This is a genomic window from Streptomyces sp. NPDC004667 (assembly GCF_040609475.1).
GTDB lineage: Bacteria > Actinomycetota > Actinomycetes > Streptomycetales > Streptomycetaceae > Streptomyces.
On record NZ_JBEXKC010000003.1, the window covers coordinates 57,077 to 113,488 of the forward strand.

Here is a 56,412-nt window from a genome sequence, read left to right on the forward strand (position 1 = left end):
GACCACGGAGGTCACCCGGTAGCGTCCCCCGAGCACCTTTCCGATCAGGTCCCCGTCGCTGGCTTCCCCCGCTTGGCCCGCTGGCACCACATGCTCCGTTCCACGACCGGTCGTCCGTCTCGACTCGCTGACGGGGCACAAGCGTAGATGCACCCTCCACGGACGGGCCGGGCGGCTGCCACCCGCCCTGCGGCGCACGGCGGATGGGCCTTCGCTCCCTCGCGGCCGGCTCCACCCGGCGGCCCCTGCCGGCTCCCGTGTGAAGGCGGGGAGCCGGCGGGGGCGCTCGGTGCGGGCGGCTCGGTCCGGTCCGCCCGCTGAGCCGGAGGAAGCGGCCTGGCCGTGGCCTAGCCGCCCTGGCTGCACTGCCCGGTGCTCGGGCCCGTGACGGTGTTCTGCGCCTGGAGGAGGGTCGGCGCGTTGCCCTCGCACCGCAGCGGGCCGGTGACGCGGTTGGACCGGAAGGCGGGCGCGGGGTCCGCGGACGCGATGCCCGGGCCGCTGTTGCCGGTGATCCGGACCGGTCCGGTGACCGTGTCGGCCGAGGCTTCGAGGCCGCCGGTGTTCGCGTCGAGGGTCAGCGGACCGCGGACGGTGTTGCCGGCGCAGGCCGTCGTCTCGCGGTCGGAGCCGAAGAGGACCGGGCCGGTGGCCCCCTCCACGGAGACCGGGCCGGTGAGCGCGGACCGGCAGAGGGTGACGGCGGTGGCGCCCCGGGCCGACACCGGGCCCGTGATCGTCGCGTCCGAAACGGCCAGGGCCCCGCCGGGGCGTACGGTCAGCGGGCCGCTCTGGCTGCCGCCGGCCGCGATGCACAGGGCTTCGCCCGGGGCCACGGTCAGCGGGCCGGCGTGCGCGGTGGTGAGGCAGGGGCCGCTGAACCCGACGGTGACCTCGGTGGGCGCCGCCGTCGCGCCCGGGGTGAAGGCCGGGTCGCCGCCGTAGCGTGCGGTGATGGCGTGCGCGGAGGGCTGGAGGGTGCCGGTACGGATGCTCGCGCGACCGCCGTCGAGCCGTGCGGTGCCCAGCGGGGTCGGTCCGTCGAAGAACGTGACCTCGCCGCCGGGGGTTCCGGCGTCCGGGTTGGCCGGGTCGACGGTCGCGGTGAGGGTGACCGGCCGCCCGAACAGCGGGGTCGCCGTGTCCGCGGTCACCGTGACCGAGGTTCCGTACCGGAAGGAGACGACCGCCTTGCCGTTGCCGTGGTTGACGCCCCCGGTGAGGGTGGCTCCGAGGGCCGTCGGGGCCGCGAAGCCGCTGCCCCCGCCGCCGCCGGCTCCGTAGAGGTCGCCGGGCCTGCCGCCGCCGGAGCCGCCGCCACCCGCGAAGTAGCCGCCGCCACCGCCACCTCCGCCATTGCCGCCGCCCCCGCCGTTGCCGCCGGAGCCGCCGCTTCCGGGGTTGGGCAGGCTGGTGTACTGGTCGGTGTCGCTGCCCGCGGCGCCGGGTGCCCCGACCGCGGAGTTACGGCTTCCGCCCGCCCCGTGGGCGGACCGGGTTCCGCCGCCTCCCGCGAGGCCGGACCCGTCGGGGCCGCCTCCCTGGCCGCCGGGCTCCCCTTCGGGCCCGCCGCCGTCGCCGCCGTGCAGCAGCGGCCCGCCGTTGCCCGCGCCACCGCCGCCGCCTGCCACCAGGATCCGGTCGGCCGGGCCGAAGGCCCCCGTACGCAGGTCGCTGGCGCCGCCGCCGGAACCGCCGCCGCCGTGGGCGCCGCCGCCGCCGGAGCCGTGGCCGGTGCCGCCGGGGCGGGCGAACTCGCCGTGCCGGGAGGTACCGGAACTTCCGACTCCGCCGATGGTGATCTGGAGGGCCTGCCCCGCCACGACGGGCAGTTCGGCGCGGGTCTCGCCGCCCAGTCCGCCGGGTGCCCCGCCGTTCGGGGGGCTGGGGAGGACGAAGCCGGCCGCGCTGCCGCCCTCGGCGCCGAAGAGGTCGACCGTCACCGCGGTCACCCCGGCCGGGACGGTGAAGGTGTCCGTGCCCACGGTGGTGTAGGTGCAGGTGGGCGACGCGGCGGTGAAGGCGCCGCCCGCGCCGCAGGGGGTGACGGCGCCCGGTGCCGTCGGCTCGGCCGCGGCGGGCAGGGGCGCCAGCGCGGCGGCCAGCAGGCCGGCGGCTCCGGCCACCTTCAGGATCTTCGATCGGTACATGTTCAACTCGGTTCCATACGACGGTACTCGGGAGATGGGACGTGCGGGGCCGCGACCGGGGCGCAACCGTGGCCCCACCCGCGGCAACGGTGCCGCGGGTGGATCAGACGCCGTCGTCGGCGCACAGCGCCCAGGCGTCGGAGTAGGTGCTCGGGGAGCTGACTCCCCCGGTGTGGGTGGTCGCCGACCAGTACGAGGCCGTGGTGGTCCCGTCCGCGACCGGGTTGCCGCCGGAGTCGCTGGGGTAGCTGCCGTTGAGGTGGTCGCCCTGGGAACCGGGCCCGGTGAAGTTCGTGGTCGTGACGCCGCCTCCGCTGATCGCGGCGCCGCCGCCGATCAGCTTTCCGTCCCCGCCGCCGCAGCCGACCGTCACGGTCCGGCCCGTGGTCGCGGCGGTGGGGCCGCTCACCTCGCTGTGGCGGACCTTCACGGTCGCGCCGCTGACGTTGATGTCGTCGCCGCTGCAGATGGCGTACGCGTACGTGGTGTTGTCGCTGTTGCCGCCGCCCCCGTTCCAGCCGACGGCGCTCCAGGAGTCGGGGTTGGTCTCACCGTCGGCCGCGGCCTTCTGGCCGTAGCCGTGGGCGGGGTTGTTGAAGGTGGGGAATCCGGCGATGGGCTTGAGGCTGCCGACGGCGGCCGGGGTGGTGCGGGCTCCGCCGCCGAGCAGGCGGGTGCCGGCCGGACAGGTGGCGGTGACGAGTCCGACGGTCGAGCCGGCGGTGGGGCCGGCCAGCTTGTTCATCACCACCTGGGTGTGGTTGATCAGGCTGCTGCTGAAGCACATGGCGTACGGGGTGCTGGAGAAGGAGGCGTTGACCGCGCCGCCGCTGCCGCCGATGCCGAGCCAGTGGGTCACGTCGGTGCCCACCACTCCGGTGGAGCCGGTGTACTCGGTGCTTCCGTCGGGGCTCGGCGAAGTGCCGTTGATCTTGTTGCCGTTGGAGGACGACCCGGTGCCGATGGCCTGGTTGATGCCGCCGCCGGAGACCAGGCCGCTCGCACACGCGGCGTCGGTGGAGATCTCGGAGAAGGCCGCGGCCGGCCCTGACGAGGCGCCGGGGGTCTTCACCGTCACGCCGGCCGTATTGGCGTAGGCGGTGCCGGAGACCGCCAGGCCCAGCAGGGCGGCCACGATCAGCGCCTTGCCCGCCACGGGACGTCGCAGAAGGAACTTCCGCACGGTTTCTCCCTTTCGGAGAGGAGGTTCGGGCGGCCGGGGGCCGCACGCGAGCAGCACCGTTCCCCGGACGGGGTCCGGTTCGGCGCTGGAGGGTGGGATCGGGTGGTCGGCACGGCGGAGCGGCGGCGTGGACCGGTATCGGGCACCTGCGGCGGGGCGGGGCAGGCCAGATCGTGGCCTGCCCACCGCCCGGCCGGAGCGCGATGCACTTGCGGAATGTAGCAGTCCCATAAGGACGCAAGTAAGGCCGGATCCTCGACTTTTCCTGGCAGATGCGGTACTGGCGAGTAGGCCGGTCCGGTCCCTGCGGAGGGGGGCGGTTCAGACCCGGGGTGGCGCGAGGCCCGTGCCCGGCAGCCCGGGGCGGATCAGCACCTTGATGTGGCGCTCCGGGCGGCGCAGGGAGGCGAAGGCCGCGTCGAGCCCGCCGAAGCCCGCTTCGGCGGTGACCAGCGCGGCCGCGTCGATGCGGCCGTCGGCCAGCCGGTCCAGGGTGGCACCGAACTCCCGCGGCGGGTAGGTCAGGCACATCCTGACGGTGACGTCCTTGTAGATGCCGACCACCGGGCGGATCACGTCGTCCGTCATCACCCCGCCGATCTGGAGGATCTCGGCGCCGCGCGGGACGGTGTGCAGCAGCCGGTTCAGCATCCCGGGCAGACCCACGCAGTTGACCACCACCATCGGCCGCGGCCGGGGCCCGGCGAGCCCCGCGCAGTGTGCCACCGGGTCCTGTCCCCCGGACGGGTCCACCACCGCGTGCGCGCCGAGCCGGGCCGCGGCCGCGCGCCGCAGCGCCGAGGGGTCGGAGGCCACGACGGGGCCGGCGCCGCGCTCCAGCAGGGCCGCGACGGCGCCCAGCCCGACGGGTCCGCAGCCGACGACCACCGCGGGCGTGCCGGGCCCGGCCTCCGTACGGGCGATGTTCCCGAAGCCGACGGCCAGCGGCTCGGTGAGGGCGGCCAGGGCCAGGTCCAGGGAGTCCGGCACCGGGAGCAGGGCCTGCGCCTGGACGACGATCCGTTCGCCGAAGCCGCCGGGGAAGGCGTTGCTGTAGCCGACGGTACGGACGACCCCGCCGGCGTCGAGGGCCCAGGGCAGGGCGACCACCCCGGTGCCGGGCGGGGGGCCGCTCGCGCCGGGTCCGTAGGCGAGGACCCGGCCGGAGAACTCGTGGCCCATGACCAGGGGGCGGGCCGGGTCGAAGAGGAAGCCGGTGGTGCCGCTGTCCCGGGAGGCCCGGAGGAACTCGGCGGTGTGGGCGACCGCGCTGAGGTCGGACCCGCAGATGCCGCAGGCCTCGGTGGCCACCAGCGCCTGTCCGGGGCCGGGTACGGGGTCCGGGTGCTCGCCCACGGAGAAGCGTCCGGCCACCAGGGCCGCAGCCCTCAACGCACTTCCCCCTTGCGGGCGATGGCCTGCTCGGTGGAGCGGCGCAGGGCTCCCGTGAAGCGCTCGCCGTTGCGGGCGGCCCAGTCGAGGCTGGCCCGGCGGGCGTCGGTGGTTCCGGTGAGCCGGGGCACGACCCGTTCGGCGAACAGCTCCAGGCTGCGCAGGGCGGCGGCCGGTTCGGCCAGGTCCAGCTGCAGGATCAGGAAGGTACCGAATCCGCCGGTCCTCCCGGCCAGTTGCCCGATCCGTTCGACGGCGTCCTCGGCGGTGCCGATGACGGCCCGGCCGAAGGCGGGCAGCCCCTCCTCGGTCCAGCGCCGGACGGCGCCGGCCGCGGTGGCGCACCCCGGCAGCCGGACACCGCCGAGGGCCTCGATGTACGCGACCAGGTCGAGCACTCCGAACTCCGCCTGTTCCAGGGCTGCTTCGCGGGTCTCGGCGAGATGGACGGGGGTGACCAGCCGCCAGCTGCGCCGGTCCGCGCCGCGTCCCGCTTCGGCGCAGGCCCGTTCGTGGGCGGCCCAGTTGGTGTCGAGCGTGGCGAATCCGGCCGGGTCGGCGGCGGCGAGCGAGAGCACGCCGGCCCCGTGGCGTCCGGCGAGGACGGCCCCGGTCGGCGAGACGGCGGAGGCGACGGCCACCTCCATCTCCCTGCCCCGGTAGGGCCCGAGTTGCAGCCGGGCCTCGTCCAGGGTGAACCAGTCGGTGGCGGCCGTGACGGTCTCCCCGCGCAGCAGGCGCACGATCGCCTCCAGGGAATCGGCCATCATCGCGCGGGAGTCCATCGGGTCGACGCCCATCATGAAGGCGTCCGAGGCCAGTTGGCCGGGGCCGACGCCCAGCATGGCGCGGCCCCGGGACTGCTGGTCGAGCTGGCAGATCCGGTCGGCGAGGACCAACGGCTGGTGGTACGGGAGGGAGTTGACCCCCGTGCCGAGCCGGATCCGTGCGGTGCGTTCGGCGGCTGCCGCCAGGAACACTTCCGGCGAGGCGATGATCTCGTACCCGGCGGAGTGGTGCTCCCCGGCCCACACCTCCTCGTACCCGAGCCGGTCGAGCTCCGTCACCAGCTCCAGGTCGCGGCGCAGTTGGAGGGCGGGGTCGCGGTCGGGCCGGTGGTAAGGGGCGAGGAACACCCCGAAGGCGGACGGGAGGTACGGCTGGGGCATGCGCGGGTGTCCCTTCGGACGGTGCGGGCGTTCGGACGACGGGTGGCCGTCGTCCGACGAAACACCGCACGCGCCGCACCTTCAATGGCGGCGGCCCGGTCCTCCCGCTGAGTGGGACGCCCGGGCCGCCCGCCCGCCGCGCCCTTCCGCGATCCGCACCACTCCGCGCTCCCCGGGCCGTCGGCTCAGGGGCGCCGGCTCAGGGCGCCGATCATGGCGGCGGCCGTCGCCGCCATCGCCGTCCGGGCCGCGGTGAGGTAGGGGCGGGGGTCCGCCGGGGTGAGGTGGGCGCGGATGGCCTCGGTCATGGCCACGTTGAGGGCGGTGCCGATGTTGACCTTGCGGATCCCGCCGGCGACGGCGGCCGCGAGCTCCTCGTCGGGGAGGCCGGAGGAGCCGTGCAGGACGAGCGGGACGTCCACCGCCTTGGCGAGCCGCGCCAGCAGGGCGTGGTCCAGGGCCGCGGTCCGGCTGGTCATGGCGTGGCTGCTGCCGATGGCCACGGCCAGGGCGTCCACCCCGGAGTCGGCGACGAACCGGCGCGCCTCGTCCGGGTCGGTACGCGCGCCCGGCGCGTGCGGGTCCAGGGGGGCGGCTCCGTTCTTGCCGCCGACCTCGCCCAGCTCGGCCTCGATCCAGAGGCCGTTGGCGTGGGCCCAGTCGGCGGCGGAGCGGGTGGCCTCCAGGTTCTCGGCGTAGGGCAGGTGCGCGGCGTCGTACATCACCGATCCGAAGCCGGCGTCCGCGGCCTGCCGCAGCAGGTCCGGGCTCTTGACGTGGTCGAGGTGGAGCCCGACGGGCACCCCGGCGGCCTCGGCACAGGCGACGGCGGCACGGGCGATGGGCAGCAGGGCCCCGTCGCGGAACTTCACCGCGTTCTCGCTGAGTTGCAGGATGACGGGCAGGCCGGTGCGCTCGGCACCCTGGACCACGGCTTCGGCGTGCTCCAGCGTGATGATGTTGAAGGCCGCGACGGCGCGGCCGGCTCCGGCCGCTTCGGCCACGAGGTGTCCGGCGGGGGCGAGGGTCATCGGACCGCCCCCTCGCCGGTGGCGGTGAGGATGACCGAGCGGGTGAGGTTGCGGGGCGCGTCCGGGTCCAGCTGCCGGTGGGCGGCCACGGCAACGGCCAGCCGGTGCACGCGCACCAGTTCGGCGAGCGGGTCGAGCGCGCCGTCGATCCACTCGGCGCCGGTCCCGAGGACCTGCTCGGCGATCCCGTCGGGGGTCCCGCCCAGCGACCAGGTCACGGAGCCGGGCCCGGTGACGCTGACCGGGCCGTGCCGGTACTCCATCGCCGGGTAGGCCTCCGCCCAGGACAGGGAGGCCTCGCGCATCTTGAGGGCGGCTTCGTTGGCCAGCCCGACGCTCCAGCCCCGGCCGAGGAAGGTGAACTGGCCCCGGCCCTCCAGTCCGGCGGGCAGCGGTTCGGCGAGCGCGACGCGGGCGTCGGCGACCACGGCCGGGGTGTGGGCCCCGACGTGGGCGCGCAGCAGGGTGAGGGCGGTGGTGGCGAACCGGGTCTGGACGACGGAGCGTTCGTCGGCGAAGTCCAGCACGACGAGGTCGTTCGCCAGGGTCGTCACCGGCGTGTCGGGGTCACCGATGACGGCGGTGGTCGCGACCCCGGCCTCCCGCAGGCCGGCCAGCAGGTCGAGGACCTCGGTGGTGGTCCCGGACCGGGTGAGCGCCACGACCCGGTCGTAGCGTCGGTGGCGGGGGAACTCCGAGGCGGGGAAGGCGTCGGTCTCGCCCTGTCCGGCCTCCTCGCGCAGGGCGGCGGCGGCCTGGGCCATGAAGTACGAGGTGCCGCACCCGACGATCGCGGTACGCTCCCCCGGCCTCGGCAGCACCCCCCGGTGGGCCGGGGCCAGTTCGGCGGCCCGTTCCCAGCTTTCGGGCTGCGTGGCCAACTCGTACGCGACGTGACTCATGCGGGCTCCCTGCGCGTTGGGTGCGTGTTCCTGCAAGGTAGCGGGCCATTTCGCGCAACTTCAAGCATCTACGGGGTGGCGGCCTGGGTTAATCTCGACGGCGGGGCCGGAGCGAGGCCCGGGATACGCACGGGAGGGGCGCCATGACCCGCAAGGAACGCTGGCAGACGCTGCTGGATCTGCTGGTGGAACGGGGCGGGCTGGAGGTGGAGCCGGCCGCCGAGGCCCTCGGCGTGTCCGCCGCGACGATCCGCCGGGACCTCGACCAGCTCGCCGAGCAGCAGCTGCTGGTCCGCACGCGCGGCGGGGCCGTCCCGCACGGGGTCTCGTACGAACTGCCCCTGCGCTACCGCACGTCGCGGCGGGCCGCGGAGAAGCTGCGGATCAGCGGGGCGGTGGCGGCGCTGATCGCACCGGGCGAGGTCGTCGGCCTCACGGGAGGCACCACGACCACGGAGGTGGCCCGCGCCCTGGCGGCCCGCGCGGACCTGGCCACGGGCTCGCCCGCGTTGACGGTGGTGACCAACGCCCTGAACATCGCGGGCGAGCTGGTGATCCGCCCTCAGTTCAAGATCGTCCTGACGGGCGGGGTGGCCCGCCCCCAGTCGTACGAACTGACGGGCCCGCTGGCGCAGCAGGTCCTCGGCCAGCTCACGATGGACACGGCCGTCCTGGGCGTGGACGCCTTCGACCCGGCGGACGGCGCGGCGACCCGGCACGAGGACGAGGCGGCGATGAACCGCCTCCTGTGCGAACGCGCCCGCCGCGTCGTCATCGCCGCCGACTCCAGCAAACTCGGCGTCCGCGCCTTCGCCCGCATCTGCGCCACGTCGGAGGTGGACGTCCTGGTGACGGACACGGGCCTCCCCCCGGACGTAGCGGCCGGCTTCGCGACGGCGGGGGTGGAGGTGATCCGGGTGTGAGGGGGGGCGGAGTGGCCGGTCGGGGGGGGTGGCCGGTCGGGGGCGGGACGCGTGGTCGGGGCCGGGGTGGGCGGGACACCGGCGGACGGGATCGGGGAAGGGCTGGGGACTTCCCGCCAGTCCACTGTCCTTCCGTGCCGGGCCGGCCCGTCAAGGGCGCTCCCTGCGGTCGCGTCGCTTCGCGATGGCCTTCGGCCACCCTTGACAGACCGTCCCGCCACGGAATGCCAAAGACTGTCGGGAAACCCCCAAAAGAACGGTCACGGGGGACAGGATGCAGGAGCGGCCCCGCCAGAGAAGCGACGAGGGATCCCGCTCCATCCACGAATCAGTGACCACATCGCCCTAGGGGCACCCCCCGGGCATCCCCGGCGCGCCAGATCGCTACGCGCTTCTCCCGGCCCAGCGTCCGGCGGCCGTCTGTGGCCGGACATAGGCCGCCCAAGGCCGCCTGTCTCCCTCCATCACGCGATTGCGGGCAGTTTGTCCCTATTTGCTGGCCGCACAGGCGCCATATGGCTCCTTGCAGGAGTGAGAGGACGAGGATGGTGTCGTCAGAGTCCGGCTAGGCCACTGTTCGCCCCACTGAGGGCCTTCAGCCGCCCGCCGAGGGTGGGAAAGCGCAGATCCGGCGGCTTGTGAGCGACCCAAGACGGCCGTCGGCCGCTCTGTCGGGAGAAGCGCGTAGCGATCTGGCGCGCACCAGCCCCTGACGGGCCGCGGACGCCGGGATGTGAGAAGCGCGTAGCGATCCGATGCGCCCGGGGGTGCCGGAGGACGGTCCGGTCGCCGTTTGGGGAGGGCCGCTGTGCCGGTGTGGGGCCGCAGGTGTGTCGTCCCCGGACCTGAGCGTGCCCCGGCGGAGACGCCTCGTCGCTTCTCTGGCGGGGCCGCTCCTGCATCCTGTCCCCCCTGACCGTTCCTCTGGGGGCTTCCCGACAGTCTTTGGCATTCCGGGACGGGACGGTCTGTCAAGGGTGGCCGAAGGCCATCGCGAAGCGACGCGACCGCAGGGAGCGCCCTTGACAGGCCGGCCCGGCACGGAAGGACAGTGGACTGGCGGGAAGCCCCCAGCCCTTCCCCGATCCCGTCCGGCCGGTGTCCCGCACACCCCGGCCCCGACCGGCCACCCCTCCGACCGGCCAACCCCTCAGTGCGCCGGGACCCGTTCCGCCTCGCGGGACAGGGCTGCCAGGACCGGGGCGATCAGGGGGTGGGACTCGGCGCCGCGGCGGGTGGCGGCGAAGACGCGGCGGGTGGCGGCCGGGCCCGTCACCGGGCGGACGCGGACCTCCTTGAGGTCCATGCCGCGCAGCGCCGAACGTGGCACCAGGGCCACCCCGGCCCCCGCACCCACCAGGGCGGTCACGGCCCGGAAGTCGTCGGAGGAGTGCGCGAAGCGGGGCTGGAAGCCCGCCAGTTCGCAGGCCAGCAGGGTCACGTCGTGGCAGGGGTTGCCGGGGTACTGACCCACCCAGTCCGCGTCGGAGAGGTCCGCCAGCGCCACGGCGGGGAGGTCGGCGAGCGGGTGCCCCGAGGGCAGGACGGCATCGAAGGGTTCCGCGTAGAGCGGGAGGACCGACAGGCGGGCGTCGTCGGCGCCCGGACCGCCGCGGTACTCGACGGCCAGGGCCACGTCGGCCTCCCCGTCGAGCAGCATGGGCAGGCTCTGGTCGCCCTCCGCGTCCCGGACCCGCAGGCGGATGCCCGGGTGTTCCAGCGCCAGCCGGGAAATGGCCGGGGCCAGCACCTCGGCGATGCCGGTCGCGAAGGCGGCGACGGTGACCTCGCCCGCCGATCCGCCCGCGTAGGCGGCGAGTTCCGCTTCGGCGCGCTCCAACTGGGCCAGTACCTCATGGGTGTGGCCCAGCAGGATCTCCCCGGCCGCGGTGAGCCGTACGCCCCGGCCGCTGCGGGTCAGCAGCGCGTGGCCGGTCTCCTGCTCCAGCGCGGCGAGCTGCTGGGACACGGCGGAGGGGGTGAGGTACAGGGCTGCGGCCGCGGCGGTCACCGTACGGTGGTCCGCCACGGCCCGCAGGATGCGCAGCCGGCGGGGGTCGATCACCCCTCCATTGTCTCAGCCGGCGGACGTGCGGAGCGCCGCGCGGGCGTCGACGAAGGCGGCCACCGCGCGCTCCACGTCGGCCGTGGAGTGGGCCGCCGAGAGCTGGACGCGGATGCGTGCGGCGCCCATCGGCACGACCGGGTAGGAGAAGCCGATCACGTACACGCCGCGCTCCAGCAGCAGCTCGGCCATCTTCGCGGCCTCGGCGGCGTCGCCGATCATGACGGGGGCGATGGCGTGGTCGCCGGGCAGGATCTCGAAGCCCGCCTCGGTCATCTTCGCGCGGAAGAGGGCGGTGTTGGCCGCGAGGCGCTCGCGCAGGTCTCCGGCGGACTCCAGCAGGTCGAGGACCTTGAGGGAGGCGGCCGCGATGACCGGGGCGAGGGAGTTGGAGAAGAGGTACGGGCGCGAGCGCTGGCGCAGCAGCTCGACGATCTCGGTGCGGGCCGCGACGTAGCCGCCGGAGGCGCCGCCCAGGGCCTTGCCGAGGGTGCCGGTGATGATGTCGACGCGGTCCATGACCCCGTGCAGTTCGGGGGTGCCGCGGCCGCCGGGGCCGACGAAGCCGACGGCGTGCGAGTCGTCGACCATCACCATGGCGTCGTAGCGGTCGGCGAGGTCGCAGATCTCGGCGAGGGGGGCGACGTAGCCGTCCATGGAGAACACGCCGTCGGTGACGATCAGGCGGCGGCGGGCGTCCTGCGCGTCCTTGAGCCGGGCTTCCAGCTCGGCCAGGTCACGGTTGGCGTAGCGGTAGCGGCGGGCCTTGGAGAGGCGGATGCCGTCGATGATCGAGGCGTGGTTGAGGGCGTCGGAGATCACCGCGTCCTCGGCGCCGAGCAGGGTCTCGAAGACGCCGCCGTTGGCGTCGAAGCAGGAGGAGTAGAGGATCGTGTCCTCCTGGCCGAGGAAGGACGAGAGCCGCGCCTCCAGCTCCTTGTGCACCTCCTGGGTGCCGCAGATGAAGCGGACGGAGGCCATGCCGTAGCCCCAGCGGTCCAGGGCCTCCTTCGCGGCGGTGACGACCTCGGGGTGGTCGGCCAGCCCGAGGTAGTTGTTGGCGCAGAAGTTGAGGACCTCGCCGGGGGCGCCGCCCGCGGTGACGGCGACGGCGGCGTTCTGCGGGGTGCCGATGACGCGCTCGGGCTTGTGCAGGCCCGCGGCGCGGATCTCGTCGAGGGTGGTGCGGAGGTCTTCGCGGACGGACTCGAACATGACTTCTGTGTCTCCTTGTACGGTGTGCCGGGCGCGGCCGGTGGGAGCGGAGCGGAGCCGGGGCGGGCGGACGAAGGGGGCCGGGCCCCGCGGAGGGGGGGGGAGTTGCGGGGCCCGGCGGAGGGAGATGGTCTTGTGGCGGCCCGGACCGGCCAGGACGCGGCCGCCCGGATCGTCGGAGCGGCTCGGGACGCGGTCGCCCCGACCACCGGACCGGCCGGGACGCGGTCGCCCCGATCGCCGGAGCGGCTCGGTAAGCGACCGCCCCGACCACCGGAGCGGCTCCGGAGGGGGTGCCCCGGGGCGGGCCGGGGCGGGCCGGGCGGGGGCGTGACCCCGCCGGTCCCGCCCGGTACCCGTCCGTCCGCGCACCCGCGCGTACCGCGCACCCGCTCCCGGCGCGGGATCAGGCCGTCCAGTCCAGGATGATCTTCCCGCTCCGCGCGGTCGACGCCTCGTCGAAGGCCGCCTCGAAGTCGCGGTGCGAGTAGCGGCCGGTGATGACCGGGGACAGGTCGAGCCCGCCCTCCAGCAGCACGGTCATCGCGTACCAGGTCTCGAACATCTCGCGGCCGTAGATCCCCTTGATGGTGATCATCGAGGTGACGACCTTCGCCCAGTCCACCGCGAACTCCTGGGCGGGCAGGCCGAGCATGGCGATCCGGCCGCCGTGCGTCATGTTGTCGATCATGTCGCGCATGGCCTCGGCGCGGCCGGACATCTCCAGGCCGACGTCGAAGCCCTCGCGCAGGCCCAGCCGCGCCTGCGCGTCGGCGATGGAGGTCTCGGCGACGTTCACCGCGAGGGTGGCGCCGGCCTTGCGGGCGATCTCCAGCCGCTCGGGGCTGACGTCGGTGATCACCACGTTGCGCGCGCCGGCGTGCTTCGCCACGGCCGCCGCCATGATCCCGATCGGGCCGGCGCCGGTGATCAGGACGTCCTCGCCGACGAGCGGGAAGGACAGCGCGGTGTGCACGGCGTTGCCGAAGGGGTCGAAGATGGCCGCCACGTCCAGGTTCACGGCGGTGCGGTGCACCCACACGTTCTGCGCGGGCAGCACCACGTACTCGGCGAAGGCTCCGTCGCGTCCGACGCCCAGCCCGACGGTGCTGCGGCACAGGTGGCGGCGGCCGGCCAGGCAGTTGCGGCACCTGCCGCAGACCAGGTGGCCCTCGCCGCTGACCAGTGCGCCGATCTCGATGTCGCGGACGTCCGCGCCGAGCGCCGCGACCTCGCCGACGAACTCGTGGCCGAGGACCAGCGGGGTCTTCACGGCTCCCTGCGCCCAGCCGTCCCAGGCGCGGATGTGCAGGTCGGTCCCGCAGATGCCGGTGCGCAGCACCTTGATCAGCACGTCTCCGGGGCCGTACTCCGGCTCGGGGACGTCCATGAGCCACAGCCCGGGCTCGGCCTTGTGCTTGACGAGTGCCTTCATGGGGGTGGCTCCAGGGGCATTGCGGGTGGGGACGCCGGGCGCGCTGGTGCGCAGGTGGCGTGGGTGACTGGCACCAATGTGCCGATCGGCGTAGTGATCAGTCCATCGAGACTTTCTTAAGCGGGTCGACAGCGCAGCTTCACGCCTATGCTCCTCACGTGATGGGGGACAGGGGCCGGGGCACGATCCGGTGGACGGTCCCGGTCCGGGGAAAAGGGGAGGTGAGGGGCGTGCCGAGTCTGCGCAGCAGGGCGTTTTCGGCCGCACTGGTCGCGACGGGGCGGCGAAGACGGTCCGCGACGGCCGAAGCGGTCCGGGCGAAGGTGGCACGGTCGGCCCGCCGGCCCGCTTCGCACCTGCCGCCGCGCTCGCTGGGCCGGGTCGCCGAGGTGTCGCGGACCTTCGTCGGGGCCTGGCCCGTGTACGACGCGTCGCCCCGCGGGGCCGAGCCGGTGGCGCGGGTGCTGTACGTGCACGGCGGGACCTTCGTCGACGAGCTGGTCCGGCCGCACTGGTCGCTGATCCGGACCCTGGTGACGCGCGCGGGCGCGCGGGTCGTCGTACCCGCGTACGTACTGGCGCCGCGCGGGACCGCCGACCGTACGGTTCCGGTCGCCGCCGACCTGCTGAGCGGCCTGATCGAGAGCGGCGGCGCGGGCGGCACCGTCCTGGTGGGCGACTCGGCCGGGGCCGGGCTGGCGCTGGCGGCCGCGCAGCGGCTGCGCGAGCGCACCGGGGCGCAGCCGTCCCGGATCGTGCTGATCTCCCCTTGGCTGGACGTCAGCATGAGCCACCCGGGCCAGGCGGCCATCGAGCCGGCCGACCCGGTGCTGACCCGCGCGGGCCTGGCCGAGGCGGGCCGGCTGTACGCGGGCACCCTCCCCTTCGACGACCCCCGGGTGAGCCCGCTGCACGGCTCCTTCGAGGGGCTGGCGCCGCTGACGGTGTTCACCGGCACCCGGGACGTGCTGAGCACCGACAGCCGGGAGCTGCTGCGCCGGGCGCGGGCCGCCGGGGTCGAGGTGGAGTGGCACGAGGAGCCGGGCCTGCCGCACGGGTACCCGTTGCTCCCGGTCCCGGAGGGGCGCGCGGCCCGGGAGCGCATCGTCGAGCTCGTCACGGAGGCCGCGGCCGATCCGCTCTAGGCGGTGCAGGTCATGAGCGAGCTGACGGGCCAGGCCCGGTACGCGCTCCAGTAGGCCTCGTCGCGCGCCGGATCGGCGGGCGGGGTCCGGCTGGGCTGCCAGCCGACGGTGGTGAAGCCGGCGTCGACGGCGGCTTCGGCGAAGTCGGCGTGCGCCCATTCGCGGTACTCGAAATGCTGCGGGGGCTCGGTCAGGAACTGCGCCTTCAGCAGGGGTGCGTCGCCCTCCGGCACGCGGTCGAGGATGCGCACGCCGTACGGGGACCAGTCCACGCGCGGGAAGCCGCCCGGGTTGCGCACCAGCGACAGGAGCCGGCCTCCGGGCCGCAGGTTCGAGCGGATCCCGCGGAACATGGCGTGCAGGGCTTCCCGGTCGGGTGCGTGGCTGAACAGGTAGACGGCGGTGGCCAGGTCGAAGGGACCGAGCTGGGGCATGGCGGCGGCGTCGGCGAGGACGTACTCCACCGCGTCCGAGCCGCAGGCCGCCGCGCGGGCGCGGCGCAGGCGGTCGGGGCAGTTGTCGACCCCGACGGTGCGCCGGGCTCCCCCGTCGGCGAGCAGGGTGACGGTGCCGCCGTGACCGCAGGCCACGTCGAGGGCGTCGAGGTCGCGGACCCCGCCCAGGGCGTCCAGCGCGGTGCGGAGCGTGTAGGCGTCGGCCGCGGTGAAGGCGGCCCGGGGCGCCGGGTGCGTGGACGTGTCGTAGGGCTGGTGCATGCCGGCATGCCTCCCCGGTGCGGGCGGGGGCCACGGCCCGCGCGCCGGTCCGTCCCCCGGACGGGGGAGGCGTTCGGGTCAGTGGTTACGGCGTCCGGTCGCCACGGGCCCGGCGGCGAGCGGTGCGTCCCGGCCCGCGGCCGGGCCCGTGCCCCGCGCGGCTTCCCCGGCGGCCGGGCGCGTGCCCCGCACGGACTCTCCCCCACGGCGGACGCGGGCCCCGCAGGGGCTCCCCCGCAGCCGGGCCCGTGCTCCGCGGCGGGACGCCTGCCCGCACGGACTCCCCCGCGGCCGGGCGCGGAACCGGGGATGCACCACTCGCCGCCGGGGGCGCATCCTTGCTGTGTGACGGCGAGACCGGACAGCGGTGGCTCCTGCCCCGACGACGCCCGGGACCGGGTGCTCGCCCGTGCGGCCGTGAGCGCCGTGGAGGCCCTCGGCGGGTACGCGGGCGGGGTGTACCTGCGCTCCGAGTCCCCGGAGCTGCTGCGGCTGGCGGTGTTCACGGGTCTGCCGGGCCCGTTGTTCGGCCCCTGGTGGCGGATGCAGGTGAACCGCCCGTACCCGGTCGCCGAGGCCTACCGTTCCGGCCAGTCCGTGCACCTCGCGGACCAGGAGGCGGCCATGCGGCGCTTCCCCCAGCTGATGGCCGGGCTGCCGGTCCCCTTCTCCTCGCTGTACGAGCCCGTCACGGGCGGGCCGGAGCGCTTCGGGGTGCTGTTCGTACTGCGTCCGGCGACCCCGGGCCGGGCCGTCGGGGAGGCCGACCGGAAGTGGCTGCGCGACGCCGCCGCGGCCCTGGCCACGGAGCTGGCCGCGCTGGCGACGGCGGGGGACCCCGTGGTGTGGACCGGCGACCCGGTCGAGATCCCTGCCCCGACCCCGGCGGGAGGCGCCCGGGAGGCCGTGGACCGCCTCGCGCAGGCCCTGCTGTCGGTGGACCGGGAGGGCAGGATCGGCTTCGTCAACTCCGCCGCGGAGGCGCTCCTCGCCTCCGGTGCGCAGGGCCTGCTCGGCCGTTTCCTGTGGGAGGCGGTGCCGTGGCTGGGGCATCCCGCTTACGAGGACCACTTCCGGGGGGTGTTCCTGTCCCCCCTGCCGGTGCACTTCGCGGCGCGCTGCGGCCCGGACCCGGACCGCGACTGGATGACGGTGGGGCTCTACCCCGGGCCGGACGGGGTGACGGTGACCCTCGACCGCGGCGAGGAGCCGCCCCCCGTGCCCGACAGCGCGGCCCGGACCGGTACGGGGGCCGGCACGCCCGCCGGCCGGGCGGCCGCCCTCTACCGGCCGGTGGCCCTGGCCATCGCCCTGACGGAGGCGGTCACGGCCCGCCAGGTGTCGGCGGTGGTCACCGAGGAACTGCTGCCCGCCTTCGGCGGCCGCCAACTGGCGATCTACCTGCTGAACGAGCGGCACCTGTACCTGGCCTGGGAGACCGGATTCCCCCAGGGGTTCCTCGACCGCTTCGACGGGGTCTCGCTCGACGTCCGCCTCCCCGGCGTGGAGACCCTGACCACGGGCCGGCCGCTGTTCTTCGAGTCGATGGAGCACCTCGCCACGGCCTATCCGGGGATCCCGCTGGACGCGGACGTCGGCGCCCGCGCGTTCCTGCCGCTGATCGCCTCCGGCCGCCCGGTGGGTTCCTGCATCCTCGGTTTCGACGTCCCGCGCGGCTTCAGCCCGGAGGAGCGTACGGTGCTCACCGCGCTGGCCGGACTGATCGCGCAGGCCCTGGAGCGGGCGCGGCGCTACGACAGCGAGGCGGCGCTGGCCCGGGGCCTGCAGTCGGCCCTGCTGCCGCGGCGGCTGCCGATCCTGAGGCACGTGGACACGGTGGGCCGCTACCTCCCGGGCACGGTCGGCATGGACGTCGGCGGCGACTGGTACGACGTGATCGAGACGAGTGCGGGGCTGCTGGCGCTCGTCATCGGGGACGTCCAGGGACACGGGGTGGCGGCCGCCGCGACGATGGGTCAACTGCGGAGCGCGGTACGGGCCTTCGCGCTGAGCGGCAACGCCCCCGACGAGGTGGTGCGGGGGACGAACCAGTTGCTGATCGACCTGGACCCGGGCCAGTTCGCAAGCTGCTGCTACGTCCTGCTCGACCCGGGGTCCGGCCGGGCCCTCGCCGCCCGCGCCGGTCACCCCCAGCCGCTGCTGCGCCACCCCGACGGCCGCACCGAGGTGCTGGACCTGCCCGGCGGGGTCGTGCTGGGCATCGACGCGGGCGGCGACTACCCGGTGACGGAGCTGTGGCTGGAGCCGGGCGCGGTGCTCGCCCTGTACACGGACGGGTTGGTGGAGATGCCGGGTACGGACATCGACGAGGGGGTGGAGCGGCTGCGGGCGGCCCTGGCCGGGGCCCGGCCGTCGCCGCTGACGGAGACGGCGGACCGGCTGATCGCCGAGGCCGGGAGCGCGGCCGACCGCCCCGACGACATCGCCCTGCTGCTGGCCTCCCGCACGGGTGGGGATCCGTAACCGGGGCGATCCGGCCCGGAGCCGCCCGTGGCCGCCCGTCCCCGGGAGGGGCGGCCCGCGCCGCGGAACTCCCCGGCTACTGCCCGCTCCGGGCGGCGGCCGCGTTGCGGACGCCTTCGGACGTGCGGGCGTCCAGCGGCTCCCGCGCCGGTGCGGGGGCGGCGGACCGGGCCGCGTCCGGCGGGGCGGGGCACAGCGCCCGGTCCTGGAGCACGCCCAGGGCCGCGTCCACGGGGTGCGGGACGGGCGCGCCGTTCGCGTCGAAGCGCTGGTACTTCGTCAGGTTGTAGCCGACCGCGTACTGCCGCTCCCCGTCGGCGCTGGTCAGCGCGCTCGTGCCGGCGCCGAACACCATCCCGTCGTGGCCCCAGACCGGCCCGCACGCCGTGTCCATGGTGTAGATGCCGAGGCCGTAGCGGAAGACCACGCTGCCGTCGGCCTCCTTCACGGGGACCGTGGTGCGCATCTCCCGCAGCTGTGCGGCGGGCAGCAACTTCCCCTGGAACAGGGCCCGGTAGAAGGTGGTGAGGTCGCCGGTCGTGGAGACCAGCGCCCCCGCGGTGCCGGCCATGGTCATGTTGAAGTCGCCGTAGTCGCGGGGCGGGTCGATCAGGCCGTAGAGGCTCTCGTACATCCGGGCGTGCGGGCCCCTGATCCGCGGGTCGGTTCCAGGGAAGTAAGTGTCCCGCAGTCCGGCCGGGCGGATGACGTCCCGGGTGATGACCTTCTCGGGGTCCTCGCCGGTGACCTTCCGCAGCAGCTCGCCCAGCAGCAGGTAGTTGGTGTTCGCGTACGACCAGTCCGTGCCGGGTTCGAACAGCTGCGGCCGGTCCGTGCCCATCCGGATGAGCCGGTCCGGGGCGATGGTGCGGTAGCGGAACTCGTCGAGGCTCTTCGCGGATCCCTCCTTGAGGGACGGGAAGGCCTCGTCGATGTAGTCGGCGATCCCGCTGGTGTGGTTCAGCAGCATCCGCACGGTGATCTTGCGGCCGCGCTCCCCCGGGACGAGGCCGGGCAGGTAGTCGCCCACCGGCCGGTCCAGGCGGATCCGCCCCTCGGCGCTCTGCCGCAGGACGGCGACGGCGGTGAAGGATTTGGTGACGCTGCCGACGCGGTGGCGCATGCCGGGGGCGGTGGGCCTTCCGGTGGCCACGTCGGCGAGGCCGGTGGCCCCGTCCCAGCGGCCACGGCCGTCGCGGACGGAGCCGTAGGCCCCGTACATGCCCGCCGCGTGCACGGCTTCGAGCCGCCGGTCGAGGTCCCGGCGGTCGATCCCGCCCGGGCCGGAAGCGGAAGCCGGTCCGGAAGCGGAAGCCGGGGCCGAAGCGGAAGCCGGGTCGGCGTCGGCGGCGGGCGCCCGGCCGGCTCCGGGGGCGGCCTGCGCCGGGGCCGCCCCGGCCAGGAGTGCCAGGACGACGGCGGCCCCGGCCGCGGCCGCCCGTAACCGGTCCCGTCGGTCGTGCTGCGCGTGCTGCTCCACGTGGGTCTCCCCGGGCGGTCAAGGCCCCGACGGGGCATCGATGGATCTTGGGTCCTCCGATTCTTCCGACTGCCGCGGCCGGGTCCATCGGCCGGGAGGACGATCCCGGCGCGCGCGCCGTCGGCCGTCAGGAGCAGGCGCCCCTCACTCCCCGGGTCCTCTTGACGCGGCCCGGATCCCTCCCCCGGCGGGCAAAGCGGAAGGAAATTCGCGCGATCACGCTGCGGTTCCCGCACCCCTTCACGGGTCAATGTTTACGCGGTCTTAACGCTCGGACGGGGCCGGGCAGCCCGACCGGCACGATGGAATCCGCAGGTGAACAGCTCTTGACCTGCGGATCTCGCGGAGTTTCCATATCGGCCACGGGAGTCACGCAGCGACTTGCCCACCACCGCCCCGGAGGCGATACCGCTCCCGCGCTCATTCACCGCACATGGCGATCGGAAATCCCGCACGATGACTGACACGATCAGCGCCCCCCAGGCCCTCGCCCCGGCGACCGGGCCGACCCCGCAGAAGCTCAAGCGTTCCATCGGCGTCGTCGGCGGGACATTGCTCACGCTGTCGTGCGTGACGCCCGCCTCGACCCTCTTCGTCGTCGTGCCCGATCTCTTCTCCAGCCTCGGCACCTGGACCGCCCTCACGATCGCCATCGGGTCGCTGCTCTGCGTCGGCGTGGCGTTCTGCTACTCGGAGCTGGGCACCCTGATCCCCAGCGCGGGCGGCGAGTACGCCATGGTGTCCACCCTCGCGGGCCGGCTCGCCGGCTGGCTCGTGTTCGTGCTGTCGCTGCTGGTGGTGATGATCGTGCCACCCGTGATCGCCATGGGTACGGCCGACTACCTCTCCCCCGTGATCAACATACCGGCCCCGGTCGCCGGCGGCGCCGTGATGCTGCTCGCCACCCTCGCCGGTCTGCTCGACCTGCGGGCCAACGCCTGGATCACCGGCATCTTCCTCGTCCTCGAAGTGGTCGCCGCCGCGCTGGTCGCCGTGCTCGGCTTCGCCCACAGTGAGCGGGGCGCGGACGCCCTGGTGCACGGTTCGGTCGCCGTCGAGGGCGGCGGCACCTCCACCGTGACCGCCATGATGGTGGTCTCGGGGCTGGCCATCGCGCTGTTCATCACCCAGGGCTTCTCCACCGCCGTGTACCTGTCCGAGGAGCTGGAGAAGCCGCGCCGCAACGTGCCGCGCACGGTCCTGGCCACCCTGGCCATCTCCACCGCGGTCATCCTCGTGCCGGTCATCGCGATCACCCTGGGAGCCCCGGACCTGGACGCCCTCGCCTCCGGCGACCTCGGCACGATGGTGACGGCGTGGTCGAACTCGGCGGTCGGCACCTTCGTCAGCCTCTGCGTGGCCCTGGCCATCATCAACGCGGGCATCGTCATGGTCATCCAGAACTCCCGGGTGCTGTTCGCCTCCGCCCGCGACAAGGCCTGGCCCGAGCCGGTCAACCGCGGACTGTCCCGCCTGGGCCGCTTCGGCTCCCCGTGGGTGGCCACCCTGCTGGTCGGCCTCCCCGGCGCCGCGATGTGCTTCGTGAACCTCGACACCCTCTACGGGGTCACCGGTGTCTCGGTGACCGGCATGTACCTGCTGGTCGCGGTGGCCGCGCTGTTCAGCCGGCGCGGGGCGCACGGGCAGGCCTCCGCCTGGCGGATGCCGCTGTGGCCGGCGGTGCCGATCGCCCTGATCCTCGTCCTCGCGTACATCCTGACCCAGCAGGAGACCCAGTACCTGCTGTGGACCGGTGGCATCACGGCGGTGGCCACCCTGTACTGGGCGCTGTACCTGCGGCCGCGCAAGGACTCGCGCTGGCTGGTGACCATTCCGGAGGGCGAGGAGGGCCTGGAGGACTGATCCCCCGGCCCGCCCCCTCCACGCCCACGGGGCCGTCGCGACGCGCGACGGCCCCGTGGGCGTTCCGCGGGCGCCGGGCCCGGAGCACGGTCAGCCCCTCGTGGCGCCCTCTCCGGACAGGGTGAGGGCGGTGTTCACCAGGCCGACGTGGCTGAAGGCCTGCGGGAAGTTGCCGAGCTGGCGTCCGGCGATCGGGTCGTACTCCTCGGCCAGCAGCCCCACGTCGTTGCGCACGTCCAGCAGCCGTTCGAAGAGGGTGCGCGCCTCCTTCTCCCGGCCGGTCAGGTGCAGCGCGTCCGCCAGCCAGAACGAGCAGGCCAGGAAGGCTCCCTCGTCCCCGGGCAGCCCGTCCACGGAGGGGCCTTCGGTGCTGTAGCGGCGGACCAGACCGCTGCGGCCCAGTTCCGCCCGGACCGCGTCGACGGTGCCGATGACCCGGGGGTCGTCGGGCGGCAGGAAGCCGACCCGGGGGATGAGGAGGGTGGCCGCGTCCAGCTCGCGGGAGCCGTAGTACTGGGTGAAGGTGCCCCGCTCGGGGTCGAACCCGTGCTCGCAGACGTCGCGGTGGACGTCGTCGCGCATGGTCCGCCAGCGCTCCACGTCCCCCGGCATGGTCGGGTCTCCCTCCAGTGCCCGCACGGCCCGGTCGGCGGCGACCCAGGCCATCACCTTGGAGTGCACGAAGTGGCGGCGGGGGCCGCGCACCTCCCACAGCCCCTCGTCGGGGCGGTGCCAGTTGCGTTCCAGGAAGTCGAGGAGGGCGAGCTGGATCTTCCAGGCGTGGCGCTCCTTGGCGAGGCCGGTGGTGCGCGCGAGGTGCAGCGAGTCCAGGACCTCTCCGTACACGTCGAGCTGGAGCTGGTCCACGGCGGCGTTCCCGACGCGGACGGGCGCGGAGCCGGCGTATCCGCGCAGCCAGGGCAGGTCGCTCTCGGGGATCCGGCGCTCGCCCCCGAGGCCGTACATGATCTGGAGGTCGGCCGGGTCGCCCGCGACGGCCCGCAGCAGCCAGCGGCGCCAGGCGCCGGCCTCGTCGAGGTAGCCGGTGGACAGGAGGGTGCCGAGGGTGAGGGTGGAGTCGCGCAGCCAGCAGTAGCGGTAGTCCCAGTTGCGGACGCCGCCGAGTTCCTCGGGCAGCGAGGTGGTGGCCGCCGCGACGATCCCGCCGGTGGGGGCGTAGGTGAGGCCCTTGAGGGTGATCAGGGAGCGGACGACCGCCTCCCGGTAGGGACCCCGGTAGCGGCAGCGCCCGGACCACTCCTGCCAGTCGGCGAGGCTCTGCTGGAGCGCCTGGTACGGGTCGACCTGCTCGGGGCGCGGTTCGTGCGAGGCGTGCCAGGTGAGCACGAAGGCGACCCGGTCGCCGGGGCCGACGGTGAACTCCGAGCGGGTGCTCTTGTCCTCGCCCCAGGTGTGGACCGGCGGGTCACTGCGGAACCACACCGAGTCGGGTCCGGCCACGGCGACCCGGTCGCCCTCGCTGCGCCGCACCCAGGGGACCACGTGGCCGTAGTCGAAGCGCAGCCGCAGGGTGCTGCGGACGGTGACCCGGCCGGTGATCCCCTCCACGATGCGCATCACCTCGGGTGCGGTGTCCCGTTGCGGCATGAAGTCGGTGACCTTGACGCTGCCGTCCTCGGTCTCCCAGTGGGACTCCAGGACCAGCGAGCCGTCCACGTACGCGCGGCGTGTGCAGCGCTCGCCGTCGGCGGCGCTCTTCGGGGCGATGCGCCAGTGGCCGTTGTCCTCTTCGCCGAGGAGGGCGGCGAAGCAGGCGGCGGAGTCGAAGCGGGGCAGGCACAGCCAGTCGATGGACCCGTCGCGGCCGACCAGACCGCTGGTCATCAGGTCGCCGATGAGTGCGTAGTCTTCGATGGGTTGTGTCATTTCTCCGCTGTTCCCCCGATCACCCGGGGCCAATCAGGGTGATCGGACGGATCCCTCCGAGGGAGGGATCCGTCCGCCGCGGAGCGGACCGACCGTCTAGTTCCGTGCGAGGAGTGTCACGGCCGCGAGGACCACGGCGAGGGCCAGGGCCCCGGCGCCGACGGCGAGCCGGTGGGTGCGCAGCGCGGGGACGGGCAGCAGCCGGTCGACGGCGAAGCGGCCGGGGCCGGTGAGGGTGAGGGCGGCGGCGGCCACGGCGAGGAGGAGTTCGTACTCCATGCCCTTGGGGGCGAAGAAGGCTCCGGTGCCGTGGACGGCGGCGGCGTTGATCATCGTGCCGAGGACCGCGGCGCCGGCGAGCGGGGTGAGCAGGCCGACGGCGAGGGCGAGGCCGCCCAGGGTCTCGGTCAGGCCGGCGACGACGGCCATGGTCTCGCCTGCCGGGTAGCCGCTGGCGGTGAAGAACTGGCCGGTGCCGGTGATGCCGCCGCCGTCGAACCAGCCGAAGAGCTTCTGTACTCCGTGGGCAGCCACGGTCAGGCCGAGGACCACGCGCAGGAGCAGCAGTCCGGCGTCGTGGGGAGCGGTGGAGCCGGTGGGGGCGGTGGGGGCGTCCTGCACGGCCGGTGCCGTGGCCGGGGCCTTCGTCGCGGTGGCGGAGGCGCTGGTCATGGGGTGGTTCCTTCCGGTCGGTACGGTCCGAGGGGAGTTGTTCAAATTCGAACCGACAGCCCCGACCCTAACCACTGATTCAAATTGGAACAACCCGTGTAGGCTGAGCCCATGGCTGAAACGAGATGGCTGGACGACCGCGAGATGCGGGCCTGGAACGGCTTCCTGGCCGCTTCCGCCCTGGTGAACCGGCGCCTCGACCAACAGCTCAAGGACGACTCCGGCCTCTCCCACCCGCAGTACGAGATCCTCGTGCGGCTCGCCGCCGCGCCCGACCGCGAGCTGCGCATGACCGAACTGGCCAATGGCCTGATCAACTCCAAGAGCGGTCTGACCTATCAGGTCACCCAGATGGAGAAGGCCGGTCTGGTCCGCCGCCGCAGCTGTCCCTCCGACGTCCGCGGGGTCTTCGCGGTCCTCACCGAGGCGGGCCTGGCCCGGCTGGAGGCGGCCGCGCCCGGACACGTGACCACCGTCCGGGAGATCCTCGTCGACGTCCTGACCCCCGAGCAGCTCGACGCGCTGGCCGCCGGCCTCGGAGAGGTCAGCCGCCGGCTGCGCGAACAGGGCGCCTGACGGGTAAGAGTCCCTCATGGACGGAAATGCCTGGCTGATCCTCGCCGCGGTCCTCGCCCTCGGGCTGGCGGTCGCGGCGGGCGTACTGCTGGTCCGGGTGTTCGCGGCGCGCAGGCTGCTGCTGGACGCGGGGATCCCGCTGCGCGACAAGGCGCTGTTCTGGGTGGCCGTCGCCTACACCCTCTCGCCCGTGGACCTGATTCCGGACCCGGTGTACCTCGACGACATCGGCGTCCTGCTGCTGGCGCTGCGCTCCCTGCAGGCGGCCGCCTCGGCCGCCGCCGCCAGGAGGCCCTCCGACCGGGCCGCCTGACGGCGCGGGGCGCCCGCCGTCGCGGGCGCCGAGGACGCCGCACGGCCCATTCCCCGGGACCGTACGGCGTCCGTCCATGGACCGCGGCGCCGGCGGACGGCGCTCGCGGTGCCGCTCCGGGGCGCTACTTCGGCATCAGGACGGTGTCGACGATGTAGACCGTGGCGTTCGCGGTCGGGACGTTGCCGCAGACCACGTTCGAGGTGTCGTTGACCTTGTAGGACCCGTCCGAGCCGGCGGTGGTGATCTTGCCCTTCTCCAGGGTGTCGAAGGAGCCGTTCTCCAGCTGCTTGGGGGTGATCGACTGGCCCACCACGTGGTACGTGAGGATCTTGGTCAGCGTGGCCTTGTCGGCCAGCACCTTGTCGAGGTCGGCCTTCGGGATCTTGGCGAAGGCGTCGTTGGTCGGGGCGAACACCGTGATGCCCTTGGCGTTGTTCAGGGTGTCCACCAGACCCGCCTTCTTGACGGCCGTGACCAGCGTGGACAGCGCCGGGTTGTTGGAGGCTGCGGTGGCCACGGGGTCCTTGGCCATGCCGTCGAAGCTGCCCGCGCCCTCCTTGGGCACACCGGCGCAGGCCGGGCCGAACGGCTGGTCCATCGCGGCCGCGGGCATCGACCCCGCACTGCTCGGGGTGGTCCCGGCGGCCGCCGCCTGGCTGCCGGACGCGGTGTCCGAGCCGGAGTCGGAGGAGCAGGCGGCCAGGGCGAAGGGCAGGACCGCGGCGGCGGCCACGGCGACGGCGGTACGGCGGAAACGAGGGGTGTTCATGACGGGGGTTCTCCTTGGGATGTCTGCCGCCGGAGCGGAGGCCCGGCAGGGCGTGGAAAGGTTCAGGGGGCGGGAAGGTTCAGGGGGCGGGAGGTCTCGGACGGCCCCGTTCGTCGGACCGTGGCTCAGTCCACGCTGACCACCACCGAGTGCCGGCCGCTCGCGCCGTCCGGGATGGTCCGGGTGCGCTCCTCGGTCTGGACGGTTCCGGTCCGGTCGGTGGCGCGGACGGTGAGGGTGTGGCCGCCCGGGGCGGCCCGCCAGGGGTAGGACCACTGCCGCCAGGTGTCGGCGGTGTCCTCGGCGGCCAGGTCGGCCTGCTCCCAGGGGCCTTCGTCGACGCGCACCTCGACCCGGTCGATGCCCCGGTGCTGGGCCCAGGCCACCCCGGCGACGGTGACCGGGCCGGTGCGCAGCCGGGCGAAGGGCTTGGGCGTGTCGATGCGCGCCTGGGTCTTGACGGGGGCCCGGCGGGCCCACTTCCGCTTGACCCAGTACGGGTCGTAGGCGTCGAAGGTGGTCAGCTCGATGTCCTGGATCCACTTGCAGGCGGACACGTATCCGTAGAGGCCGGGTACGAGCATCCGTACGGGGAAGCCGTGCTCGAAGGGCAGCGGCTCGCCGTTCATCCCGACGGCCAGCAGTGCGTCCCGGCCGTCCATGACCTCCTCGACGGGGCTGCCCAGGGTCATGCCGTCCGTGGACCGGGCCACCAGCTGGTCGGCCGGGCCGCCCCGGGACGGGGGGCGTACTCCGGCCTCGCGGAGCAGGCCGGCGAGGGGGACGCCGAGCCAGCGGGCGGTGCCGGTGTAGGGTCCGCCGACCTCGTTGGAGACGCAGGTCAGGGTGATGTCGCGTTCGATCAGGTCCCGGCCCAGCAGGTCGGCGTAGGTGTAGGTGCGGGGCCGGGACACTCCCCGGCCGTGGATGCGCAGCCGCCAGGTGTCGGCGGACAGCCTGGGGACCACCAGTGCGGTGTCGACCCGGTAGAAGTCGGTGTTCGGGGTGGTGAAGGGGCTGATCCCGGGAATGCGGAGGGAGGCTCCCCGGGGCAGCGCCGCTGCGGGTGAGGCGGGTGCGGGCAGGCGTACGGCGTCCCGGGTGGCGGCCGCGTCCCGGCCCCGCGAGGCTCCGAGGCGGCGCCCGAGGGCTCCGGCGGCCGTGGCGGTCAGTGCGGCGGCCCCGGCGGCGGTCAGGAAGCCCCGGCGGTTCCAGCCGGCGCCGGCGACCGGGGCGGGCGCCGTTCCCGGGGCCGTCAGCAGTCCGGTCAGGAGGTACAGCAGCCCCGCTCCGGCCAGCGCGCCCGCCAGTGAGGGCAGGGCGTCGGCCGGGCCGGTGGAGTCGGGGCGGGTCAGGGCGGCCGCGCCGCCGACGGCGCCGAAGACCAGCACCCCGGCCGCGCCGGTGCGCCGGTGGCGGAGGGCGAGGAGGCCGAGGGCGACGGCGAGGAGGCCGAGGACCGCCAGGATCCCGAGCCGGAGGACCAGTTTGTCGTCGGTGCCGAAGTGACGGATCGCCCAGTCCTTCAGGGCGGGCGGCGTGCGGTCGATGGCCGCCCCGCCCACCGCCGTGACGGGCCCCGCCTCGGGGCGTACGGCGGCCGAGACCAGCTCGGCGGCGGCCAGGGCCGCGTAGCCGGAGAGCAGGCCGGCGAGCGCCGCCGGGGCGGTGCGGGCGAAGGTGCTGCGGTCGATCCTCACAACGGGTCTTCGGGGCCACCGGTCCGGCGGATTGGCCGATCCGCCCTTCGGGTGACAACAGGTTTGCGGTTGACGTCGGCCGGGGTGCCGGGGAGGGGGCGGCACCCGGCGCGGTGCTGTCGGTGGCCGGTGGCACCATGGCCCCCATGCTTCGTGACGATCTTGATGCCGTTGTGTCCCCGGATTCCGCCGGTTCCCCCTTCGCCTCCCCGGCCGCCCTGCTGGAGGCCGGTCCCGACCGCGCCCGCGCCCTCGCCGGATCGGCCGACGGGGTGGGGCGCGAGGTGTTCACCCAGGCGGAGGCCGTGTTCGGGCGGGAGGAGGTCTCACGCGCCGAGTTCGCGTCGTGGCTGCACTGTGCGGCGAAGGTGCTGGGCCGCGACGCCTACGCCGACGGGGTCGCGGCCGCCGAGCCGGGGATGCCGTGGCGGACGGTGTGGGCCTGGTGGCGTCCGGTCGGCGCCCACCGGGCCGAGCCGAACCTCAGCGGCGACAGCAGCGCCGAGGTCTTCGACGACGCGCGGGGCACCGGGGGCGGGCCGCTGCTGAAGGTGTGGTCGATCTGGACCGCCGACCGCTGGTTCGACCTGGCCACCGGCACGCCGTGCCCGGCTCCGGCCGAGGGGGCGTACGAGCCCCGGACCGGGGAGGCCGAAGAGGAGGGGCAGTTCCTCTTCGACGCGGACGAGGAGGCCTGGGCGCTCCGGTGCCCCGGAACCTGGGAGGAGCCCGTCGCCCTCGGCGGGGGCCGCTTCCTGCTCACCGAGGCGCGCGGCGTGCTGGTCGCCGAACGCAACCCGGCGGTGGCAGACTGGCCCGCCGGCGGCGCCGACACGGCGTCCTGGGAGGAGGGCGACGGCGATCCGTGGTTCCTGGACCCGGCTCCGGCCGACGCCCCGCTGGACGCCGCCCGGGTGGACGGGGTCTTCGGCGCGGGACACGTGCAGCGGCTGGCGGAGTCCGCGCTGCCCGCCGCCCTGCTGCACGCCCCGACCCGGGAGCTGCTGACCCGTGTCGGCATGCCCCGCCACTGGGCCGCGGGGGTGACCTCCTTCGCGCTGGACTTCGGCGACGAGGGCCCCGTACGGGCCCCCGAGGACCCGGAGGGCCTGCTGTGCCTCGGCTCCTTCGAGCTGGCGTACGGGGACGAGGGCCGGGTACTGGTCGACGGGGAGACGGGCGGGGTCCTCGTGTCCCGCAACGAGGAGGAGCCGTTCGCCCTCGCCCGTGACACCGAGACCTTCGTCAGGCTGCTGGAGGCCGTCCTGCGGTACATGGGGGCCTGCTGGGACCCGTACCCGTGCGAGGACGGCACCGGGGCCTTCCTCGACGAGATCGCCGTACTGGAACCGGCCGCCCTGGAGCCCGGCCCCGCACAGGAGCTGTGGGAGCACGTCTTCGCCGCGATCACCGAGCTGAGCGTGTACGGCTACTGAGCACCGGCGGGGTCGGCGGGCCGCCGCGCGCGTGTCGCGGCGGCCCGCACCCCTCGCGGCCGGCCGGTGGTCCCGGCCGCCCGGTCAGTCCCCGAGGGCCCGGCCCAGTCCGAGCCGGTCGGTGCCCAGTTTGGTGAAGACCGCGGACAGCTGTGCCGAGACCGTCCGGGCGTCGGTGCGCAGCTCCTTGGCGATCGCCGCGTTGTCCAGGCCCCGGGCGGCATGGCGCGCCACCGCGTGCTCGGCGACCGTCAGGCTGTCCTGCTCGGAGGTGTACAGCCGCCGGGGACGCAGCCCGGCCGAGGCGAGCTGGGCGCGGGCCCGGTCCACCAGGGCCTCCGCGCCGCAGGCCGTGGCGGTTTCCAGGCCCCGGTAGAGCTGCTGCGCCGCCTGGTGCGGGTCGCCCAGGGTGTGCAGGGCCGTCCCGTGGTCGATCAGCGCGTGCGCCAGTTCGACGGCGGCCGGGGACTGGTCCAGGTGGTCCACGGCCTCCTTGAGCAGGACCGCGGCACGGGCGGGTTCGGCTGCCGCCGCCGCGACGCGCAGGGCGTGGCCGATCACGCTGGACGCTCCGAACGCGCGGGCGCGCACGACCGCTTCGGCCGCCGTGGCGGCGGCCAGTTCGGTGTCGTGGGTGAGCTGGGCGAGGGACAGGTCCAGCTGCCAGGGGCTCCACGACGGATTCCGCGTGCCGCGCAGGTCGAGCCGCTTCCCGGCGTCGGAGAGGTGGTGTTCGGCCTCCTCGATGCGGCCCTGGGCCAGGAGCAGCTTGCCCCACACGGCCTGCGGATCGGGGTAGACGACCGCCCGGGGGAAACCTCCGTCGGCCAGCTTGTAGGTCCGGGCGACCTGCCGGGCCTCGGCGACGTTCCCGCGGGCGAGCAGCGTCTCGATGAGGGTGCCGATCGCGTACCACTGGGCCGGGATGTCGTGCCCCATGCGGTCGGCGATCTGCAGGCCGTTGCGGACGAAGTCCTCGGCCTCCGCGAGGCGTCCGCGCCGGTAGCGGATGTAGCCGAGCAGCGTGTAGACGAACGACAGGTGGGCCCCGCGCCAGCCCTTCGCCTCGAACTCCACGATGGCGGTGTTGAAGAGCTCCTCGGCGCGGCCGGGCTGGTCGCAGTACATGAGGGTGAGGGCCACGACGGCCGGGACCTCGAAACCGAAGTCCTGGTCGGTCCAGCTCATGCCCCCGTCCAGCGCCTACTCCGCGTACTCCAGGGCGGTGGCGACGGGTTCGCCGCGCAGGGCGGCGTCCCAGGCGCGCAGGCCCAGGATGTGCCGCTCGGCCAGACCGCGGCCGACGATCCGCTTCGCGAACTGGACGAGCAGCCGGGACCGGGCGGGCGAGTTCTCCTCGTCGACCCGGACGGAGTTCCACTTGAACTGTTCGGCCTGCATGCGCAGCCGGGTGCGGGAGTTCGTGGCGTGGCGGGCCTCCTCGGCGAGGAGTTCGGCGGCCTGCGCCAGCTGCCCGGTGTGGCCGAGGGCCTGGGCGAGCCGGTACGTGATCGCCTCGCGCAGCTCCGGCGCCGTGCTGGGTTCCTCCAGTGCCGTCCTGAGCTGGTTGATGGTGGTCACCGGGTCGTGCAGGAGGTTGGCGGAGCCGAGTTCGAAGAGCACCTCGGCCCGGTGTTCGGCCTCGGGCGGTTCGCGCAGTGCCCGCGCCAGATAGCGCCGCGCGGCGTCGGGCGCTCCGGCGGAGAAGCTCTCGCGCGCGGCCCGGCGCAGCTGCTGCACCACCCAGGGGTCGCCCTCGGGGTGCATCTCCAGCAGGTGGCGGGCCGCGGCCGTGGGGCCGTGCCCGTCGTCGACCAGGGCCTGCGCGGCCATCCCGTGCATGCCGACGCGCACGCCGGGCGGGATCGAGCGGTAGACGGCGGTGGCGATGAGGGGGTGGAAGAACTCCACGACCTCCTTGCGCTGCACGCTGGTCAGGACGGTGAGGATGCGTGCGTTGTGCAGCTGGTCGATGGCGTCGGCGGTCTGTGCGTCGCCGAGCGCCGCCACGCCCCCGACGATGCCGACCGGGACCGCGTTGCCGAGGACGGCGGCGGCCCAGGCCAGCCGGACGGTGGAGGGACCGAGCTGTTCGAGGCGCTCGATCAGGCCGCTGCCCTTGACGGCGGAGGCCAGGTCACGCAGCTGGGGGATGTTCTCCTGGTGCGGTTTGAGACCGCGGTCGCGGCCCTTCATGCCCAGTTCGACGACCTCGAAGGGGTTGCCTCCGGTGATCGCCCAGCATTCCCGGCAGAACACGTCGTCGGCGCTGTCGCCGAGGGCCTCGCGCACGATGCGGGCCACGGCGCTCGTGGTGAGCGGGGCCAGTTCGTGCGGGCGGGTCCCCTGGCGGCTCATCAGGGCGCGCAGCGGGGCGGCGTCCGACGGGATCTCGTCGGGCCGGCAGGCCACCATGATCAGCATGGCCAGTTCCTCGGCCCGCGCCGCGAACGCGGCCAGCCACCCCAGGGATTCGGCGTCGGCCCAGTGCGCGTCGTCGAGGATCAGGACGACGGGCGCGCCGCTGCGTACCGCTAAATGCGTCACGACCCAGTCCAGGCCGTCCCGGACGCCTTGCGGGTCGGGCGCGGTGCGGCCCTTGGCGGAGGCCGTCAGGCCGAGTGCCGGGGCGACGATGCCGTGCCAGCTGCCGAGGACGTCGCGCCGCTCCTGATCGCTCAGGGCGGCGAACGTCGGCTGGATCAGCTGGCGCATGACGTGGAAGGGGACCTGCTTCTCCTGCTCGCCGCCCCGTGCGAAGAGCACGGTGCAGCCGCGGTCGGCGGCGTGCCGACGGGCCTCGCCGAGCAGGGTGGTCTTGCCTATGCCGCCCGACCCGGCGAAGGTCAGGACGCCTCCGCGGCGGGCGGGCGAACCGGTGTCCGAGACACCGAAGAGTTCATCCACCGCGCGATGGATCGCCAGAATTTCGGATTCCCGCTCGAGGAGGGGCGCGGGGTCCCACCCTCTCGGTTCCGTGACATGTGACATTCCTGCCCCCTCCTGCGCGTGCGGCCGAGTGTACGACCCCGGGGGCGAGATGTTGCTGCTTAAACTTAATATTGAGGCATCTCGCCACTCTTACGGGGACAATGCTGTACTATCGGTCGGCTTCATTGCGGTGTGATACTCAGCATTTGACGTAAATCCGTCTAGAAACGAACAAGAACGATCGGATTTCGTCAATGTCGGGCTATAGGAATCATCGGAAGTTCACTCGGCTGGGGAATGCCCGCCGGGACCTCACGCACCGTGACGCCTGGGGCCGGGGTCAGGTGCCAGCGCGACGACACGGTGGCCAGGGCCGTCAGGATCTCCGCCACCGCGAACGTGTCGCCGATGCACTTGTGCTGACCGGCCCCGAACGGCACGTACCGGTGGTCGCGCGGCCGCTCCCCCGCGTCCCGGCGCCAGCGGTCCGGGTCGAAGACCGTGGGGTCCGGGAAGAGGGCGGGGTCGCGGTGCAACGCGTACGGGCTGTAGGCCAGTTCGGCCCCGGCCGGGATGGCGACGCCGCCGAGCGTGAGCGGGGCGAGGGCGCGCCGGGTGAACAGCAGGGGCGAATGCAGGCGCAGCGCCTCCTGGAACACGTCGTGCGCGTACGTCAGCCGCGCCAGGTCCTCGGCGCGGACCGGGCCCTCGCCCACCACCGCGTCGACCTCGGCCTGGAGCCGCTCCTGCACCTCGGGGTGCCGGCCCAGTTCGTGGAAGGTCCAGGCCAGGGTGGTCGCCGAGGTCTCCGTACCGGCGAACATGATGGCGATCACCTCGTCGCGCACCTGCTCGGGAGTCATCCCCGCGCCCGTCTCGGGGTCCACGCTCGACAGCAGCAGCGACAGCAGGTCGTGCCGCTCCTCGCCGTCGGGCCCGTACTGCGCGATCACCTGGTCGATGATCCCGCGCAGCCGCCCGGCGGCGGCGTCGAACCTCCGGTTGAGCGGAATGGGCAGCCGGTCCAGCGACTTGGGCATCACCGCGCGTGCGAGCATCCCCTCCAGGACGATGGGCAGCGAGCGGTGGACCTCCTCGACGGCTGGCCGGCTCAGGTCCCCCGAGAAGATCATCTCGGCGACCGAGGAGAGGGCGTAGTGGCGGGTCTCGGTGACCATCGAGACCTCGCGGCCGGACGTCCACGACGAGGACATCGCCGTGGCCTGGCGGCCCATCACCTCGGCGTACTCGGATATGTGGTTGCGGTGGAAGGCCGGCTGCATCATCCGGCGCTGCTTGCGGTGGAAGTCCCCGTCGGTGGTGACGATGCCGTTGCCGAACACGGGGCGCAGCCGCTCGAAGACCCGGCCGCGCCCGAACCGCTGCGCCTGCTGGACGAGTACGTCGTGGACGTGCTCCGGGCTCGTGAGGACGAACACGGGCCAGGTGCCGATGTCGAGGCGTACGACCCCGCCGTGCTCCCGCAGGGACTCCAGGAAGGCGATCGGCCGTCGCCACAGCTGCACCGCGTGGCCCAGGAGCGGTAACCGCCCCGGAGCCACGGGTGCGGGGACCACAGAGCCGGGCTGCTCCGCCTGTGCCATGGACCGACTCCCTGTCATGCCACCGAAACCAGGCCGGGGCGGGTGTACGCAGACTCCAGCCCGGCCGCGAACCGTTCGTCGCTGTACCGCGTGCACTCGTAACGCTGCCACAGATCCGCGCCGATGATCCAGTCCTCGTAGCTGCGCACGACCCGGGAGACCGCGTCGCGCACTTCGGGATCGGTCTCGCCGCGGGCGTCCAGGGTCTCGGTCAGCAGCCTCTCGCCGGCGAGGTACTCCTCGATCCGGTCCTGGATGCGGCCCTCGACGGCCCGGACCGCCGCGGGGAGCGAGCAGCCCTCCCAGAAGGAGATGAGGGAGACGAGGTTGTTGTTGTCCCCGCAGGAGTACTCCTTGGGGAGGGAGAAGACGTCGTTGCCCCAGGAGATGACGTCCACGGCGCTCGCGACGAGCGCCCGGTACTCGGGCAGGTCGTGGATGCGCTGCGGCACGTCCAGACCCAGCCCCGCCTCCACCATGTCCATCATCGGCAGCATCTGTGAACTGTGGCGGCGCATCAGGATGTAGTCCTGGACCGCCGGGCGGCCGTCGCCCTCCCGGTTGCCGGCCTCCTGGTCCAGGGAGTGCAGCATGAGCGGGACATGGGCCCGGTAGCGGGCCGCGGGCCCCTCGGGCATACCGTCCAGGATCCGGTCGCACACGTCGACGAACCCCTTCACCAGGGGGTTGCGGCGGGCCCGCGCGCCACCGCCCGATCCCGTCGCCAGGTGCTCGGTGATCGCGTCGGCCACCGGCCGCCAGGCGGCGACCTCACCCGTCCTGATGAGGTGGTCGTGCTGGTCGTCGAGGACGAACGACCACGCCATCCATTCGGCGAGCAGGACGACCGTTTCGTACGGCACGTCCCCGCTCACCCGTCCCGCGAGATGCCCGAACCCGATGCCCGCGAATTGGTCCACGGCATCGGTGACGAGTTCGTGGCGCACCGCCCATGTGGCGGCCTCGGCGTTGGCGCGGGCCGCCAGGGGATGTTTGGAATTCCCGAAGGGAAGGTGAAAATCGGGAACAGAGAAAGAGTCGAGCTGGGCCATTGATCCCCCCATGAAAGAGTCCGATTCGCCAATACCCGCTCACGTGAACGATCGCGACGGTCGCGATCGCGTGAAGACACCCCTTCTGCTGCGGCATTGTCGGGGCGGCCGGCTGTGGCTGCCGAAATGAACCGGTCATGGAGCGACCAGATCCCGCCGACACGCGACCACATCAGGCCACCGTTGAACTAATTAACTCGCAGGCCGCAGCGCACTGTCAATGTAGGACGAGAGGAGAAGATGAATTCATCCGGAAAATACCGAAAGTGTATTCGTGCGGAATATGCGAACGGCATACCCGGCGTCGGGCGGGGCCCGCGGCCTACACTGCGAGTGGACACGGCCGTCCGGGAGAGGTGGGAGCGTGATCGGATGCCGACCGCCGGATCCGGACGACGACCGGGGGCCGACGTCCTGGGAACGTACCTGATCGAGGTCGTCGCCCCCGACTGCGGCAAGGGCCGGGCCGTCGTGGAGAACGTGGAGAACACCGTCCACCTCACCGGGAGAGAGCCATGAGGATGCTGATCAACACCGCCGACACGGTGGTCGCCGACGCCCTGCGCGGAATGGCGGCCGCACATCCCGAACTGGACGTGGACGTCGAGAACCGGCTCGTCGTACGCCGCGACGCCCGCGAGGGCGGGCGGGTCGGGCTGGTGTCCGGCGGCGGCTCCGGGCACGAACCCCTGCACGGCGGCTTCGTCGGGTACGGGATGCTGTCGGCCGCGTGCCCCGGGGAGGTCTTCACCTCGCCGGTGCCGGACCAGATGCTGCGGGCGGCCGGCGCCGTCGACTCGGGCCAGGGCGTGCTGTTCGTCGTGAAGAACTACACCGGCGACGTGCTCAACTTCCAGATGGCCGCGGAACTGGCCGAGGACGACGGCCTGCGGGTCGAACAGGTCCTGGTCAACGACGACGTGGCCGTCACGGACAGCCTCTACACGGCGGGCCGGCGCGGCACCGGTGGCACCCTCTTCGTGGAGAAGATCGCCGGAGCGGCCGCCGAGGAGGGCGCCCCGCTGGACCGGGTCGCTGCGATCGCCCGTCAGGTCAACGAGTCCTCGCGCAGCTTCGGAGTGGCGCTCAGCGCCTGCACCACCCCCGCCAAGGGCAGCCCGACCTTCGACCTCCCCGACGGGGAGCTGGAGTTGGGCATCGGCATCCACGGCGAGCCCGGCCGGGAACGGCGCGCCATGATGACCTCCCGGGAGATCGCGGAGTTCGCGGTGGGCGCCGTACTGGAGGACCTGGCGCAGTCGGGTCCGGCGGACGCGCCGGTCCTGGCCCTGGTCAACGGCATGGGGGCGACCCCGCTGCTGGAGCTGTACGGGTTCCACGCGGAGGTGGCCAGGGTGCTGGAGGCCCGCGGCGTGCCGGTGGCACGGTCCCTCGTCGGCAACTACGTGACCTCGCTGGACATGGCGGGCTGCTCGGTGACCCTGTGCCGGGCCGACGACGAGCTGCTGCGCCTGTGGGACGCGCCGGTGCAGACCGCCGCGCTGCGCTGGGGCCGCTGAGACGCGGGTGACCGTAGGGTGGCGGTGGGACCGTCCGAGCGGGTGCGAGACGAGGAGATCCGGTGCGTGACGCAGACTTCTTCCGACGCTGGTTGGACGCCGCCGCGGCGTCCGTGGAGCGGGAGGCGGACCGGCTGACGGAGCTGGACTCCCCCATCGGGGACGCCGACCACGGGAGCAACCTGCAGCGGGGGTTCGTCGCCGTCCGCGCGGCACTGGCCGGGGCCGACGCGACGGCCCCGCCGGGCGCGCTGCTGCAACTGGCCGGGCGGACGCTGATCTCCACCGTCGGCGGTGCCTCCGGTCCGCTCTACGGAACACTGCTGCGGAGCACCGGCAAGGAGCTCGGGGAGGCCGCCGAGGTCTCCGACGAGCAGGTGCGCGGGGCGCTGGACGCGGGGGTGGGCGCGGTGGCCCGGCTCGGCGGGGCGTCACCGGGCGACAAGACCATGCTGGACGCGCTGGTACCGGGGGTCGCGGCCCTCGCCGCCTCCTACGGTAACGCCGCGGACGCGGCCGAGGAGGGTGCTCTCGCGACCACGCCGATGCTCGCGCGCAAGGGCCGGGCCAGTTACCTCGGGGAGCGCAGCATCGGGCACCAGGACCCGGGCGCCACCTCGTCGGCGCTCCTGCTGCGCGCGCTGGCCGACGTCGCCGGGGGCACCGGCGCCGCGGGCGGTGCGGCATGAGCGGCGGGCCGGTGGTCGGGATCGTGCTGGTCTCCCACAGCGCCGCGGTCGCGGAGTCGGTGGCGGAGCTGGCCCGGGGGCTGGCCGCGGGCGGAGCGGTGGCTCCGGTGGCCCCGGCGGGCGGCGCCGTCGACGGCGGGCTGGGGACGAGCGCGGAGCTGATCCTGGCGGCCGCGGCGTCGGTGGACCAGGGGGCGGGGGTGGCGCTCCTGACGGACCTGGGCAGCTCCGTGCTGACGGTCAAGGCCCTTTTGGAGGACGAGGAACTGCCCGCCGGATCCCGGCTGGCGGACGCCCCCTTCCTGGAGGGCGCGGTGGCGGCGGTGGTGGCCGCCTCGGCCGGTGCCCCGCTGGACGCGGTGGTGGCGGCCGCCGCCGAGGCGTACGCGTACCGCAAGGCCTGAGCCCGCACCGTCCACCCCCGGCCCGGACCGGCTCCACAGCCGCCCTCGGGCCCAACGGGGCGCGGCGGAAGGCGGAATGCGCGGACGGGGTGCGCGAGCCGACCGGGCGGGCGGGCAACCCCTGACGCGGCCGAACCGGCCCGACGGCCCGGGGCGCCCGGACCGGCCGGGCAGGCGAACCGGCCGGCCACCGACGCCCGACGGTGACCCCGGCAGGACCCGGGATGGACCCGCCGGCCCCCGACGCGACCCACCCGGCGGTGGACCCGGCAGCGCCATGGACCCGGCAGGACCGGCAGGGCCATGGACCCGGCGCGACCCGGCAGGGCCGTGGCCCCGGCAGGACCCGGCAGGGCCCCGCGGTGGACCCGGTGACACCGCAGCCGGACCCCCCGCACCCACCGCCGGAGGCTACGGGCGCCCGCGCAGGGTTTCGATCTCGCGGCGCTCGCGCTTGGTCGGACGGCCCGCCCCGCGGTCGCGGATGCCGACCACGGCCGCCTCCACCGGGGTGGGCGGCGGCGGGCTGTTGTCGATGAAGCACTCCGCGGCGACGGGGGCACCGACCCTCTTGGTCACCGGCCGCCGGACCACCACGACGCGCTCGCGCCCCGCGTGGTAGAGCCGAACCTCGTCCCCCGCGCGCACGCTCTGCGCGGGCTTCGCGCGCTCCCCGTTGACCTTGACGTGGCCCGCCCGGCAGGCGGTGGCGGCGACCGACCGGGTCTTCGTCAGGCGCACCGACCACATCCAGGCGTCCACCCTCGCGGTACCGCCCGCATCCGTCGAACCCGTCGTCCTCGCGTCTGCATCAGCCATGCCCAGACTTTAGCGATCGGAAGGCCGGGAAGCGGAATGAGTTTTGGCGGATAACACAATGTGGATGGCATCTGCGATGGAGATCGTCCCAAACGAATTGCAAATGCGCCAGAAGTGCCCCTACCTTGTCGCCCATGCAGTCCTACACCATCGGACAGGCGGCACGTCTGCTGGGCGTCAGCCCGGACACGGCGCGCCGCTGGGCCGACGCCGGCCGGGTCGCGACCCATCGCGACGAGGGCGGGCGTCGACTGATCAACGGCCGTGACCTCGCGGCCTTCTCCGTCGAGGTGGGGCAGGGCGCCCACGCCGAGGACGGAGAGCCCTACACCTCCGCGCGCAACGCCTTCCCCGGGATCGTCACCGCCGTCAAACTCGGCGACGTGGCCGCCCAGGTGGAGATCCAGGCCGGTCCCCACCGCCTGGTCTCCCTGCTCACCCGCGAGGCCGTCGAGGAACTGGGCCTGGAGGTCGGCATGCAGGCCACCGCCCGCGTGAAGTCCACCAGCGTGCACATCGACCGCACCTGATCCACCCGATCCACCGGGCGCACCGCTTTCCCGTCCGCTCGTCCCCACCCGCTCCGCCCGTCACCGGCGCGGGTCACCACCACGCGGTCCCGGCACCCGGCCGGCCGCCGACCCGACCGAGGAGCCCGACCTTGTACAGCATCCTGAACCGCCGTGCGGCCGCCGCCGCGCTGACCGCCGCCCTGCTCGTCCCGCTGTCCGCCTGTGGCAGCGACGCCGAGAAGAAGGACGACGCCGCGGGCTCCCCGTCCGCCTCGGCCCCGGCCGCGGCCCCGGCCAAGGACGTGAACCTCACCGTCCTCGCCGCCTCCTCCCTCACCGACGTCTTCAAGACCGCCGGTGAGGCGTACCAGAAGTCCCACCCCGGAACGAAGGTCACCTTCTCCTTCGCCGGTTCTCAGGAGCTGGCCGCGCAGGTCAAGCAGGGCGCCCCGGCCGATGCCCTGGTCACCGCCGACACCAAGACGATGGACGGCCTCAAGGGCGAGACCAACGCCGCCACGGTCATCGCGAAGAACCGTCTCGTCATCGCGGCGGGCAAGGACAACCCGTTCAAGATCGACGAGCTGAAGGACCTCGCCGACTCCAAGATCAAGGTCGTCCTGGCGGCGCCCGAGGTCCCCGTCGGCCGCTACAGCAAGCAGATCCTCGACGCCCAGAAGATCGAGGTGAAGCCGGTCTCCCAGGAGCCGAACGTCCGCGCCGTCCTCTCCAAGGTCGAGCTGGGCGAGGCCGACGCCGGTCTCGTCTACAAGACGGACTCCGCCAAGTCCGGTGACAAGGTCGTCACCGTCGACATCCCTGACGACCAGAACGCCGTGGCCTCCTATCCGGCCGCGTCGCTCAAGCAGTCCAAGAACGGCGAGGCCGCGGCCGCGTTCGTGGCGTGGCTGAGCACCCCGGAGGCCCAGAAGATCCTCCAGGACGCCGGCTTCCAGAAGGCGTAACCGGCCTGACGTTCGAAGGGGCTGCCCGGTCCGGGGGGACGGGCAGCCCCTTGTCCGTACCCGCGGAAGACCCCCCGCCCCCGTCCTTCCCCCCGTCAGGCCCTCCCGCCTCGCGCCGCTTCGACCAGGAACCCGATGAGCAGACTCCGCACCCGCACCCGGCCTCCGCTGGCACTCGCGCTGCCCGCGCTGCTCGCCGTCGCGTTCCTGCTGCTGCCGCTGATCGGGATCCTCTCCCGTACGCAGTGGGGCGAACTCGGTACCCACCTCACCAGCCCCGGCGTGGTCGAGGCGCTGAAGCTGTCGCTGGTGGTGTCGCTGTGGGCGCTCGGCCTCTCCCTGCTGCTCGGCGTGCCGCTCGCCTGGCTGCTGGCCAGGGTCCCCTTCAGGGGCAAGGCCCTGGTGCGCTCGCTGGTGCTGCTGCCCATGGTGCTGCCGCCGACCGTCGGCGGTGTGGCCCTGCTGCTGGGCTTCGGGCGGCGCGGACTCCTCGGCCCCTGGCTGGAGGACACCTTCGGCATCACCCTGCCGTTCCACACCTCCGGCGCCGTCGTCGCGGCCACGTTCGTGGCGATGCCCTTCCTGGTGATCAGCCTGGAGGGCGCGCTCGGCGGGCTCAAGCAGAGCTACGAGGAGACGGCCGCCTCCCTCGGCGCCCCGCCGGTCCGGGTGTTCTTCACCGTGACCCTGCCCATGGTGGCCCCCGGTCTGGTGGCCGGGGCGGCCCTCACCTGGGCCCGGGCGCTGGGCGAGTTCGGCGCGACCATCACCTTCGCGGGCAACCTGCCCGGCACCACCCAGACGCTTCCCCTCCAGGTGTACCTGCTGCTCCAGGACAAGCCGGAGGCCGCCACCTCGGTGTCGCTGCTGCTGCTCGCCATCGCCATGGGCGTGCTCATTGCCCTGCGCGGACGCTGGACCGGCACCCCGGTCGCCGCGAAGGACGCCGGGGCGGGGCGGCCGGCCGAGGAACCCGCGCCGTCCGGCTCCGGGCAGGACGCGGGCCCGGCCGACGGAACCGCCGCATGCGGACCCGCTCCCGGCGCTCCCGGTGGGAAGGCCGCGCCGGCCGAGGGCGGCGGCCGGCCCCTGCACGCCGAGGTGACCGGCTTCAACGAGCTGACCCTGGACGCCGAACCGGGCACCACCATCGCCGTCGTCGGCGAGAACGGCGCCGGCAAGACCACCCTGCTGCGGGCCCTGCTCGGGCTGACCCCGCGGGCCCACGCCCGGCTGCGCCTCGGGGACACCGACGTCACCGCCCTGCCCCCGCACCGGCGCCAGGTGGCCTGGGTGCCCCAGGACGGGGCGCTGTTCCCCCATCTGACCGCCCTCGCCAACACCGCGTACGGGCTGCGCGCCCGCGGGGCCGGCCGCGCCGAGGCCCGCCACGAGGCGCAGGCCTGGCTGGACCGGCTCGGCGTCGGCCACCTCGCCCGGCGCAAGCCGGCCCAGCTCTCCGGCGGGCAGGCCCAGCGGGTGGCCCTCGCACGGGCGCTCGCCGCCCGTCCCCGGCTGCTGCTGCTCGACGAGCCCCTCGCCGCCCTCGACCAGACCACCCGGGCCCACGTGCGGCACACCCTGCGCACGCACCTGGCGGGCTTCGACGGGGTCTGCCTGATCGTCACGCACGATCCCGTCGAGGCGGTGTCGCTGGCCGACCGGGTCCTCGTGCTCTCCGAGGGGCGCACCCTGCAGGACGCGGCCCCGGCCGAGGTGACCCGTCGGCCGCGCTCGCCCTGGGTGGCCCGGATGCTGGGCCGCAACGCCTGGCCCGGCACCACCTCCGCCGACGGACTCGCGCTCGGCCCGGGCGGGCGGCTCGTGGTGGCGGAGGCCCTGCCCGAAGGGACGGAGGCGCTGGCGATCATCGCCCCGGAGGCGGTGTCGGTACACCGGGAGCGCCCCGGCGGCAGTCCGCGCAACGTCTGGCCCGGCACCATACGGGAGATCACCGCGGTCGGCAGCCGGCTGCGCGTCCTCGTGGGCTCCGCCGAGGTCCCCGACCTGGTCGCGGAGATCACTCCGGAGGCGGCCGCCGAACTCGGGCTGGCCGACGGCGCCGCGGTGTGGACGAGCGTGAAGGCGACCGAGGTCACCCTCGTACGCCTGTAGGGACCGCCCGCCCCGTGTCCTCCCGCATCCCTTTGGACGCGGGAGAAGGGCTGACATATGTTCGACCCTGCCCGGGCGGCCCGTCAGCGGGCCGGCCCGCGCCAGCCGTTGCCGTACGTACCCGTGGGGGGTCCTCCGTCATGTCCTTCAGCGCGCCCGGCTCACCGCCCCCGCCGCCGCCCGGGCAGCCGCCGTACGGGGCCGCCCCGCGACCGGGGTACCCCGGGCAACCGGGACCGGCCTTCCCCGCCCCCTCCTACCCGGCCCCCTCCTACCCGGCTCCCGCCCACTTCGCCCCGCAGCCGGCCGCCCCGGTGCTGCGTTCCCCCCGGGGCCTCGCGACGGCCGTGACGGTGCTGCTCTGCGCGGCGGCCGTCGCCGCCCTCCTGGGGTGCGTCGCCGACCTCTACACGTGGTCGCTGATGAAGGACGTACAGGCCGACCCCTTCGCGGTGCGGCAGCACACCCTCGAAGGCGCGGACCTGATCACCACCCTCACCGGCGGCTTCCAGGGCCTGACGCTGCTGGCCACGGCGGTCGTCTTCGTCATCTGGTTCCACCGGGTGCGGACCAACGGCGGGATCTTCGACCCCGGGGCCTTCACCCGGTCCGCGGGCTGGGCCGTGGGGGCCTGGTTCATCCCCTTCGGCAACCTCTTCCTCCCCTACCGGGTGGCGGCGCAGACCTGGGCGGCGAGCGTGCAGCTGGGCCCGGACGGCTCCTTCCGGCGGGTCTCCACCGTGCCGCTGACCTCGTGGTGGATCCTCTGGGTCCTCTCCCGGGTCCTCGACACGACGGCCACGCTGCTCGGCGGCCGGGCGGACACCCCGCAGGCCCTGCGCACCGCGTCCGCCCTGGGCGCGTTCGCCGGTCTGACCACCGTCGCCGCGGCCGGGGTCGGCATCGCCTTCGTGCTCAAGCTGACGGCCCTGCAGAACAAGAAGGCCGCGCAGGGACCGTACGCCGCCGCCTGAGCCGGGCCCCTCCGGGACGGGCGCCTTCAGCGCCCGTCCCCCCGCGGAACGTCCCCCGGCGGCACGGCGAACTCGCACCACACGCACTTCCCGCCGCCCCTGGGCTCCACGCCCCAGCCCTCCGCCAGCCGCTCCACCAGCATCAGGCCACGGCCCGACACCGCCCAGTCGTCGGCCTCGCGGCGACGCGGCAACGCGCTGCTGAAGTCCTCGACCTCGATCCGGATCCGGCCCTCGGCCGTCAGCCGCAGGCTGACCAGGCCGCCGCCGTCGGTGTGCACGAGGGCGTTGGTCATCAGCTCGTCCGCCACCAGCTCGATCTCGTCGGCCCGCTCCCGGGCCCCCCAGGCGGCCACCGCCGCCCGGATCAGGTGGCGGCCCATCACCAGGCTGTCGGGGTCCCCGGGAACGAGGCGCTGGTGCAGGGGGCCACCGCCGCGCGGGGCCGGGGTGCCGCGCCGGCGCAGCAGGAGCAGGGCCATGTCGTCCCCGCCGCCCGCGTCCCCGACGAGGTCGCACAGGACGTCGGCCAGTTCCTCGACGTCGACGGGACCCTCGCGGGCCGCCTCCATGAACTCCCGCATCCCGGTCTCCAGGTCACCGCCGGACCGTTCGAGCAGCCCGTCGGTGCACAGCAGCAGGGTGTCCCCGGGATGCAGCTCCAGGCTGGTGACGGGGTAGCCGGAGCCGGAGCCCGCCTGCTCGCGCGGGGGCAGGCCGAGCGGCAGCCCGCCCGCCACCTGGACGCGGTGGCAGGTGCCGTCCCCGCGCCGGACGACCGGGTCCAGGTGGCCGGCCCGGACCAGGTGGAGTGTTCCGGTGTTCAGGTCCACCTCGGCATAGGTGCAGGTGGCGAAGCGTTCGGTGGCCAGGTCCCGCAGGAAGGCGGAGGCGCGCGCCATCGCCGCACCGGGGGTGTGGCCCTCCATGACGTAGGCGCGGAACACGATCCGGAGCTGGCCCATGACGGCCGCCGCGTCCGTGTCGTGGCCCTCGACGTCGCCGATCATCACCCCGACCCGGCCGTCGCCGAGCGGGACCACGTCGTACCAGTCGCCGCCGATGTCGCGCCCCATCCGCGCCGCCCGGTACCGGACGGCGATCAGCGCGCCCGGCACGTCGGGGATGCGGCGGGGCAGCATGGCCCGCTGGAGGCCTTCGGCGAGGTCGTGCTCCTGCTCGAAGAGGATCGCCCGCTGGAGGCTCTGCGCGATGCCGCTGCCGAGGGCGACCAGGACGTTGCGCTCCTCCGCGGTGAAGTCCCCTTCCCGCTGGTACAGCAGGCCGAGGGCACCGACGGGCCGCCCCTGGGCGATCAGCGGGAGGTACACGCCGCTGCGCACGGCGAGCGGCTCGATGTACGGCCACAGGCGCGGGTAGTCGCGCTGGAACTGCTCCCGCGAGGCGATGAAGACCGGTTGCAGGGTCCGTACGGCCTCGCTCATCGGGAACCGCGCGTCGATCCGCGTGTACTCGATCTCGGGAACGTACGAGCCGAGCTGGCCTTCGGCGACCAGGTGGATGCGGGCGCCGTCGACGATCCCGAGCATGACGCTGACGGCGCCGAGGTGGCCGAGGGCCTCGGGGTCCTTGAGGACGTCGGTCACGTCGTTGACGGTGCGGGCGTGCGCGAGGATCGCGGTGGTCCGCTCGACGACCCCGGTCATCCGCCGGCGTCCCTCGTCGCCGTTCCCGGCGGCGCCCGGCTCGTTGGGGTCCGCGGCGGCGTCGCGGAGGATCCCGATGATCCGGTACGGGCGGCCCTGCGGGTCGCGCAGGACGTGCCCCTGGACGTGGGTCCAGGCGGTGCCGCCGTCGCGGCGCAGGGTGCGGAAGTAGGCCCCGTAGTGGCTGCGCCCGTCCCGCAGGGCGTTCTCGACGCGGTGCTCCAGCCGGGCCCGCTCGTTGGGCACGACGCGGGCGAGCAGTCCCTCGGGCGTTCCGGAGAACTCCTCGGCCGGCAGGTCGAGGACCCCGAGGGCGGTGGCGTCCAGATGCATGCGGCCGCTGTCGAGGTCCCAGTCGAAGGTGCCCATGCGATTGAGCGCGAGGCTCAGATCCGGCCGCGCGGGCCAGTCGACCTCGTGGATCCGTCCCCGCTGGTCCATGCAGCCAGGGTCTCACTGTCCCCCGTCCCCGGCATGCCGCGGCCTAGCTCTCGCCGTTCGCCTCCGCCTCCCCGGGGCCGGACCCCGACCCGGACGGGGAGGCGGGGGCCAGGCCCGCGGACGGGGCGGTGGAGGGGGCGGGCGCGGTGGTGGGGCCGCTCGGGGTGCTGCGGTCGGTGAGGGCGGGCGGCTTCGACGCCGGTCCCGAGGGGGTGGACGTGTCCCCGGGGCTGCCCGAGGGGCTCCCGGACGGGGTGGTCTCCGTGGCGGTGTCCTCCGGCGTTGCGGTGCCCGGGGCCTGCGGGGTGCCGGTCACGGGCGGTGGGGACGCGCCGGAGGACGGCGGGGAGGTGGCCGGCGCGGGCGTGCCGGCCGGCGGGGTGGGGGTCGCCGGCGGCGGTACGGGACGGTCCGGCTTCGGGGCCGCGCCCCGGTCGCGCTCGTACCAGCGGCCGCTCTCGTGGTCGTAGATCACGATCTTGTGCACCACCGTCTTCGACGGTGCGATCACCACGGCCTGGCCGGGCCGGTACGAGGGCCAGGGCTCTCCGGAGCGCTTCGGGTTCGCCGGCAGCGGCACGGGGGCGCCGAGGGGGTTGCCGCACGCGCAGCGGACCCGCGGGACCCCGCGGTCGTCCACCAGTACGGCCGTTCCCGCCTGGAGGACCGCCTGGTAGGGGACGGCCCTGCCGTCGCGGTAGCCGTGGTTGGTGACCCGGGTGTCCGTGCGCAGCTGTACGGGCGTCAGGGCGCGCAGGTAGCCGGGGACGGCCCGGGGTTCGAGGCCGAGGGCGGAGGCGAAGGCCGCGTTCTTCGCGGGTTCGGCGGACAGCGCCGCAATCTGCCTCGGCACGTCACAGCTGGCGACGTCCTTCGTGCCGCCGTAGAGCCCGGGGGCGGAGCCGCTGACGCTGCGGGTCGGGGTGGTACCGGTGTCCGCCGGGGACGGGTTCGGGTTCGGGGGCGGGCTGTACGGGGGCGGGGTGGCCTCCCGCGCGGCCGTGGACTCGGTGAAGGGGGCGGGGCCGGTCACCCCGGCCGGCTGGAGGAACACCTCGGCCCCGGCCCGCTGCGTGGCGCCCCCGCCGCCGCCCGGCCTGGTCAGCACCACGACCAGCGCGGCCACGGCGGCCAGCGCCACGACCGCCGCCGCGATCCGGGGACCGGACCGCCACCAGGGCCGCGACCCGCCCGGCGGCTCCCCGCCGGCCGGCCCACCGGGAGGCCCACCCGGAGGTGCCGGGGGCGGCGGTCCGGAGGGACCCTGCGCCGCCCCGCCGGAGAGCGGCCCGGAAGGGGGACCGGTGGGACGCCCGGACGAGGACCCGGACGAGGACGCGTCCGACGGTGACGGCTGGTGGGGCTGCGGCGGCCGTTCGCCGGAGGGCTGCGTGGTCACGGGCTCTTCTCCCCGGGCGGCGGAATGGCCGAAAAATCCTACTGATACCGGTTCATGCGCATGCGTACACTCCTGCGGACCATTGTGTGCGTGCTCCCGGTGGTGCCCGCAAGCCGGGGGTGCCACGGTGAGCGGGTGATCCGTTCCTCCGTCGGGGCCTCCGCGCACGCCTCCACCAGGGCCTGGCGCGACGCGCTCGTCGCCGCCCTCGCTGGCTTCGCGGTGATGACCGCGGTGGCCGCCGCCGGGCTCGCCTGCGCGGGAGCGGGCGATCTCCCGGAGGGCGCGTTCCCCCGGGTACTCGCCGCCGTCGTGGTGATGGCCGCGGGCGGCGCGGTCGAGGGCTCCGCCGAGGCGGGCCCGCTGGCCGGGGCGGACGTGAGCCTGTCCGTGATGCCCCTGTCGGTCAGCCTGGCCGGTGCGCTCACCACGGGCTACCTGTTCCTGCGTCCGTTGCGTGGCCGGGCGGTGGTCCCACCCCGGGAACTGCCGTTGCGGGCCGCCCGGCTGACCGTCCTGTGGCTGCTCCTGCTCACCCTGGCCGCCTTCCCGGCCCGGCAGGACTTCGGGCTCTCCCCCGGCGACTCACCGCTCGGGGACCTCGGCGAGCTGCTCGGTGCCACACCGTCGGTGGGTTTCCGGGCCGACCTGCCCGCCACGCTCCTCTTCGGGCTGCTGTGGATCCTGGGCCTGCTGCTGATCACCCTGCTGGTCTCGCGGCGCGCGCCGCTCCCGGCCGCCCTGGTCCGCTTCCACTCGGCGGTGCGCCCGGCCGCCCACGCCACCGCCGTGCTGCTCGTCGCGTACGTGGGGCTCGGCCTGGTCGCCGGCCTGGTGACGGCCGCCACCCGGGGCCATGCCGCCCGGACCCTGGCCGTGCTCCTGCTCGGCCTGCCCAACCTGGCCTGGCCGGCCCTCACCCTGGGCTTCGGCGGTGCGTGGCAGGGCCGGGTGGAGGGGCCGTTCGGCCTGCCGGTGCCGCAGGTGCTGGACCGGGTCCTGCGCGGCTCCGAGCCGTCGACCGTCGACGTGGCCTCGCTCGCGGAGCACGACCCGCGGGCCTGGTGGCTGGTCCCGGTGGCGGCCGTCCTGCTGCTCGGCACCGGGGTGCTGGCCGCCGTACGCTCCCCCGCGCACGTGCGGCTCCACCGGCACGCCCTGCACCTGGCGGTGGCGCTCGCGCTGGCCACCCTGACGGTGTGCCTGCTGGCCCGGGTGGAGGTCCGGTTCGGTCTGTCCCTCCTGGGCATCGGCGACGCGGCCGGTCTCGCCGGCACCGCCGAACTCACCCCGCACCTGTGGCGGACGACCGGACTCGCCCTCCTGTGGGGCGCCGTGGCGGGCTTCCTCGGCGCCCTCCTCGCCCGCCCCGTCCGGCGCCGCCGGGGCATGCGGGCCCCGGCGTCACCGTGAGGCCGTGACCTCCGGGCCGCCGCCCGGGACGGGCCGGGGGCCCGAAGGGGCTACGGGGGCCCGGAAGGGCTGCGGAACACGGGCAGGGCCCAGTCCGGGGGCGGCGGGCAGACGGGGGCGGCGGGTGGGCGGGTGGCCGTGGCGCGGAGGGCGGTGGTGAAGGCCAGGCAGGTCCCCCAGCGGTCCTCTGGGGCCTTCGCGAGGGCCTTGGCGAGTACGGAGTCCACGGCGGGCGGCAGTTGCGGGCGGTGCGAGGACGGCGGGGGCGGCGGATCGTACTGGTGGGCCCAGAGCAGGGCGAGGTCGTCGTCCCGGCGGAACGGCGGGCCCCCGGTCAGCATCTCGTAGACCACGCAGCCCAGCCCGTACACGTCGCAGCGGCCGTCCACCGGCTTCCCGGAGATCTGCTCCGGGGCGACGTAGTCCAGGGTGCCGACGAACTGGCCGACGGTCGTGAACCCGGACAGCGAGAGGGACTTCTTCGTGAGGCCGAAGTCGGTCAGGTACACGTGCTCGGGGTGTTCGCCGTCGGTGCCCTCGGCGACCAGGACGTTGCCGGGTTTGACGTCCCGGTGGACCAGGCCGTGGGCGTGGGCGGCGTCGAGCGCCGAGGCCAGCTGGCCCGCGATCCGGGCGGCCGTCGCCACGGACAGCGGCCCGGTGCGGTCGAGGAGGGCCCGCAGGTCCTGCCCGGGGACGTACCGCATGGCGATGTACAGCAGCCCGTCCGCCTCACCGGCCTCGAACACCGGCACGATGTGCGGGTGGTCGATGGCCGCCGCCACCCTGGACTCGTGGGCGAAGCGCTGCCGGAAGGTGTCGTTGCGGGCCAGTTCGGGGGCCAGCACCTTCAGCGCCACCGTGCGGTCCAGCCTCAGGTCCCGGGCCCGGTAGACGACGGCCATGCCGCCGCGCCCGATCTCGTCCTCCAGCAGGTAGCCGGCGATCCGCCCGCCGGCGGGGCCGGACCCCCGCCCGGCCCGCGGGTCGGCGGGTCCCATCAGCGCCCGCCCGGTTCGGGCGGGGGCCGGTCCGCGACCCTGGTGGGCTCGTGGGCCGGTTCCGCCGCGCCGGCGCCCGGGGCGGGGCCGGGGTCCCGCGGCTGCGGACCCGCGGGCTGCGGCGCGGGCGGGGTGTCCGGTCCCGAGGCGACCGCGTAGGGGGCCAGCCGGCTCCCGTCCGCGTACATCCACCGCTCCGCGGCCGCGTCGTAGAGCCACGCGGACTCCCCGTCGATGACGATCCCGGCCCGCAGGCCCCGTACGGCCTCCCGGAACGCGCCGGTGTCCGCCGGGTCCGCGGCGAGGTCGCGGACGGCCCGACGGTAGCGGTCCAGGGCGTCGGCCGCCTCGTCGAGCAGCGGCCCGGGGTCCTCGGCCGGGGCCGTGGGCCGGCCGCCGGTGGGCGGCGGCCGCGGCACGGCCACCAGCAGCCTGCCGTCGACCCAGGCCGACCAGCCGTTGGCGCACAGGACCTCTCCCCAGTCCCCGCTCCGGGACAGCAGCCGTACGGGGAGGAAGGCGTCCAGGGCGGTGGTCGGCCGGGTCGTGTCGGGCGCCTCCCAGGCGGGCAGCCCGTCGGGCGGGACCACGTGCGTGGGCCGGAACACGGCGCCGGGGCCGTCCGGGGTGGTCATCGGCCGGGCCTACTTCCGCATGATCGCGGGCTCGTGCCGCCGCAGCAGCCGCGCGACCAGTACGCCGAACAGGACGGACAGCGCCACCAGCATGCCCATGTTGAGCAGCCAGACCCCGGCGGAGTGCGCGAAGAGGGGGTCGTCGGTGAGCGGGCCGGGCACGATCCGGGCGAGGTCGATGGTGCCGGCCATCGCGCCGAGCGCCCAGCGGGAGGGGACGAACCAGGCGAGCTGCTCGATCACCGGCACCCCGTCGAGCTGGAGCAGCGCCCCGCAGAAGACGACCTGGACGATGGCGAGGAGGACCAGCAGCGGCATGGTGACCTCCTCCTTCCTCACCAGGGCGGACACGAGCAGGCCGAGCATCATCGCGGTGAAGGACAGCAGGGCGACGGCGAGGGTGATCTCGACGAGCGGCGGCAGGAACACCCCGGTGGCTCCCGGCGGTACGAGCCGTACGCCGAAGAGGCCCACGAGGGTGAGGACGACGGCCTGGGCCACGGTGATCGTGCCCAGCACCACCACCTTGGACATCAGATAGGCGGACCGCGACAGTCCGACGGCGCGTTCGCGCTGGTAGATCACCCGTTCCTTGACCAGCTCCCGGACGGCGTTGGCGGCTCCGGTCAGGACACCGCCGACGCACAGGATGAGCAGGGCGTTGATCGCCGTCTCCTGGGTGAGGGCGCTGCCGGCCAGGGCGCGGGCCATGGCGCCCATCACGAACGGCAGGGCGATCATGATGGCGAGGAAGGTGCGGTCGGCGCCGAGCGCGGCGGCGTAGCGGCGTACCAGGGTGGAGAGCTGGGATCCCCAGCTCTGCGCCTTGGGCGGCGCGGGAGCGAAGCCTGCCGCGCCCTGGCCGGCCTGCCCGTCCGGGGCTCCGCGGGGTCCCCGGGGGGCTCCGGCTCCGTAGGCGCGGTACTGCGGGGAGGCGGCGTACTGGCCGGCCCAGTCGCGGTCCCGCTCGTTCTCGAAGGCCTCGAAGGCCTCGGGCCACTGGTCGAAGCCGAAGAAGCCGAGGGTCTCGCCCGGCGGCCCGTACCAGGCGACGCGGCCGCCGGGGGCGAGCACCAGCAGCCGGTCGCACACGTCCAGGCTGAGCACGCTGTGGGTGACGACGATGACGGTGCGGCCGTCGTCGGCGAGGCCGCGCAGCATGTGCATGACGGAGCGGTCCATGCCGGGGTCGAGGCCGGAGGTGGGTTCGTCGAGGAAGAGCAGGGACGGCTTGGTCAGCAGTTCCAGGGCGACGGAGACACGTTTGCGCTGGCCGCCCGAGAGGCTGTGGATGGGCTGGTCCGCGCGCTGTCCGAGACCGAGTTCGCCGATCACCTCGTCCACGCGGGCCTGGCGTTCGGCCTTGGCGGTGTCCTGCGGGAAGCGCAGTTCGGCGGCGTAGGTGAGGGCGCGGCGGACGGTGAGCTGGGCGTGCAGGATGTCGTCCTGGGGGACGAGTCCGATGCGGCTGCGCAGTTCGGCGTAGTCGCGGTAGAGGTCGCGGCCGTCGTAGAGGACGGTGCCGTGGTCGGCGGGGCGCAGTCCGGTCAGGGCGCCGAGCAGGGTGGACTTGCCGGCTCCGCTGGGTCCGACGACGGCGAGCAGGCATTTCCCGCCGACGGGGAAGGAGACGTCGTCGAGGAGCGTCTTGCGGCCGTGGTCGACGGCGACGGCGAGGTCCTGCACGTCGAGGGAGACCTCGCCGCTGTCGACGTACTCCTGGAGCTGGTCGCCGACGAGGCAGAAGGCCGAGTGGCCGATGCCGACGATGTCCCCCTCGGCGATCCGGGCCCGTTCGACGGGGGTGCCGTTGAGGTAGGTGCCGTTGTGGCTGCCGAGGTCGGCGATCTCGTAGGTGCCGTCGGCGAGGGCGCGCAGTTCGGCGTGCCGGCGGGAGACGACGAGGTCGTCGACGACGAGGTCGTTGGCGGGGTCGCGGCCGATGCGCAGGGCGGTACGGGCGGCCAGTGGGCGGACGGTGGTGGGCCGCCGGAAGGTGCCGGTGCGCTCCGGGTGGGCGACGGGGGCGGCGGACGGGGCGACGGGGGCGGCGGCCGGGACGGTCAGGGGCGGCGGCGGTGGCGGTGGCGGCGGTGGGGGCGTGCGGATGGAGAGGACGGCGCGCGGGCCGTCCTGGGCGCTGCCGAAGCGCAGCTCGCTGCCGGGGCCGATGCTCCATTCGTGGATGCGGTGGCCGTCGGCCCAGGTGCCGTTGGTGCTGTCCTCGTCCCGGACGGTCCAGTGGTCCCCGTCGGGGCACAGGACCGCGTGGTGCCAGGAGACGCGGGCGTCGTCGAGGCAGATCTCGCAGAGGGGGTCCCGGCCGACGTGATAGGTCCGGGGCGGGCTCATCTCGGTCGAGCCCCCGGCGGTCTCCAGGACGAGTTCGGGCGCGGTGTCCGCACCGGGGCGCTGGACCATGCACAGATCTTCCCACGATCGACCGGTCCCGGCGCGGGAAGCATCACCGCAGGTCAGGAGGGTCTTATGGAGAATGACAACGGTCCCCGTTGCAGCCTTTGCCGATCTCGCCGGGGTGCGCTTCACTTCACGCGTCGGAACCGAACCAACGGGGGACGCCATGACCGGGCACGACCACGCGCACGACCGCGCGCACGACCACGAAGGCGGGCCCGACCACGGGCAGGACCACGGCCACGGGCACGGGCACGCCGGGCACAGCCACGGGGTCGACCCGGACGCGGACCGCCGCTGGCTGGCGATCGCGCTCGCGCTGATCGGCGGTTTCATGGCCGTCGAGGTGGTCGTCGGCGTGATGGCCCAGTCCCTGGCCCTGATCTCGGACGCGGCGCACATGCTGACCGACGCCGTCTCGATCGTCCTCGCGCTGATCGCGATGCGGCTGGCGGCGCGCCCGGCGCGCGGAGGCTTCACGTTCGGCCTCAAGCGGGCCGAGATCCTCTCCGCCCAGGCCAACGGGCTGACCCTGCTGCTGCTGGGGGCCTGGCTGGCGTACGAGGCGGTACGGCGGCTGATCGACCCGCCGCAGGTGGAGGGCGGTCTGGTGCTGGTGACGGCGCTGGCCGGCATCGTCGTCAACGTGGGGGCGGCCTGGTGCATCTCGCGGGCGAACCGGTCCTCGCTGGCCGTGGAGGGCGCCTACCAGCACGTCCTGAACGACCTGTTCGCCTTCATCGGGACGGCCGTGGCGGGCCTGATCGTGCTCACGACCGGTTTCGTGCAGGCGGACGCGATCGCCACGCTCGTGGTGGTGGTGCTGATGGTGAAGGCGGGCTACGGGCTGGTGCGCGAGTCGGGCCGGATCTTCCTGGAGGCGGCCCCGGCGCACCTGGACCCGGACGCGGTCGGTGACCGTCTCGTCGGGCACCCGCCGGTGACGGAGGTGCACGACCTGCACATCTGGACGATCACCTCGGGGCAGGCCGCGCTGTCCGCGCACGTGCTGGTGGAACCGGAGGGCGACTGCCACGCGGTGCGCCGCGATCTGGAGCGGCTGCTGGAGAAGGAGTACGGGATCACCCACACCACGCTCCAGGTGGACCACGTCCAGGAGGCGCTGCTGTCGGTCGGCCGGGCGGGCGAGGAGCCGGGCGGCGGCGACCCGCACTGCGCGGACGCGCACGGCCCGGTCCACCGGGAGGGTCCGCACGCGCACTGAAGACCGGCCGGCGGGGCATACATGGAGCCATGACGGAGCCGAAGAGGCACAAGCGCAGCGCCGGCCTGCTGTTGTTCCGCCGCACCGGCGACGGGGGCGTGGAGGTCCTGCTCGGCCACATGGGCGGTCCGCTGTGGGCGGGGCGGGACGCCGGCGGCTGGGCGATCCCCAAGGGCGAGTACGGGCCGGACGAGGCGCCCCGGGACGCGGCCCGCCGGGAGTTCACGGAGGAGCTCGGGCTGGCGCCGCCGGAGGGCGACTACCTGCCGCTCGGCGAGGTGCGGCTGACCAGCGGGAAGCTGGTGACCATCTGGGCGGTCGAGGCGGACCTCGATCCGGCGCTGACGGTGCCCGGGACGTTCACGATGGAGTGGCCTCCGCACTCCGGGCGGGAGCAGGAGTTCCCGGAGCTGGACCGGGTGGCCTGGTTCACCCCGCCGATGGCGCGAAACAAGCTGATGGTTCCTCAAATCCCGTTCCTGGAGCGCCTGTTGGTGCTGCTGGAGGGTTGACTGGACCTTTACTTGCCAATAAACCCCATCTGCGTGGACATTGCACATATGACGAGCGTCGTGCTGGTGGGAACCCTGGACACCAAGGGTGTCGAGTACGGCTGGCTGCGCGAGAGGCTGCTGCGCGCCGGCGTCGAGGTGGTACTGGTCGACACGGGGATCATGGGAGAGCCCCGGGTGAACGCGGACGTGCCGCGCGAAGCGGTGGCCCGGGCGGCGGGTTCGGAACTGTCCGACCTGCGGGCCGCCGACCGGGGACCGGCCGTGACCACGATGGCCCGGGGCGCCGAGGCGGCCCTCCTGCGCCTGCACGCCGAGGGGCGGCTGCACGGGGTGCTCGCGATCGGGGGCAGCGGGGGCACCTCGATCGCGACGCGCGCCATGCGGGCACTGCCGCTCGGCGTGCCGAAGCTGATGGTCTCCTCGATGGCGTCCGGGGACGTGGCCCCGTACGTCGGGTCCGCGGACATCACGATGATGTACAGCGTGGTGGACATCGCCGGGATCAACAGCATCTCGGCGCCGGTGCTGGCGAACGCCGTGGAGGCGGTCGCCGCGATGGCCAGGGCGTTCCAGCGCGCCTCCATGGAGCTGCGCCGCCCGGCCGGGCTGGGGGCGGGCGCGCGGCCGCTGGTCGCGGCGAGCATGGCGGGGGTGACCACGACCGGTGTGGACGCGGCCCGGGAGCGGCTGACCGAACTGGGCTACGAGGTACTGGTCTTCCACTCCAGTGGTACGGGCGGCCGGACCCTGGAGACCCTGGCCGGGCAGGGGATCTTCGCGGGGGTGCTGGACCTGACCCTCAGCGAGCTCGCCGACGACCTGTGCGGCGGCATCCTCACGGCGGGGCCCGACCGGCTCAGCGCGGCCGGGCGGGCGGGGATCCCGCAGGTGGTGAGCCTGGGCGCGCTGGACGTCGTGAAGTTCGGCCCGCTGGAGACCCTGCCCGAGCGGGCCCGCTACCGCAGGATCCGTGTCCACAACCCCTCGATCACGGTGATCCGTACGACCGAGTCCGAATGCGCGGAGCTCGGCCGCCGGGTCGCGGCGAAACTGCGCGCGTCGACGGGGCCGACGGCGGTCTGCCTGCCCCTGCGCGGGCTGTCCGCGCTCGGCGCGCCGGGCGGCCCGTACCACGACCCCCGCGCGGACGGGGCCCTGTTCTCGACGCTGCGCGAGGGCCTGCGCGGGAGCGCAGCCCGCCTCTACGACTACGACACCCACATCAACGACCCGGCCTTCGGGCGGGCCGCCGCCGACCGCCTGCACACCATGATCGACGTGGTCTCGGCCGCCGCCTGATCCCCGCCACCTGTCCGGGTCCCGGACAGGTGGCGGGGTTGGGAACCGGCCGTGGCGGAAACCGTGTCCTGGAGGGTGCCGGTCGGGGGACGACCGGCCGGCCCCCTCGGAGGCCGGTGACGCCACGGACGGGGGCGGACGATGGACAACGGCTGGACGGTGCCCGGCTACAGCGAGGTCCGCGAGCTCGGTGCGGGCGCCAGCGGCCGGGTGGTGCTCGCGGTGCACGCGGCCACCGGTACGGCGGTCGCGGTGAAGTACCTGTCGGAGCGGCTGCGCCGGGACCCGGCCTTCGTCCGGGAGTTCCGGGCGGAGGCCCGGCTCCTCGGCGGCCTCGGCTCCCCCTACGTGGTGGGCCTCTACGAGTACGTGGAAGCACCCGGCGGCGCCGCGATCGTGATGGAGCTGGTCGACGGGATCTCCCTGCGCGCGGTCCTCAGGGAGTCCGGACGGGCGGAGCCGGAGGCGGCCCTGGTCGTGCTGAAGGGCTCCCTCCTGGGGCTGGCCGCGGCCCACCGCGCGGGTGTCGTCCACCGGGACTACAAGCCCGAGAACGTGCTGGTGGCACCGGACGGTTCCTCGAAGCTGGTCGACTTCGGGATCGCGACGGGCCGCGGCACCACCCCGGGCGTGGCCGGCACCCCCGCCTACATGGCGCCCGAACAGTGGCAGGGCGAACCCGCCTCGCCGACCGCCGACGTGTACGCGGCCACCGCGACCTTCTTCGAGTTCCTGACCGGGCGCAAGCCGTACGACGGCACGAACCTCGCGGAGCTCGCCGTCCAGCACATCGAGGCGCCGGTGCCGGAGACGGAGGCCCCGGAGCCGGTGCGTCCGCTGATCCGGCGCGGCCTGGCCAAACGGCCGGACCAGCGGCCGGAGAACGCCGAGGCCTTCGTCGCGGAGCTGGAGGAACTGGCGCTGACCGCGTACGGGCCGGGCTGGGAGGAGCGCGGGCAGCGCAAGCTCGCCGCGCTGGCCGCCCTGCTGCCGCTGCTGTTCCCCTCGGCGGGCGCCGCCGCGGCGGGCACCACCGCGGTGGCCACGACCTCGATCGGGCAGGGCGCCGGATGGGCCCCGGGGCGCGCCGGCTGGTTCGCGGCCGGGCTGGCCCTGGTCCTGGGGGCCGCGCTGGTGCTGACCACCGACGCCGTCGGCGCCGCCCCGGACGGCGCGTCGGCGCTGAGCGCCCTAGCCACCACGAGCGCGGCCCCGCCGGGGTCCGCGCCGCCCGCCCCGGGTCCGTCCGCGTCCCCGTCGGGCTCCGCCTCCGCCTCCCCCGGCGGCTCCCCGGTCCCGTCGGCCCAGCCGAGCCCTTCGTGGTCCCCGACGCCGACGGCCTCCCCCTCGACGAGCCCGAGCACGAGCACGAGCCCTACGCCGACCCCGACGGGGAAGCCGACCGTTTCCTGGTCCCCTACGCCCACGCCCACGCCGACCCCCACCCTGCGGGTGACCGCCGTGGACGTCTCCCTCAAGACGGGTGTCTACCGGGGCGACGCCGCCGTCTCCGTGACCGCCGCCGGGAGGGGGGCCGTCAAGGTGGTCCTGCAGTGGTACCTGGGCTCCGCCCAGGGGGCCTACACGGTGCCCGACGGCACCGACACCTTCTTCGTCAAGGCCGGCTCCCCGGCCCAGGTGGTCGGCTCCCACACCTTCCCGCGCGGGTACGGCTGCTACGGCGGCGTCCGCGTCACCACCGAGCCGGCCGCCGGGAGCGGTCCGGCCTACGACTCGAAGCCGCTGGTGCGCTGCCAGGACCAGGAGCCCCCACGATGAGCGATCCCCGCGCCCCGCACGGCGACGACGACTACAGCGCCACCGTCCTCGGCAGCCACTGGTTCACCGGGCCGCCCTCGCCGGAGGACGCCGCCCCCGACCGGGTCGAGGGTTCCGTGCTGCGCTTCGGTCCGGGTGTGACGGCGGCGATGCCGGCGCCGTTCCCGCTGCGCCCGGCGGCGCCCGCGCCGGTCCGGCGCCGGGGCGGGGGCTGGCGGCGGTACGCCCTGGCCGCCGTGGTGCTCGCGCTGGTGCTGGCGTATCTGGGCTGGCAGCGGTTCGGGCCCGGTGTCGTCGTCCGGGACGTGGCGGTCACCACCGACCCGGCGGGTCCCGGCTGCGACCGGGCCGCCGATGTGGTGGCCGTCGTACGCACCGACGGGCGGCCCGGGACCCTCACGTACCGATGGGTCCGCAGCGACGGCACGCGTTCGGAGGAGCTGACGGAGCGGGTGCCGCGGGGGCGCGAGGAGGCCAGGCTGCACCTGATGTGGACGTTCAAGGGGACCGGCACCTACCCGGCGCGGGC

Annotated in this window: 47 protein-coding genes (2 of these 47 only partly in view); 21 read left to right on the top strand and 26 right to left on the bottom strand. The window is 74.4% G+C overall.

Annotated features, from left to right (window positions below; genetic code table 11):
- The 7 genes from ABZW32_RS02410 to ABZW32_RS02440 form a co-directional block, all read right to left on the bottom strand.
- Positions 1 to 87 carry the start of a protein kinase gene (locus tag ABZW32_RS02410; protein WP_356210104.1) on the bottom strand. 1,644 nt of this gene lie to the left of the window's left edge, so only the first 87 of its 1,731 coding nucleotides appear in the window; it begins with the start codon at positions 85 to 87; the stop codon falls past the left edge of the window.
- 260 nt (positions 88 to 347) lie between these two features.
- Positions 348 to 2,150, bottom strand: coding sequence for an Ig-like domain-containing protein (locus ABZW32_RS02415; protein ID WP_356210107.1), 1,803 nt, complete (start codon positions 2,148 to 2,150; stop codon positions 348 to 350).
- A gap of 103 nt (positions 2,151 to 2,253) precedes the next feature.
- Positions 2,254 to 3,333, bottom strand: a complete 1,080-nt coding sequence (locus ABZW32_RS02420; protein WP_356210109.1) for a hypothetical protein — start codon at positions 3,331 to 3,333, stop codon at positions 2,254 to 2,256.
- A 321-nt stretch (positions 3,334 to 3,654) separates the two neighbouring features.
- Positions 3,655 to 4,725, bottom strand: a complete 1,071-nt coding sequence (locus ABZW32_RS02425) for a zinc-binding dehydrogenase (protein WP_356210110.1) — start codon at positions 4,723 to 4,725, stop codon at positions 3,655 to 3,657.
- Positions 4,722 to 5,894, bottom strand: coding sequence for an LLM class flavin-dependent oxidoreductase (locus ABZW32_RS02430; RefSeq protein WP_356210113.1), 1,173 nt, complete (start codon positions 5,892 to 5,894; stop codon positions 4,722 to 4,724). Before ABZW32_RS02430 ends, ABZW32_RS02425 begins: the two co-directional genes overlap by 4 nt.
- A 185-nt stretch (positions 5,895 to 6,079) precedes the next feature.
- A complete protein-coding gene (locus tag ABZW32_RS02435) occupies positions 6,080 to 6,925 on the bottom strand; it encodes a class II fructose-bisphosphate aldolase (protein WP_356210116.1) in 846 nt (281 codons plus the stop codon).
- Positions 6,922 to 7,827, bottom strand: a complete 906-nt coding sequence (locus ABZW32_RS02440) for an SIS domain-containing protein (protein ID WP_356210118.1) — start codon at positions 7,825 to 7,827, stop codon at positions 6,922 to 6,924. Before ABZW32_RS02440 ends, ABZW32_RS02435 begins: the two co-directional genes overlap by 4 nt.
- Positions 7,828 to 7,970: 143 nt before the next feature.
- On the opposite strand from ABZW32_RS02440, the gene ABZW32_RS02445 reads away from it, so the two are divergent.
- Positions 7,971 to 8,750: a DeoR/GlpR family DNA-binding transcription regulator gene (locus ABZW32_RS02445; RefSeq protein ID WP_356210120.1), complete on the top strand. Its 780-nt coding sequence runs from the start codon at positions 7,971 to 7,973 to the stop codon at positions 8,748 to 8,750.
- 1,150 nt (positions 8,751 to 9,900) lie between these two features.
- Here the strand turns inward: ABZW32_RS02445 and ABZW32_RS02450 are convergent.
- The 3 genes from ABZW32_RS02450 to tdh all read right to left on the bottom strand — a co-directional run bounded on the left by ABZW32_RS02450 (position 9,901) and on the right by tdh (position 13,465).
- Positions 9,901 to 10,815 carry a LysR family transcriptional regulator gene (locus ABZW32_RS02450; protein ID WP_285525868.1) on the bottom strand — a complete coding sequence of 305 codons (915 nt, stop codon included), beginning with the start codon at positions 10,813 to 10,815 and terminating at the stop codon, positions 9,901 to 9,903.
- 12 nt (positions 10,816 to 10,827) lie between these two features.
- Positions 10,828 to 12,030, bottom strand: coding sequence for a glycine C-acetyltransferase (locus ABZW32_RS02455; protein WP_356210122.1), 1,203 nt, complete (start codon positions 12,028 to 12,030; stop codon positions 10,828 to 10,830).
- A gap of 406 nt (positions 12,031 to 12,436) precedes the next feature.
- The gene (gene tdh / locus ABZW32_RS02460) at positions 12,437 to 13,465 is read right to left on the bottom strand and encodes an L-threonine 3-dehydrogenase (RefSeq protein ID WP_356210125.1); all 1,029 of its coding nucleotides are present in this window, start codon (positions 13,463 to 13,465) and stop codon (positions 12,437 to 12,439) included.
- Between the two features lie 230 nt (positions 13,466 to 13,695).
- Between tdh and ABZW32_RS02465 the strand changes: the two genes are divergently transcribed.
- The gene (locus tag ABZW32_RS02465; protein WP_356210128.1) at positions 13,696 to 14,610 is read left to right on the top strand and encodes an alpha/beta hydrolase fold domain-containing protein; all 915 of its coding nucleotides are present in this window, start codon (positions 13,696 to 13,698) and stop codon (positions 14,608 to 14,610) included.
- On the opposite strand, the gene ABZW32_RS02470 is transcribed toward ABZW32_RS02465, so the two are convergent.
- Positions 14,607 to 15,326 carry a class I SAM-dependent methyltransferase gene (locus ABZW32_RS02470; RefSeq protein WP_356210131.1) on the bottom strand — a complete coding sequence of 240 codons (720 nt, stop codon included), beginning with the start codon at positions 15,324 to 15,326 and terminating at the stop codon, positions 14,607 to 14,609. The genes ABZW32_RS02465 and ABZW32_RS02470 overlap by 4 nt on opposite strands.
- A gap of 309 nt (positions 15,327 to 15,635) precedes the next feature.
- Between ABZW32_RS02470 and ABZW32_RS02475 the strand changes: the two genes are divergently transcribed.
- Complete coding sequence (locus ABZW32_RS02475) at positions 15,636 to 17,810, top strand: SpoIIE family protein phosphatase (protein WP_356210133.1); 2,175 nt, start codon at positions 15,636 to 15,638, stop codon at positions 17,808 to 17,810.
- Between the two features lie 76 nt (positions 17,811 to 17,886).
- Here the strand turns inward: ABZW32_RS02475 and ABZW32_RS02480 are convergent, their stop codons facing one another.
- Positions 17,887 to 19,290, bottom strand: coding sequence for a serine hydrolase domain-containing protein (locus ABZW32_RS02480; protein WP_356210136.1), 1,404 nt, complete (start codon positions 19,288 to 19,290; stop codon positions 17,887 to 17,889).
- A 456-nt stretch (positions 19,291 to 19,746) separates the two neighbouring features.
- Here ABZW32_RS02480 and ABZW32_RS02485 point away from each other — a divergent pair, with 456 nt between their 5' ends.
- A complete protein-coding gene (locus ABZW32_RS02485; protein WP_356210138.1) occupies positions 19,747 to 21,153 on the top strand; it encodes an APC family permease in 1,407 nt (468 codons plus the stop codon).
- Positions 21,154 to 21,243: 90 nt separating this feature from the next.
- On the opposite strand, the gene ABZW32_RS02490 is transcribed toward ABZW32_RS02485, so the two are convergent.
- Together ABZW32_RS02490 and ABZW32_RS02495 are read right to left on the bottom strand one after the other, a co-directional pair.
- Positions 21,244 to 23,040, bottom strand: a complete 1,797-nt coding sequence (locus ABZW32_RS02490) for a glycoside hydrolase family 15 protein (RefSeq protein ID WP_356210140.1) — start codon at positions 23,038 to 23,040, stop codon at positions 21,244 to 21,246.
- 96 nt (positions 23,041 to 23,136) lie between these two features.
- Positions 23,137 to 23,712, bottom strand: a complete 576-nt coding sequence (locus ABZW32_RS02495) for a DoxX family protein (protein ID WP_356210142.1) — start codon at positions 23,710 to 23,712, stop codon at positions 23,137 to 23,139.
- Between the two features lie 111 nt (positions 23,713 to 23,823).
- Between ABZW32_RS02495 and ABZW32_RS02500 the strand changes: the two genes are divergently transcribed.
- Together ABZW32_RS02500 and ABZW32_RS02505 are read left to right on the top strand one after the other, a co-directional pair.
- Positions 23,824 to 24,288 (top strand): MarR family transcriptional regulator, encoded by a 465-nt coding sequence (locus ABZW32_RS02500; protein ID WP_356210144.1) that lies wholly within the window; start codon positions 23,824 to 23,826, stop codon positions 24,286 to 24,288.
- Positions 24,289 to 24,304: 16 nt separating this feature from the next.
- Positions 24,305 to 24,601 (top strand): YkvA family protein, encoded by a 297-nt coding sequence (locus ABZW32_RS02505; RefSeq protein WP_266837033.1) that lies wholly within the window; start codon positions 24,305 to 24,307, stop codon positions 24,599 to 24,601.
- Between the two features lie 124 nt (positions 24,602 to 24,725).
- Here the strand turns inward: ABZW32_RS02505 and ABZW32_RS02510 are convergent, their stop codons facing one another.
- Positions 24,726 to 25,373: a fasciclin domain-containing protein gene (locus ABZW32_RS02510; protein ID WP_030232996.1), complete on the bottom strand. Its 648-nt coding sequence runs from the start codon at positions 25,371 to 25,373 to the stop codon at positions 24,726 to 24,728.
- A 125-nt stretch (positions 25,374 to 25,498) separates the two neighbouring features.
- A complete protein-coding gene (locus ABZW32_RS02515) occupies positions 25,499 to 27,073 on the bottom strand; it encodes a molybdopterin-dependent oxidoreductase (protein ID WP_356210147.1) in 1,575 nt (524 codons plus the stop codon).
- A gap of 146 nt (positions 27,074 to 27,219) precedes the next feature.
- On the opposite strand from ABZW32_RS02515, the gene ABZW32_RS02520 reads away from it, so the two are divergent.
- On the top strand, positions 27,220 to 28,509 hold the full coding sequence (locus ABZW32_RS02520) for an SUKH-4 family immunity protein (protein WP_356210149.1): 1,290 nt from the start codon (positions 27,220 to 27,222) through the stop codon (positions 28,507 to 28,509).
- A gap of 84 nt (positions 28,510 to 28,593) precedes the next feature.
- Here ABZW32_RS02520 and ABZW32_RS02525 read toward each other — a convergent pair whose 3' ends face one another.
- From ABZW32_RS02525 to ABZW32_RS02540, 4 genes are all read right to left on the bottom strand, one after another.
- On the bottom strand, positions 28,594 to 29,697 hold the full coding sequence (locus tag ABZW32_RS02525) for a LuxR C-terminal-related transcriptional regulator (RefSeq protein ID WP_356210151.1): 1,104 nt from the start codon (positions 29,695 to 29,697) through the stop codon (positions 28,594 to 28,596).
- Positions 29,698 to 29,712: 15 nt separating this feature from the next.
- Positions 29,713 to 31,500 (bottom strand): AAA family ATPase, encoded by a 1,788-nt coding sequence (locus ABZW32_RS02530; RefSeq protein ID WP_356210153.1) that lies wholly within the window; start codon positions 31,498 to 31,500, stop codon positions 29,713 to 29,715.
- Positions 31,501 to 31,691: 191 nt separating this feature from the next.
- Entirely contained in the window at positions 31,692 to 33,044 is a 1,353-nt protein-coding gene (locus ABZW32_RS02535; protein WP_356210156.1) for a cytochrome P450, read from the bottom strand.
- Positions 33,045 to 33,058: 14 nt separating this feature from the next.
- On the bottom strand, positions 33,059 to 33,991 hold the full coding sequence (locus ABZW32_RS02540) for a terpene synthase family protein (RefSeq protein WP_356210159.1): 933 nt from the start codon (positions 33,989 to 33,991) through the stop codon (positions 33,059 to 33,061).
- Positions 33,992 to 34,468: 477 nt separating this feature from the next.
- On the opposite strand from ABZW32_RS02540, the gene ABZW32_RS02545 reads away from it, so the two are divergent.
- From ABZW32_RS02545 to ABZW32_RS02560, 4 genes are all read left to right on the top strand, one after another.
- The gene (locus ABZW32_RS02545; protein WP_356210161.1) at positions 34,469 to 34,615 is read left to right on the top strand and encodes a hypothetical protein; all 147 of its coding nucleotides are present in this window, start codon (positions 34,469 to 34,471) and stop codon (positions 34,613 to 34,615) included.
- Positions 34,612 to 35,616 carry a dihydroxyacetone kinase subunit DhaK gene (gene dhaK, locus ABZW32_RS02550; protein WP_356210164.1) on the top strand — a complete coding sequence of 335 codons (1,005 nt, stop codon included), beginning with the start codon at positions 34,612 to 34,614 and terminating at the stop codon, positions 35,614 to 35,616. Before ABZW32_RS02545 ends, dhaK begins: the two co-directional genes overlap by 4 nt.
- A 62-nt stretch (positions 35,617 to 35,678) precedes the next feature.
- On the top strand, positions 35,679 to 36,305 hold the full coding sequence (gene dhaL, locus ABZW32_RS02555) for a dihydroxyacetone kinase subunit DhaL (protein WP_356210166.1): 627 nt from the start codon (positions 35,679 to 35,681) through the stop codon (positions 36,303 to 36,305).
- Positions 36,302 to 36,709 (top strand): PTS fructose transporter subunit IIA, encoded by a 408-nt coding sequence (locus ABZW32_RS02560; protein WP_356210169.1) that lies wholly within the window; start codon positions 36,302 to 36,304, stop codon positions 36,707 to 36,709. The genes dhaL and ABZW32_RS02560 overlap by 4 nt, the downstream gene beginning before the upstream one ends.
- Before the next feature lie 411 nt (positions 36,710 to 37,120).
- Here ABZW32_RS02560 and ABZW32_RS02565 read toward each other — a convergent pair whose 3' ends face one another.
- On the bottom strand, positions 37,121 to 37,528 hold the full coding sequence (locus tag ABZW32_RS02565) for a S4 domain-containing protein (RefSeq protein ID WP_356210172.1): 408 nt from the start codon (positions 37,526 to 37,528) through the stop codon (positions 37,121 to 37,123).
- 134 nt (positions 37,529 to 37,662) lie between these two features.
- On the opposite strand from ABZW32_RS02565, the gene ABZW32_RS02570 reads away from it, so the two are divergent.
- The 4 genes from ABZW32_RS02570 to ABZW32_RS02585 all read left to right on the top strand — a co-directional run bounded on the left by ABZW32_RS02570 (position 37,663) and on the right by ABZW32_RS02585 (position 42,094).
- On the top strand, positions 37,663 to 38,058 hold the full coding sequence (locus tag ABZW32_RS02570; protein WP_280915342.1) for a helix-turn-helix transcriptional regulator: 396 nt from the start codon (positions 37,663 to 37,665) through the stop codon (positions 38,056 to 38,058).
- Between the two features lie 131 nt (positions 38,059 to 38,189).
- The gene (modA, locus tag ABZW32_RS02575) at positions 38,190 to 39,005 is read left to right on the top strand and encodes a molybdate ABC transporter substrate-binding protein (RefSeq protein ID WP_356210174.1); all 816 of its coding nucleotides are present in this window, start codon (positions 38,190 to 38,192) and stop codon (positions 39,003 to 39,005) included.
- 135 nt (positions 39,006 to 39,140) lie between these two features.
- Positions 39,141 to 41,120 carry an ABC transporter permease gene (locus tag ABZW32_RS02580; RefSeq protein WP_356210177.1) on the top strand — a complete coding sequence of 660 codons (1,980 nt, stop codon included), beginning with the start codon at positions 39,141 to 39,143 and terminating at the stop codon, positions 41,118 to 41,120.
- Between the two features lie 140 nt (positions 41,121 to 41,260).
- Positions 41,261 to 42,094, top strand: a complete 834-nt coding sequence (locus ABZW32_RS02585) for a DUF4328 domain-containing protein (protein ID WP_356210179.1) — start codon at positions 41,261 to 41,263, stop codon at positions 42,092 to 42,094.
- A 26-nt stretch (positions 42,095 to 42,120) separates the two neighbouring features.
- On the opposite strand, the gene ABZW32_RS02590 is transcribed toward ABZW32_RS02585, so the two are convergent.
- Together ABZW32_RS02590 and ABZW32_RS02595 are read right to left on the bottom strand one after the other, a co-directional pair.
- Positions 42,121 to 44,202 carry a SpoIIE family protein phosphatase gene (locus tag ABZW32_RS02590; RefSeq protein WP_356210182.1) on the bottom strand — a complete coding sequence of 694 codons (2,082 nt, stop codon included), beginning with the start codon at positions 44,200 to 44,202 and terminating at the stop codon, positions 42,121 to 42,123.
- A 43-nt stretch (positions 44,203 to 44,245) separates the two neighbouring features.
- A complete protein-coding gene (locus ABZW32_RS02595) occupies positions 44,246 to 45,343 on the bottom strand; it encodes a DUF6777 domain-containing protein (protein WP_356210185.1) in 1,098 nt (365 codons plus the stop codon).
- A gap of 393 nt (positions 45,344 to 45,736) precedes the next feature.
- On the opposite strand from ABZW32_RS02595, the gene ABZW32_RS02600 reads away from it, so the two are divergent.
- Complete coding sequence (locus tag ABZW32_RS02600; protein ID WP_356210186.1) at positions 45,737 to 47,014, top strand: streptophobe family protein; 1,278 nt, start codon at positions 45,737 to 45,739, stop codon at positions 47,012 to 47,014.
- 50 nt (positions 47,015 to 47,064) lie between these two features.
- Here the strand turns inward: ABZW32_RS02600 and ABZW32_RS02605 are convergent, their stop codons facing one another.
- From ABZW32_RS02605 to ABZW32_RS02615, 3 genes are read right to left on the bottom strand one after another with little or no spacing between them, the layout of a single operon-like run.
- A complete protein-coding gene (locus tag ABZW32_RS02605; RefSeq protein WP_356210189.1) occupies positions 47,065 to 48,015 on the bottom strand; it encodes a serine/threonine-protein kinase in 951 nt (316 codons plus the stop codon).
- On the bottom strand, positions 48,015 to 48,650 hold the full coding sequence (locus tag ABZW32_RS02610) for a hypothetical protein (RefSeq protein WP_356210191.1): 636 nt from the start codon (positions 48,648 to 48,650) through the stop codon (positions 48,015 to 48,017). The genes ABZW32_RS02605 and ABZW32_RS02610 overlap by 1 nt, the downstream gene beginning before the upstream one ends.
- A gap of 9 nt (positions 48,651 to 48,659) precedes the next feature.
- A complete protein-coding gene (locus tag ABZW32_RS02615) occupies positions 48,660 to 51,071 on the bottom strand; it encodes an FHA domain-containing protein (protein WP_356210193.1) in 2,412 nt (803 codons plus the stop codon).
- Between the two features lie 160 nt (positions 51,072 to 51,231).
- On the opposite strand from ABZW32_RS02615, the gene ABZW32_RS02620 reads away from it, so the two are divergent.
- The 5 genes from ABZW32_RS02620 to ABZW32_RS02640 form a co-directional block, all read left to right on the top strand.
- The gene (locus tag ABZW32_RS02620; protein WP_356210195.1) at positions 51,232 to 52,290 is read left to right on the top strand and encodes a cation diffusion facilitator family transporter; all 1,059 of its coding nucleotides are present in this window, start codon (positions 51,232 to 51,234) and stop codon (positions 52,288 to 52,290) included.
- 29 nt (positions 52,291 to 52,319) lie between these two features.
- Positions 52,320 to 52,802, top strand: a complete 483-nt coding sequence (locus tag ABZW32_RS02625) for an NUDIX domain-containing protein (protein ID WP_356210198.1) — start codon at positions 52,320 to 52,322, stop codon at positions 52,800 to 52,802.
- A 48-nt stretch (positions 52,803 to 52,850) separates the two neighbouring features.
- On the top strand, positions 52,851 to 54,104 hold the full coding sequence (locus ABZW32_RS02630) for a Tm-1-like ATP-binding domain-containing protein (RefSeq protein ID WP_356210201.1): 1,254 nt from the start codon (positions 52,851 to 52,853) through the stop codon (positions 54,102 to 54,104).
- Positions 54,105 to 54,245: 141 nt separating this feature from the next.
- Positions 54,246 to 55,883 (top strand): serine/threonine-protein kinase, encoded by a 1,638-nt coding sequence (locus ABZW32_RS02635; RefSeq protein ID WP_356210204.1) that lies wholly within the window; start codon positions 54,246 to 54,248, stop codon positions 55,881 to 55,883.
- Positions 55,880 to 56,412, top strand: partial view of a hypothetical protein gene (locus tag ABZW32_RS02640; protein ID WP_356210206.1) — the 5' portion only. The gene runs 70 nt beyond the window's last position; only the first 533 of its 603 coding nucleotides appear in the window; the start codon lies at positions 55,880 to 55,882; its stop codon lies beyond the right edge, outside the window. The genes ABZW32_RS02635 and ABZW32_RS02640 overlap by 4 nt, the downstream gene beginning before the upstream one ends.

Excerpts from the sequence above, each read along its gene's own strand:
- dhaK (WP_356210164.1), top strand. The coding sequence starts at position 34,612 with ATGAGGATGCTGATCAACACCGCCGACACGGTGGTCGCCGACGCCCTG.
- ABZW32_RS02475 (WP_356210133.1), top strand. The coding sequence starts at position 15,636 with ATGCACCACTCGCCGCCGGGGGCGCATCCTTGCTGTGTGACGGCGAGA.
- ABZW32_RS02415 (WP_356210107.1), bottom strand. The coding sequence starts at position 2,150 with ATGTACCGATCGAAGATCCTGAAGGTGGCCGGAGCCGCCGGCCTGCTG.
- ABZW32_RS02590 (WP_356210182.1), bottom strand. The coding sequence starts at position 44,202 with ATGGACCAGCGGGGACGGATCCACGAGGTCGACTGGCCCGCGCGGCCG.
- ABZW32_RS02570 (WP_280915342.1), top strand. The coding sequence starts at position 37,663 with ATGCAGTCCTACACCATCGGACAGGCGGCACGTCTGCTGGGCGTCAGC.
- ABZW32_RS02500 (WP_356210144.1), top strand. The coding sequence starts at position 23,824 with ATGGCTGAAACGAGATGGCTGGACGACCGCGAGATGCGGGCCTGGAAC.
- ABZW32_RS02470 (WP_356210131.1), bottom strand. The coding sequence starts at position 15,326 with ATGCACCAGCCCTACGACACGTCCACGCACCCGGCGCCCCGGGCCGCC.
- ABZW32_RS02625 (WP_356210198.1), top strand. The coding sequence starts at position 52,320 with ATGACGGAGCCGAAGAGGCACAAGCGCAGCGCCGGCCTGCTGTTGTTC.
- ABZW32_RS02580 (WP_356210177.1), top strand. The coding sequence starts at position 39,141 with ATGAGCAGACTCCGCACCCGCACCCGGCCTCCGCTGGCACTCGCGCTG.
- ABZW32_RS02495 (WP_356210142.1), bottom strand. The coding sequence starts at position 23,712 with ATGACCAGCGCCTCCGCCACCGCGACGAAGGCCCCGGCCACGGCACCG.
- ABZW32_RS02545 (WP_356210161.1), top strand. The coding sequence starts at position 34,469 with ATGCCGACCGCCGGATCCGGACGACGACCGGGGGCCGACGTCCTGGGA.
- ABZW32_RS02435 (WP_356210116.1), bottom strand. The coding sequence starts at position 6,925 with ATGACCCTCGCCCCCGCCGGACACCTCGTGGCCGAAGCGGCCGGAGCC.
- ABZW32_RS02585 (WP_356210179.1), top strand. The coding sequence starts at position 41,261 with ATGTCCTTCAGCGCGCCCGGCTCACCGCCCCCGCCGCCGCCCGGGCAG.
- ABZW32_RS02630 (WP_356210201.1), top strand. The coding sequence starts at position 52,851 with ATGACGAGCGTCGTGCTGGTGGGAACCCTGGACACCAAGGGTGTCGAG.
- ABZW32_RS02455 (WP_356210122.1), bottom strand. The coding sequence starts at position 12,030 with ATGTTCGAGTCCGTCCGCGAAGACCTCCGCACCACCCTCGACGAGATC.
- ABZW32_RS02520 (WP_356210149.1), top strand. The coding sequence starts at position 27,220 with ATGCTTCGTGACGATCTTGATGCCGTTGTGTCCCCGGATTCCGCCGGT.
- ABZW32_RS02615 (WP_356210193.1), bottom strand. The coding sequence starts at position 51,071 with ATGGTCCAGCGCCCCGGTGCGGACACCGCGCCCGAACTCGTCCTGGAG.
- ABZW32_RS02525 (WP_356210151.1), bottom strand. The coding sequence starts at position 29,697 with ATGAGCTGGACCGACCAGGACTTCGGTTTCGAGGTCCCGGCCGTCGTG.
- ABZW32_RS02560 (WP_356210169.1), top strand. The coding sequence starts at position 36,302 with ATGAGCGGCGGGCCGGTGGTCGGGATCGTGCTGGTCTCCCACAGCGCC.
- ABZW32_RS02430 (WP_356210113.1), bottom strand. The coding sequence starts at position 5,894 with ATGCCCCAGCCGTACCTCCCGTCCGCCTTCGGGGTGTTCCTCGCCCCT.
- ABZW32_RS02440 (WP_356210118.1), bottom strand. The coding sequence starts at position 7,827 with ATGAGTCACGTCGCGTACGAGTTGGCCACGCAGCCCGAAAGCTGGGAA.
- ABZW32_RS02635 (WP_356210204.1), top strand. The coding sequence starts at position 54,246 with ATGGACAACGGCTGGACGGTGCCCGGCTACAGCGAGGTCCGCGAGCTC.
- ABZW32_RS02620 (WP_356210195.1), top strand. The coding sequence starts at position 51,232 with ATGACCGGGCACGACCACGCGCACGACCGCGCGCACGACCACGAAGGC.
- ABZW32_RS02445 (WP_356210120.1), top strand. The coding sequence starts at position 7,971 with ATGACCCGCAAGGAACGCTGGCAGACGCTGCTGGATCTGCTGGTGGAA.
- ABZW32_RS02510 (WP_030232996.1), bottom strand. The coding sequence starts at position 25,373 with ATGAACACCCCTCGTTTCCGCCGTACCGCCGTCGCCGTGGCCGCCGCC.
- ABZW32_RS02485 (WP_356210138.1), top strand. The coding sequence starts at position 19,747 with ATGACTGACACGATCAGCGCCCCCCAGGCCCTCGCCCCGGCGACCGGG.
- tdh (WP_356210125.1), bottom strand. The coding sequence starts at position 13,465 with ATGAAGGCACTCGTCAAGCACAAGGCCGAGCCCGGGCTGTGGCTCATG.
- ABZW32_RS02535 (WP_356210156.1), bottom strand. The coding sequence starts at position 33,044 with ATGGCACAGGCGGAGCAGCCCGGCTCTGTGGTCCCCGCACCCGTGGCT.
- ABZW32_RS02610 (WP_356210191.1), bottom strand. The coding sequence starts at position 48,650 with ATGACCACCCCGGACGGCCCCGGCGCCGTGTTCCGGCCCACGCACGTG.
- ABZW32_RS02490 (WP_356210140.1), bottom strand. The coding sequence starts at position 23,040 with ATGACACAACCCATCGAAGACTACGCACTCATCGGCGACCTGATGACC.
- ABZW32_RS02530 (WP_356210153.1), bottom strand. The coding sequence starts at position 31,500 with ATGTCACATGTCACGGAACCGAGAGGGTGGGACCCCGCGCCCCTCCTC.
- ABZW32_RS02505 (WP_266837033.1), top strand. The coding sequence starts at position 24,305 with ATGGACGGAAATGCCTGGCTGATCCTCGCCGCGGTCCTCGCCCTCGGG.
- ABZW32_RS02565 (WP_356210172.1), bottom strand. The coding sequence starts at position 37,528 with ATGGCTGATGCAGACGCGAGGACGACGGGTTCGACGGATGCGGGCGGT.
- ABZW32_RS02605 (WP_356210189.1), bottom strand. The coding sequence starts at position 48,015 with ATGGGACCCGCCGACCCGCGGGCCGGGCGGGGGTCCGGCCCCGCCGGC.